Raw genomic sequence first — 57,671 nt, forward strand, 5'->3', positions numbered from 1 at the left:
AGCCATTAGCTCAGTTGGTAGAGCACCTGACTTTTAATCAGGGTGTCGAAGGTTCGAGTCCTTCATGGCTCACCATTGTATTACATGCGCGTGTGGCGGAATTGGCAGACGCACTAGACTTAGGATCTAGCGTCTTTGACGTGGGGGTTCAAGTCCCTCCACGCGCATCTTGTTTTTGCGGACGTGGCTCAGCGGTAGAGCATCGCCTTGCCAAGGCGAGGGTCGCGGGTTCGATTCCCGTCGTCCGCTCCATATTTGCGCCCTTAGCTCAGCTGGATAGAGCGTTTGACTACGAATCAAAAGGCCGGGAGTTCGAATCTCTCAGGGCGCGCCATACTTAAAAAAAGTATAATATCGGGATGTAGCTCAGCTTGGTAGAGCACCTGGTTTGGGACCAGGGGGTCGCATGTTCAAATCGTGTCATCCCGATACTAATTTGCGGGTGTAGTTCAATGGTAGAACTTCAGCCTTCCAAGCTGATAGCGTGGGTTCGATTCCCATCACCCGCTTACCGATTACCTAGAAGCCGAAAGGCTTCTTTTTATTTTGTCCACATTACATTTACTTCTATGTATATAAGCTACTGCAGTTATGTCTCCTGTCATGCACAGTTGGGGATGACTTGTGCATATTGTACATAGGCTCTTGTTACTTATGACATCTAGATCCCGAATTTCCCCTCTAGCGTACCCCTTTTCTCCTGCAGTAAGGCTAATTTCGTGATCAAATCCTTTGAAAATAGGAATCCTATAGCTATTATGGTACGAATTCATGGTGATAACTCTGCATCTGCTCTTGCGTTGTGCACATTGCCTTTTATTTATGTGGGTAAAAGCGAAGTCTTAAAGAGGAAATGCCCTAGAAACACTAAGGAAATGGCTAATTTGTGTATATCTTTGTGGATAGAAGGATAATGGGGTTGACTTTGTCAACAATTAATAAACAAATACACAGTATGTTGCATGAATTTGCACCTTTAAAACCACACTCTTTATAAGAGACTGTGCATAATGTTTCACGCATCACTAGTGTATACATTCATTTCTATTATTTATTTCATCTTTTTGCATAACAATCCAATATTTTCTTAAAAGAAGTATTTCAAAAACATGATTTTTTACTGTAAATTTTGCAGCTTTTCATGCGGTTTTATTGTATGATGTTAAGAAAGTGTCAAATTTCGTATGTATACGTACCTTTGCTACAACTGTATATGGTGTGGAACAGATCAGATGGGGGGAAAAGCATGACTGAGCTTACGTTAACCGCTAACAAAAACCAATCCAACAATCTGCTGCGGCGGGACGTTCGTTTTCTAGGGAATATTCTTGGTGAGGTTTTGGTTCATCAGGGTGGCAACGAACTTTTGGATATCGTGGAGAAAATACGTGAGACAAGTAAATCGTTACGTGCCGGGTATCAACCGGAGTTGTATGAGAATTTCAAACAAATGGTCAGCGGACTGGATACGGATATTCGTCACCAGGTTATTCGCGCGTTTGCGATTTATTTTCAGTTGGTGAATATCGCTGAGCAAAACCATCGTATTCGTCGTAAGCGGGATTATGAGCATTCCGCTGGTGAAGATGTTCAACCTGGTTCCATTGAAAGTTCCGTTCAGGAGCTTAAACAAGGGGGCTTCTCCGCCGAGGACGTTAGCAACTTGCTGAATGAGCTCTCTTTGGAGCTGGTCATGACCGCACATCCTACAGAAGCGACACGACGAGTAATACTTGATATCCACAAGCGCATTTCCGAGGACGTCATGCTGCTGGATAATCCGATGCTTACCTTACGTGAGCGGGAACAGGTACGGGAGAATCTGCTAAACGAAGTAATTACGCTTTGGCAGACAGATGAGCTGCGTGATCGCAAGCCAACTGTATTAGATGAAGTAAGAAATGGAATGTATTATTTTCACGAGACCTTGTTTCATGTACTGCCAGATGTGTACCAAGAATTGGAACGATGTTTGGACAAATATTATCCCGAACAAAAATGGCACATACCTACTTATCTGAGATTTGGTTCCTGGATCGGTGGAGACCGGGACGGCAATCCGTCTGTGACAGCTCATGTGACTTGGGAAACGTTACGTATGCAGCGCAAGTTGGCTTTGAGAGAATATCAGCACACGTTAAAGGAACTCATGGGTTACTTGAGTTTCAGCACCAGCATTGTGCGAGTTTCCGATGATCTGCTGGCTTCTATTGAAGAAGACCGTACTCATATTACACTTAAAAAGATGGAAGTATGGCATAACGAAAAAGAGCCTTACCGCATTAAACTGGCATATATGATTGCTAAAGTGAACAACATCCTGGATGAAAGCAAACAGGGTACCAATGAGCGTTATAATTCTGCGGAAGAGCTCATTGCAGACCTAAATGTTATTGACAACAGCCTGCGTCATCATTTTGCCGATTATGTGGCAAACACATATATTCAAAAGATGATTCGCCAGGTAGAGTTGTTTGGATTCCATACAGCTACACTGGATGTGCGTCAGCATAGTCAGGAACATGAAAATGCGATGACTGAAATTCTATCTAAAATGAATATTGTATCGGATTACAGTAAGCTATCAGAAGAGGAAAAAATAAATCTGCTGGAAAAGCTGCTGAATGAACCTCGTCCGATTACTTCACCGTATTTAAAATATAGCGATAGCACACAGGAATGTCTTGACGTATATCGTACGATTTATTTGGCTCAGGAGGAATTCGGCAAGCAGTCCATTACAAGCTACTTGATCAGTATGACTCAGGGAGCCAGTGACTTACTGGAGGTTATGGTCTTATCCAAAGAGGTAGGCCTGTTCCGCATCGAGAAGGATGGCACTGTTATCTGTACGCTGCAATCCGTCCCTTTGTTCGAAACAATAGATGATCTGCACGCTGCACCCGATATTATGAGAAGATTGATGAACTTGCCTGTATATCGACAATCTGTGGCTGCGATGGACCAGCTTCAGGAGATTATGTTGGGATATTCGGACAGTAATAAAGATGGCGGTGTGGTTACAGCGAACTGGGAACTTCGGGTCGCTATGAACAGCATTACGGAAGTAGTTAATGAGTTTGGCGTAAAAGTGAAGTTTTTCCACGGTCGTGGAGGTGCGCTGGGTCGTGGAGGAATGCCACTTAATCGCAGTATTTTGGCTCAACCTCCTCATACGATTGGAGGCGGAATCAAAATCACGGAGCAAGGCGAAGTACTATCATCCCGATACTCCCTTAGAGGCATCGCGTACCGGAGCTTGGAGCAGGCAACATCGGCGCTGATTACGGCTGTGGCATATCATCGTTCCGGGAAGAAGGAAGTGTTTGAGGAGAGCTGGGAGGAGATTATCGCCCGCATTTCCCAAGTTTCACTGGATAAGTATCAGGATTTGATTTTCCGAGATCCGGATTTCTTCAACTTCTTCAAAGAATCTACACCGTTGCCTGAGGTGGGCGAGCTGAATATTGGATCTCGTCCGTCCAAGCGCAAGAACAGCGAACGTTTTGAGGACTTACGCGCCATTCCATGGGTTTTTGCATGGACACAAAGCCGTTACTTGTTACCTGCATGGTATGCGGCTGGAACAGGTTTGCAAAGCTTCTATCAAAACAATGAGGATAATCTCAAAGTGCTGCAAACGATGTTTAGGGACTCTGCTTTCTTCCGGTCACTTATTGATACACTGCAAATGGCAATCGCTAAAGCGGATTTACTGATTGCAGAAGAGTACGCTGGGATGTCGGATAACGAAGAGGCCCGGCAGCGTATTTTCGGGCAGATTTCAGCGGAGTTCAAGCTGACATCTGAGTTGATTTTGAAAATAACTGGACAATCCGAGATTTTGGATGACGTGCCGGTTATTCAGGAATCTATCCGGTTGCGTAATCCTTATGTCGATCCGTTAAGTTACTTGCAGGTTCAATTGCTAAGTGAGCTACGGGAGCTGAGGGATCAGAACGGTGATGACACTGAAATGCTGCGTGAGGTATTGTTGACAATTAACGGAATTGCAGCAGGCTTAAGAAATACGGGCTGATATAGTACGGTTGTACGAAAACAGGCAATCGGGTACTCATGGGGTGCCCGATTGTGCTGTTTGTATATTGATGGCAGGCGTGCTTGCAGTTAGTAACAATACTACAGTTGATTTCTGGATAAAATTAAACTACGATGAATAATCATAAACATGTAATAAGTAACCCATCAGCAAGTCTGGGGGAGTATAGAGTGGATAATATGGAAAGCCGCTTGGTAAGGCTGGTACAGAAAGGCGATCAGCGAGCTTTTGCGGAGTTAGTCGAGTTATATAAAGATCGGATTTTTCATCTTTCCTACCGGATGCTAGGTAATCGCCATGAGGCGGAGGATCTGGTGCAGGAAACTTTTTTGCGTGTGTATCGTAATTTGGAAAAATATGATCATGGACAGAAGTTCTCAACCTGGATTTATCGAATTGCTACAAATCTGTGCATTGATCGTCTGCGAAGGAGAAAACCTACATACTCACTTGATGCTGAAATGAATGATCAGGAAGGTGTCGATGGGTACGCCATGCTCGCCAGTGAAGAGCTTACCCCTGAGGGGAGTACGCTTCTGTCCGAAACGCAGGCTTTGATTCATGACGCCATTGACAGCCTTCCAGATAAATACAGAACGATTATGGTTTTACGGTACTTGCAGGAGCTTTCCTTACAGGAAATCAGCGATGTGCTCAATCTCCCAGTTACCACTATTAAGACAAGAGTACACAGGGGGCGGGATTTTCTGCGCAAAAAACTGGAGCACAAGCTATAGATCATAGGCATAGATTCTAGGAAAAGAGTCTGCATAGATGTTTTATGAAACATAATGCTCGTTGTAACGTATGTAAGATGAGCAAAGTTTCTAAGCCGGAGCATGTTATGTTGAGAAACACGGAAGAATATTAGAAAGGATTGGCTCATATGGATTGCAAACAAGCCGTCTCTTTTATGCATGACTATCTAGATGGCGACCTGTCTGAGCAGGACAAACATGAGTTGGAACAGCACTTGTTAGACTGCCCGGAATGCCGCATGCGTTTTAAAGAGCTGGAGCGGACGGATGCGATGCTTTATGGTACACGCTATCATCAAGTGCCGTGTGTATCGGATGAGCTGACATTTCGCATTATGAATGCTTTGCCGCCGCATAAAAGACAGACTGCGGTGCCTATGCTGACGTGGGTGAAAAGGCATCCCGCTGTAACAGCCGCTGCCTTCTTCCTTATTGTTATATGCTCAAGCATGGCCAGCTTTTCTAGCACGGACCATCAATTGGTAGTCAAAGGAAGCCAACTGGATCAAGTCGTTATTCAGGGTGATACTGTGATTGTGCCTGAAGGGAAATCCATTGCCGGAGATTTAACAGTGCAAAATGGTGAAGCCCGTGTATACGGTGATGTGGAAGGAAATGTAACTGTGATTGATGGTTCTTATTATCAAGCGTCCACCGCCCATATTGCAGGACAGGTTAAAAGTATTGATCAAACCTTGGATTGGATTTGGTACAAGGTTACTGATTTATTCGGGGGACCCTCTTCTCCATAAAAGAAGCTTGAAATGGCAAGGACAATATCGAGCGCCTCTTTCCGCTGGAAAAGGCGTTTTTTTGTATATGAAGCTGGCGAATTGTACTGTATTTTACTGATTTTAGCGGTTCTTTTGTCACACAGCTTGCAACGTGAGCCTGATCGTTATAACCTAGATAGAGAGAGCATACTGTGTACATATTACACCCACTCACTACAGAAAATTGCGGGGGCATGCGCATGTTGGATTATTTTGCGGACCTGACTTGGAAAGAGTCCATTAAAGATATTATCGACATTTTGATCGTAACCTATATTATGTATCAGCTTATTTTACTTGTTCGCGGAACGCGTGCAGTTCAATTGTTGAAAGGGATTCTGTTTCTGGTTGTCATTTGGGCGGTTAGCACCTGGTTTGATTTGTATACGCTCAAGTGGTTGATGAACCAGATGTTCACCTTTGGTGTGGTGGCTATCTTTATTATTTTTCAGCCTGAGTTGCGTCGTGCACTGGAGCAGTTGGGGCGTGGCAAATTATTTGGGCGTTCGTCTGCGGATGATGAAGAGATTAACAAGTTAATCGGAGAAATGATTAAGGCGCTGAATTATTTATCACGTAGGAAAATAGGGGCTTTGGTCGTATTTGAGCGCGAGACAGGGCTAAACGAATATACAGAGTCTGGTATCAAGACACAGGCCGTAGTCAGTTCTGAACTGCTAATTAACATCTTCATTCCTAATACGCCTTTGCATGATGGTGCGGTGATTATTCAAAATAAACAGATTGCTTCTGCGGCCTGTTATTTGCCATTATCGGAAAATCCGTTCATCAGCAAGGAGTTGGGAACCCGTCACCGGGCTGCGATTGGGGTGAGTGAGGTAACGGATGCCGTAACTGTCGTGGTATCGGAGGAAACAGGGCAAATTTCTTTGGCCATTAATGGACAGGTCGTGCGCGACATTAAGGAAGAATCCCTAATCTCCAAGCTGTATGAGGAGTTGCGGCCAACACCGTCTTTGAAGGAAAAACGCGGCTCATTCTGGAATCGGAGGGGAGGCCGTGGAAATTCATGATGGACAAATGGATTAACAATAATACGATTTCCAAGATATTGGCGCTTGCGGTTGCTGTCCTGCTGTGGGGAATGGTCCATCTAGATACAGGTACACCTTCATCTACGTTGACCGTTTCTTATGATAATAAAGTGATTGATAATGTGGGCATTCAGGCTAGTGGTCTGGATGATTCAAAATATGTATTGTCTACCATGGATACTGACCATGTTAAGATGGAGGTCAGAGGACAGCGCTCTGTGCTGACTTCTTTTTTCGCGGATAATTATCAGGCAAAGCTAAACTTAAACGGCTTAGGAGCAGGTACTAAAACATTGTCACTCGAACCGGACTTGCCGGATGGAGTGGAGTTGGTGTCTATGACTCCTAACCGTGTTACAGTGACGATTGAGGAAAAACAAACGAAATCATTTAATGTATCTATAGTTCCTAAAGGAAACCCAGATGGGGGACTGCAGCTTGGGAAGCCTGTAATTGCTCCTCAAACTGTGAAGGTTACCTTGCCTAAAAGCCAGTTGAGTACCGTTACTGCCGTTCAAGGGGCTGTTAATACGGATGGTATCTCAGAAAAGTTTGAACAGAAGCGTGTAAAACTGAAGGCTTATAACAAAAAGGGACAGGAACTTACAGGAGCGGTCATTGAGCCATCCACTGTGTCCGTTGAAATTCCGGTAACTCAGCAGGCGAAATCTGTGCCTGTTAAGATTGTCTATGCTGGAGAGTTGCCAGACGGATTGGCGCTTTCTAAAGTCAATGCAAACGTGAAGGAAGCGGCGGTGTATGCATCGCAGGATGTATTGAGCAGCCTCAGCTCTTACGTCACGGCTACATTGGATTTAAGTCAATTCACGGAAGCGGGGACTCGTACAGTTCAAGCTAATTTGGCAGCCCCCTCAGGTTCTGATAAAATCGAGCCAGGGTCAATACAAATTCAGGTGACCGTCGTCCCTTCCAATGAAGTCACAGATACGGAACGGACGCTGTCAGGCATCCCAATCGTTTTACAAGGTGCAGGAGATAAAGCGACTACGACTGTTACAGCACCCGTAGGAAAGACGATGGATGTTACTGTGAAGGGCCCGCAGGATATGGTAAACAATTTAACCAATGATGATATTAGTTTGGTGGCAGATGTAAGTGGCCTCGCGGCTGGTCAACACGAGGTTACTCTGAAAGTAGGCTTGCCTAAATATATTACGCAAGCCGGAAATGCTGGCCAACTAAAGGCAACGGTCAACATTGAGAGCCCTTCTACGCCTGCTGTAACGAATCCGAATAGTGAGAATGAATCAAACCCCTCTGGTAGTGGCGAAAAGGGGCAGGAGAGGCCACAGGAGGGGCAAGGCAGTCAAGGTGGGGACTCTGACGCTAAGACCGGGGACAACGCAGCTGCGGAGGATAAAACAAATCCTCATAACGGCGCAGATTCTTCTGCGAATGGAACCTCGGAGAACAGTCAGCCATAACATGTTTTATCTGTAGTAAATAATCAAGATTTATTAGACAAAAAAAGGGAGTCATTTTACATGGGGAAATATTTTGGTACAGATGGTGTACGAGGCGTTGCTAATCAGGAACTTACAGCCGAACTGGCATATAGCATTGGCCGCTGCGGCGGATATGTTTTAGCAGGTAATGTAGAGAAACCGACAGTTGTTATTGGTATGGATACACGGATATCCGGACTGATGCTGGAATCGGCTCTTGTAGCCGGTTTGCTGTCCATTGGGGCTAATGTGGTTCGTCTAGGTATTGTTTCGACACCTGGGGTGGCATATCTCACACGTCAATTGAAAGCTGACGCTGGGGTAATGATCTCAGCATCACACAATCCAGTTGAAGACAACGGCATTAAGTTTTTTGGCGGTGACGGTTTTAAATTGACAGACGAAACGGAATTGAAAATTGAAGAGCTCATGGATGCAAAAGAAGACCAACTGCCTCGTCCGATTGGCGGTGGATTGGGAACGGTTGTTGTAGACGAGCATTCTCGCTACGATTATCTGGAGTTCTTGAAAACAACAATTAGCCATTCTTTTGAAGGGTTAAAAATTGTACTGGATTGTGCTAATGGAGCAGCTTATGAGCTGGCACCGAAGCTTTTTGCAGAACTGGGAGCTGAGGTACACACCATTGGTGCCGAGCCGAACGGTTTGAACATCAATGATCATTGCGGCTCGACTCATCCTGAAAAGCTGAAAGAGGAAGTACGCCGCTTGAAAGCAGATATTGGTTTGGCCTTTGACGGCGATGCCGACCGTCTAATCGCGATTGATGAGAACGGGGAAGAGGTAGACGGCGACTATATTCTCTGCATTTGCGGAGATGCAATGAACCGTGCGGGAAAACTCAAGGACAGCACCATTGTATCGACAGTGATGAGTAATATCGGTTTTTATAAAGCTACTGAAAAGCTGGCACTCAAGACTGCAAAAACTGCGGTCGGGGACCGTTATGTGATGGAAGAAATGCGTCGGGGTGGATTTAACCTAGGCGGTGAGCAGTCTGGTCATGTTATTTTCCTGGATCACAATACGACAGGCGATGGCATGCTGACTGGGATTCAGCTGGTAGATACCTTGAAAGCATCCGGCAAGAAAATGAGTGAGCTAAAATCGCTCATGAAACAGTATCCCCAAGTGCTCGTAAATGTGCGTGTGCAGGACAAACGTAACTACGAAGGGAATCCTGCCATTGCAGAAGCAATTGAGCAGGTGGAACAACAATTGGGCGATAATGGGCGTGTATTGGTCCGTGCTTCAGGCACAGAATCACTTATTCGTGTGATGGCCGAAGGCCCGGATAAGGACGAACTGGAGCAATTTGTCGGTCAGATCGTAGATGTCGTGAAGAAAGAATTAGTTTAAAATTTTGTAAACGTCGGTTGCCTGTGAAAAAGAAGCAGGCAACGGCGTTTGCGGTTATTTACTAACGATTTATGGCCTTCATGGTGTAATTATGAATAAAGTGTCATTGCCAAATGATACTTAGCTGAATATAATATAGGGATGCTGTGACTCAGATAGAGAAAGCGAGGGTTGTAAGGTAACGTAATACAAGCGCCAGAGCTTGATTTTGTGCGGGGGAACTTGGTGGAGAAGCAACGGATTCAGTTGAGATAAAGTTGCTCGCAAATCGGTTCACGACAAAACAAGCTGACGAGGTGAAGGTGTTCGAAACATTCGGCGGGGACCTTCCGGTGAAGCATCGAGCCGTAAACCGGCAGCGGAAAATGAACAGGCAACTGTTTACACAACGCACCGGTAGATGCCTTTATTATTTTATAACCTAAATTATAAGATTCATTTCATGAATGTGCGGCCATCATCATTGGCGTGCGCGGTTTGGGAATTTCGTTACATTCGTGAAGAGATGCCTGTAAATTCTATAGTTATCATTGACAACTTCATAGATGAATGAACTTTATTCCACAATCTACCGCACACGTTAGTCCTGTGATGAGTCGTCTTGTGAAATGATGATCGGGAGGATAACGAATATGTGTGGCATTGTAGGATATATTGGTAATCAGAATACGCAAGAGGTATTGATTGACGGATTGAAAAAGCTGGAGTATCGCGGTTATGACTCTGCGGGTATTGCCGTGTTTACAGATTCAGGATTGCAAGTAGCCAAGGCTAAAGGTCGTCTGGCTAATCTGGAAGCTAAACTGGATGGTACGCCGTTGGTAGGCCATGCAGGTATCGGACATACACGTTGGGCAACGCACGGTAAGCCTTCTGATGAAAACTCCCATCCACATTTGGATGAGAGCCAAAAGTTCTCTGTAGTTCACAACGGAATTATTGAGAACTATCTGGAGCTGAAGGAGCAGCTGATCAGCGAAGGTCATACCTTTATTTCCGAAACGGACACGGAAATTATTTCTCATCTGGTTGCGCGTGAATATAAAGGGGATATCGTTAAAGCAGTACAAAAAGCAATTACCTTTATGCGCGGTGCTTTTGCACTGGGTGTGCTGACAGAGCACGAGCCTAATAAGCTGGTTGCTGTTCGTCAAGCTAGCCCGCTGGTTATTGGTGTGGGAGAAGGCGAGAACTTTATCGGTTCCGACATTCCGGCTATTCTGAAATATACACGCAATGTATTTATTTTGAACGATGGCGAAATGGCTGTTTTGACCAGTGATGCTGTCGAATTAATGACAATCGAAGGCCAATTTATTTCTCGGGAAATGATTCATGTCGAATGGGATGCTGTAACAGCGGAAAAAGGCGGCTATGAGCATTTCATGTTGAAAGAAATTCACGAGCAGCCTAAGGCTTATCGTGACACAATGTTGGGCCGTATCGATAAAGATACTAAAAAAGTTGTTCTTCCTGAGCTGAAGCTGACAGAAGAACAAATTAAAAATATCCGCAACATTCAAATTGTTGCGTGTGGTACAGCTTACAATGCTGGTTTGATTGGTCGTACAGTTATTGAAAGTCTGGCTCGTATACCGGTAGAAAATGATGTGGCTTCCGAATATCGTTATCGTTCACCTATCGTAACACCAGAGACATTGGTGATCGTGGTGAGCCAATCCGGTGAAACTGCTGACACGTTGGCAGCCTTGCGTGAAGCACAAGCAAATGGCGCTCATGTACTGGCGATTACAAACGTAGTCGGCAGCTCCATCGCCCGTGATGCAGATGATGTGTTGGTTACACTGGCAGGACCGGAAATTGCCGTAGCCTCCACTAAAGCATATTCTTCACAGTTGATTGCGTTCTATCTGTTTGGTTTGTATCTCGCTCAAGTGCGTGGCACACAAACGGATGAGCAAGTGGCTCATGTGCTGGCTGCTATGGAATCCCTGCCAGAGCAAGTGGAAGAGATGCTGGGTAAAGCAGATGCGATCAAAGCCTATGCTGAGCAAATTGCAAGCCACAAGCACCTGTTCTTTATTGGTCGCGGTCAGGACTATGCTGTAGTACAGGAAGGCTCCCTGAAGCTCAAGGAAATTTCCTACATTCATTCCGAGGCTTATGCTGCGGGTGAATTGAAGCATGGTACACTGGCATTGATTGAAGACGGCATTCCGGTTATCGCTTTGGTAACACAGGAATCCGTGTTGGAGAAAACAGTGAGCAACATTAAGGAAGTCAAGGCTCGTGGTGCAGATGTTCTTGCGATTACGTACGAAGAGCACGCAGTTGAGTTGCTGAAGTCCGTGGATCAGGTATTTGCCATTCCGAAGACACTTCCAATTCTGTCTGCTGCAATTTCAGTTGTATCTCTCCAACTGTTGGCTTACTACGCTTCTCTTGCACTGGGTCATGATGTTGATAAACCACGTAACCTAGCGAAAAGTGTTACTGTAGAATAAGCGTTAGTAAAACGCTAACTAATTGTCTGGTGTTCGGTTACATTATAGTTGGTAAATGAACATTAAAGTTGGTAAATGAACATTAAAGTTGGTAAATTGACATTATAGTTGGTAAATCAACGACAGTGGTCATTAAAAATAAAACTAATAATGTCTAATAAATTATTAATCCTGATGTGTTCCGACAATAAAGTTGTGTTCTAATTTACAGCAGCTTGTGATTGATTATTATTAATTGTAGATTTAGAAATTGGTTTTTAAATGCCGATAAATATATTTAATTATAATATATCCTTTTATGACTAATTAATTATAAAATTCGTCTATAAAAAGCTTAATATCCAAACTTGAACAGTCCCGATGAAAAACTCTTGATCGGGACTGTTTGTATTTTATTGATTGTGGGTGGATTAATGAAAACTTTGGGAGAAAAGATAAAAATTATACGAAAAATGAATAAGCTTAATCAGATGGAATTTTCATCAATTATTGGCGTTTCTCAAGGTACATTAAGTGAATTGGAGAAAGATAAGTACAGGCCATCTGTTGAAACAATAATTGCTTTAAAACTAAATTTTGATATTGATTTAGAATGGCTGCTACTTGAGGAGCCAGTGAATTCTAACATAGGATTATTCCATATTCAAATAGATGAGTTTGAGCTAAACTTGGTTTCAAATTTACGAAAGCTAAACTTAGAAGATAAACAAGAAATTGGAGAAATAATAAATTTGAAATTAAAACGATATAATAAATAAGAACTGATTGCCCAAAGGGAATAAATTGTTAGAGTGAAAATGAGAATTAGATTGTAAAAACGAAGTTAGACTAGAGTATAAATGTACGGTTAATAAGGAAAGTCGCATGCTTTAAATTGAAGAGTAGTGCCCTTAAGATAAAATGGCCAGCTCCTGCGAAAGATAGCAGGAGCTGGCCATTATGCCCGCAACCGTGGGCTAAAATAAAGACAGCTACTGCTGACATTTTCCGCATTATTTAATACTTAAATCAAGAAGTCCATTTCCTTCGCGCTTTTTACTCTCTCCTAACGAGACTGTATGTTTAATAAGCTGTGCATAAATTTCGCGTTCTGTTAATCTTCGACCTAGTTCCCGTTCAATAGTATTGATGAGAAGAGCAAGTGCCCCTGAAACATGCGGCACTGCCATTGAGGTTTTCCAGCCCATACCATAACCGCCATTTGGGGTCGTTGAATATATAGGAGCATTTTCATCACCACCAGGAGCTACAATATCAACCTGTGAGTTTGTTGCACTGTAGCAGGGAAATGACTTATCCAATTTCACGGCTCCGACAGAAATCACTTCTGGATAAATACCTGGGTAGCTAATTTCATCATTTTCAGGACTACAATCCCCACCTTCATCAACATCACCATTATTTCCCGCACATGTAACAACAGGAATATCATTATCTATTGCTCTTTTTATAGCCTCATGATAAGCTTCATCGCCCTCTTCACCTATTATAGACATAGAGATCACTCTTACCTTCTCTTGATTAGGACCTCTCCAAGAAATTGCATAGTCAATTGCTGCCACTTGCCAGTCAGTATTGCCAATTGCGTTTTGAGGATTATCCTGATCTATTCTAAGTACTTTTAAAATCAAAAGTTTTGCCTCAGGGGCAACCCCAACAACACCTTTTCCATCTAGCTTAGCAGCAATAGTCCCTGCGACATGCGTTCCGTGCCCATGTTCATCTAAATAATCATCCGGGCTTCCAATATCTGTGAAGTTTTTACCCGCTATGACCTGCCCGTTAAGATCAGGGTGACGCCAGTCACATCCTGAATCAAGGACTGCTATGATTATTCCTTTTCCGTACTCACCAATCTCCCAGATTTTGGGGGTATTGATCAATTTTACACCGGGCACGTTATCTATTTCGGATACATTTCTTCTGAGGACTTCATTTACTTCTGTAATGATGGGTTGAACAATAACCATTTTACCCATTTGTATTTCAACTCCAGAAATTTTATTAGGGATAGTATGTTTCGTTCCAGAATCGTTTATACGGAATGGAATGTATCTTTTATATAAAGAATCACTTAATCAGTTAAAACCGTGATTCTTAGCAGCGACAATAATATAGGGCAAAGCAGGTATGCTCTACAGCCGACTCCTCCTGGCCGGACACGAGCAGGGACTGGTGGTGCAGCCGGTGAGACAGGTGCTGGAGGAATATCCTGAGATGCAGGAGGCCTATACCTGGATTCATCAGGAGCATGTTCCTAGCGTTGGAACGATACAGTTCCTGATCCGGATGGTTCAGCCTATGCAGGATACTCCGCTAAGCATAAGAAGGGAAGCAACCGCCCTGATTATTGATTGAGTGGACAACAGTCGTTGAATCTGTCCAATCTAGCAGCTGATCCTGGCGATACGCACTGTGGCCATTTGCTGTGTCGCGGGAACCGCAGCGTTGCAGACCCTGCGACTACCGGAGCAACCGTGGATTCCGGCAGGCAGCATCGGCGCAAAAGCATGACGGATCCAGACGGATCAAGGTGGCGAGGTTGCAGCTATTTGTGTACGGTCATTGCATTCACGTTGACTTGCTGCCATAGATTGTGCAGGCCTTCTGCAATCGGGGTTATGACTTTGCTGCTTGTGAGGTAGCCATTGTGGCATAAGGGATTCCAGCTGTCGATCAGCGTTCCGACGTTGACGTCACGGTCTTCACTAACGGCCTTGTCGTATTCAGGATGAACGCTCTTCAGCGGATAGCCCAGAACATCGTCTTTATCATAAAAGTTGATCCATTCGCCCGGGATATCGGGATATTTGGCGGAGAAGTCCTTGCTAGGCACTTGGATCGGCTTGTCAAACGTGGCGTAACGCAGGCTCCACAAGGGCAAGGTAGATCCGCAGGAATAGAACAGCGACAAGGTGTCCCCCCGTTCCAGAGCGGAATCCGGGTTTACGATTTCAGGTTTCCGCCGGGCATATTGCAGATCATAGAAGAAATTGCTTGCAATAACGCTACCCAGACTATGTGAAATAACGCAGAGCGGAGCATCCGCTCCGGCTTCAGTACTTAGCCGGTTCAATTGCTTGCTTATCGTCCGATGAACCGCTTCATAGTTCTGGTCCCCGCTTTCTAGGGGGTGGTATGCGACAGCATCCGCCAGATAGTGAATCATGAATTCTCTTAGCTCTGTGTATCGCAGATTGTACGGAGCGCCTACCAGCTTCTGTTTCAATTCTTCTTCCCGCTCAGCGAAGACAGAAGCCCACCACACCGGCTTGATCACCATTCGCGCCTCCGGGTTTTTCTCGCCGCTGATTCGGAAGAAGGTCTTGTGCAGATCCTTAATGAAAGCTGATGCAAAGTCCTCATGCTGCTTGCCTAAACCGTGAATAACAATGACCGCCAGTTTTTGTGTCATGTGATCTTCTCGCCTTCTTAATTTGTTATATCAAAGCAGGAGCCAACCCATAAAGTCGGCTCCTTTTAGTTTGCCTTAATGGACAGGCGTTAATTCAGCCACGAGTTGAACCGCCCGATTGGCATCAATACGGCCAAAGCCGTAGCGATCATGCCAGCCGTCCGCCATTGGTCTAGCCGACTTGCGGAGAATCTCATGGATATCTTCAATAGTCAAGGAATTGCCGTGCGCCTTGGCCTCTGCGAGCATCAGGGCAACAATACCGGTTACTGCCGGGGCAGCCATACTGGTGCCCATCATATCAGTAACACCATTTATGGATCCGGATTTAGCGGCCATAACTTTGAATTGCTTAGGTTCATTTCGGGTAGCATTTCCTCCCGGCGCACTAATCTCCGGCTTTTGTCTTCCGTCACGTGTCGGACCGGCGCTGGAAAAGTAGGAGAGCGGTGTACCCGCTTCCTTGGCACTGTAAGACCCGACAACGATGGATTTTTTGCCACAGCAGATGGAACCAAGGGTGTGGGTATTATCCAGCGGCTGCTTGAAATGGGATTGGTTTTTATAAAACACACCGTTAGCGTCTTCCCAATTATCATCCCGTTCAATCCAAGCATGATATTTACCCGATTGAATTCTTATTCCCCGCAGTTTAAGAGTCCATGAACCAGGTAGTAAATTTCTCTCCATGAAGATATTGATGACGTTGTCACCGTTGTTCGGATCTTGTTCGCGGTGGGAGATAAAGATCAGGATCTCGTTCTGTTCCCCGAGCACCTGATGGTTCGTGCCAAGCTTAATCTCCCCGAGGTTTAACCCGTTTGGCGCGATCAGTTGGCAGGAGAATTCATCTGTTTTATCGTACCAAATTTCGATTTCATTCGAAGTTATGTCTGAGCTTTCAACGATCCAGTGGAGATCTTGGGTTTCATTCTGCTGGATTGTTCCGCTCGTGTGGATGCCGTCGGCATAAGAGTTGCTGGCCGCCAGTACAATAGCACGATTGTTAGCAGCACTAACGAGAGTATCGAGTCCAGCCTCAACCAGGGAAGTGCCGTCATGCGGGCCGCCATTGGTGCCCAAACTTACATTGGTGACACAAGGCCGGTTGTCAGCAAGCTTGAAGATGTATTGCAGAGCCTCCAGCAGATGAACCGAACCTCCAAAGTTCCCCTCAACTGCCTCTGGCCCCCGCCACGGAACATCTTTGTCATTTAATTGCACAAAAACGATATCTGCTTGCGGCGCTGCTCCGGGCACTTTGGTTCCGTTACCGTTGCCGGCAGCAGTGTCCATAACATGGGTTCCATGCCAGGGTTCTTCTTCATCTTTAGGGTTAGGAATCTTTAATGCGGCAAACGGGTCTTGTGTTTTCAAAGCGTTGGTCAGTTGTTCTTGTGAGAACACCTTGCCATATCCAAACTCGGTATCGCTGGAGTTTTTAACTGTCTGGTCCCAGTAGCTGAGGATACGGCTTGTCCCATCTAGATTAATGAAGTTTTGGTGTGTAAAGTCACATCCGTAATCCACAATTCCGATGACTACCCCTTTGCCGCCGTTACTTTTAGTGTCTTGAGGCAACAAGTCAGCACGGGCTTTGGTTTCCTCAATGGATTTAAATTGCTGAGGTTTTAATAACTGCGAGGCCTTCAAGCTCATGACCGCCGGGGATTTGCGGATCTGTTCAATCTGGTCGGCGGCAATTCGTGCTGTCACAAGCCGCACGTTCTCCTGTTCCTCAGGTACACTGCCTAGGTCGGAAATTTGCCGGACCCCTGACAGGTTTTTCCACGCCTCGATATCCTTCACTTTGGCGATGACCGCTATCTCATTGGCGCTTTTATCCGCTGATTCTGCGTTGAATGCATGCCGTCCGGCAGCTTCCGTCCCGCTTTGATTGAAAGCAATTACCCGCTGTAGTCTGGGGTCCAGATTAGCCGGAATCTCATTCGTCGTTTCTTTGAATTTCATATCAAGTCTCCCTTGTCTGAATTGTACACGGGAAGGTGCACCGTATATATGCTGTCACCAAATAGAATTTTTATAAAAGCCATTTTTCGGCTTTTAAGATGTTACATGCCATGGGAGTAAAGGGGGGCAACACTCTCTATTGTCGGAAGAAAATAAAGTATTAGACTGGAGTTGTTGATTCGATGCGGTTTTCGGTTCTGTTGATCGTCAGGTTTTGAAAAATAAGTTTTAGACTGAGGCATTAAGTGAATCCTTAAAACGAATCAAACCAGATAATAAGTATTAGACTGTGAAGCTTCGCGCAGCAGTTGGTCGTCGTGACCGGCTTTCGATTCCCGCTCGCCCGGTGTATCCTTTGAGAACCAAGAGTGGCAAGCTGAAGCATTGAGGAGCAACTGGCCGACTTAGCCAGTCGCAGATCGCTTCGCCGAGTCTAATACTTTATTTTCTCCATACATCTATGCCCTGCAAGTTATTCTCCATTTCTCGGGGCTTCAGAGAGGAGTACTAGGAGCAGTTCACGGTTTTCCGGCTGTGACTATCTGAATAAACGGATTCTACCACTTCGTTCTTTCAATATACTCTTGGGACTCAGATGGGGGGATCCCAAGACGTCAGCCGGGTTTGTTGTTTGGCGCATGCTGACTGTTAGGATTTTAAGTATGGAGATTAATGTACTGTACACAGTTGCAACGGATGCTTATGGTAGAAGAACGAAATCAGGAACCAGATTCACGTTAGCGTTTACTGATACGGGAGTCTAGATAAAGAAGAGCAGGGCTACCATGGCAGCTTTGTGGGTGCAAGGGTAACCCTGGTACAAGTGATTGGGTTATTGAGTGGAATTACAGTGAGCAACATGTTTAACTAAGGGTAAATAATAGCTCCAAAACAGCTTAATCTAAGACTTTTCTAGATATATATAATTACTAGGAACTATTTATCTTCTAAATAATTTTTCGGAATTTTAAACTATCTTATAAAGATCGTTATCCAGCTCCCCGACAAACTGGGAAAATGGAGTAACAGCAATAAGAGAAAGCGTCAATCGGGCACGAGTCATGGCCACATACAGCTTGCGACGTTCGGTCGCTACGTGAGCATCGGGATCATCGCCTGGATCTGATAGTTTGATAGGAAGTTTGCCCTCCTGAAGACCGGTTACGATGACATGATCGAATTCCAAGCCTTTGGATGAATGAAACGAAACAAGTTTAACACCCTGAGTTAGAAAATCGGCCTCATCCGACTTTATTTTTATTGCAGCAATGTTTACTTTGGCTAAGGCAAGTGCAATATCATCCAATCGGTCATTTGAATGTGCAATCACTCCAATTGTATCCGTAGGGAATTCTGTAATAAGCTCTTTAATTTTTTTTATAAGCTGCTTTTTTTCTTCGGCAGTTGAGCTAACCATGCTTAATTCTGGAACTGGCCCCTTAATATCCGGATCTGTGGATGGCAGAAATTCTGAATCGTTTAACAGTGTCTTGTCGCGAGCCTGCAAACTTTTCGCAAGTTGAATAATTTGTTTGGTGGAGCGAAAGCTTTTATTAAGTATTTTACTTCGTGTCCCTTTTATATCAATATCCACGCTTTTCCAAGTAAAAGATCTTCTATATATTTGTTGTCCTTTGTCGGCTGCAATTGTAAGACTCTTAACAGCAAGCAACTTGACGACCTTTAATTGCGCAGGAGACAGGTCTTGTGCTTCATCGATGAGTACATGTAACGGTCTCCGATCAACAGTGATTTCGTGTTCATGTATCAGTAACAGAATGGCAATATCATCAAAATCATGTGCGTTTTTGCTTGTGAGTATGGACTGGTATTTCTCATAAACATCAAAAATGGATTCACGATGCAATTTAGTAACCTGAATTTGATTTCCCCGTCCTGTACGAGCACAACTTATATCAGGAAATCCCAGCGAGTTTATTGGAAAGTATAATAAACCAAGAGATTAATGATGACACGATTCCGGATATTTTCAATAAGATTGACGAGTTGTTACTAGAGAATACCGGCCAGACTCAAAAAATTGATGTTTTGATTGGCGGTCCGCCCTGTCAGGCCTATTCGCTTGTTGGACGAGCCAGAGATCCACAGAAGAAGGAGAATGATCCGAGGAACTATCTCTGTATGTGAAATTTCTGGTCAAATATCAGCCTGATATTTTTGTGTTTGAAAATGTACCTGGTATTTTAAATGCTGGTGGAGGATCTTATTATAGGGATATTCAAGATTTAATGAGAGAAATCGGATATGAAATCAAACATAAAACCTTGGATGCTTCTCATTACGGAGTGTTACAAAAGAGAAAGAGAGTTATACTAATTGGATGGAACAGGAAGTTGGGATACGAATATCCGCGTTTTACCCAAATCGAACAACTTGCATTAGTCGAAGATATTTTTTCGGACCTGCATCCACTTGCACCAGGTGAACAATTGAATGAATATGTTAAAGAACCAACATCATACCTTAAGGATACTAATATCAGGAATGAAGAGGATATATTAACACAGCACTTAACCAGAATGCATAATGAGAGGGATCTTGAAATATACAATATTGCAATAGACCTTTGGAATCGAGAAAAAAAGCGTTTGAAGTACACAGATCTCCCAGAAAGATTAAGAACGCATAATAATCTTAAGGCTTTTCTGGATCGATTCAAGGTTGTAGCAAGAGATTTACCTTATTCACATACAGTAGTGGCTCATATAGCCAAGGACGGGCATTATTATATACATCCGGATATTAACCAGTCCAGATCAATATCTGTCAGAGAGGCAGCGAGACTTCAGTCGTTTCCTGATAATTTTTATTTTGAGGGACCACGTACAGCTGTATTTACACAGATAGGTAATGCTGTTCCGCCGTTGATGGCTGAAACTATAGCTATGGAAATCAAAAAGATGTTAATTGGTGAAGTGCAGTTATCATTTATGGTTTAGTTTTTAAAAGGAACCCTTAAAGGGTTCCTCAGAGTGTCGAGAAAGTCCAGAGGACTTTTCGACACTTCTATTTTTATATGGGGAGACGCATCTTTTAAAACAAAAATCGATTTAAAACGATCTGAGGACCCTAGTTTTTAGACCACTAAGACAGTTTTAAACCCCCTGCAAAAAAACAGGGGGTTTCTCGACAGCCTGAGGAACCCTTAAAGGGTTCCTTTTATTTGATTTGCTCGACAAATGCATATGAACTTTAGGGTTTCTAGATTTTATTAAATATTTATAAGAACTACTTTGTTTTATCATCTTAATTCCGATACTCTTAAGTTTTGAATTTACAGGTTATGAAATGCTACATAGGCATCCTATAACAAATAGAAACGAAATTCCACTCAAAATGAAGTGAATACATTATTTGGGGTCATCTACATAATGATTTATATGAAAGATTCAATTTGTTATTTATGCAATATTTCTTTGTTAAATATTGTATAAAATTAATTGTTTATTCCAATAATAGAACAAGAACGAGATTTTCAGAGCTGCAGAAGAAATTACTTACAAATATAAGTTGATATCGGAAGGAAGATAGCCATGAAATTAAACTTTTTTTCACCACCAGCAAATTTGACAGATTTCGATTCCATTCCAAATCAGAGAGAAGCTTGGAGTGAAGCCATCTCATATTTTTTTAATGAAGGAATAAAAAATGTTGAAGAAAAACTCGAACAAGGTAAAAGTCAGTTTTATAATCCCTTATTTACGGAAACAACACAAGACGAAAAATCCCGCGTTATTAGTTGGTTAGGTTTTCCAAGGGTGCTTTTGGAAAAAGTTCACCCTAAAGAAGCAGCATATAAAGTTGCAGAAGAATTAAAGGAGATCTCTTTAAGGGAGGATGATCAATTAATTTGGGGTGTTAATTCTGTTAAAGTCCGTCAACAAGATGAATACTTAGAGTGGCATACTTTTTTTGATCAAAATGGCAATGTAAAAAAAGTTACGTTTACCTGTGAAGGGCCTGAATATTGGGAAGCTTTAGCAGGAGGATATCCACTTTTATATAAAGGGTCGAAAACAGCTGGTGCTAAGGGGGATAAAAATAAGTTGTTAGCCCTATATCGTCAATATATAAGTCCAAATGTGCAGATGGAAGATCTTTTTTTAGAAGGTGTTTATTTTCCATATAATAAGTGGAACACTACACACGGTTGCTTACATTTAATACAGCCAAATAATACTTTGAATGCAGAAATTGACATTGCTGCAAATGCAACAGTTTTACGTAAGAAGCAAGATGGAACACTTATTACTGATGCTAATGAACTAATTTGTTGTGCACAATATGGTGCGCCACTCAGAGCTAGTGATCCTACAATTGGTGGCCAGGTAAATGCGTTAGCACGTAAGGGTGCATCAATTACACTTAAAGATCCAGTAGGTCTTTATATAGATAGTATTGATACAGATGGATTTGTAACTCCGGATGGTTCCAATGCAATGGACTATTGGAAAGTTTTAAGGGGACAAGATGGAATGATTGTACGTGCTGTTTTTGAGGTACCTGATTCAGCTCCATTCACTGTAAGTGACATCAAGATCGGAGGTACAAATATTAAATTTGGAGGGCAAATTGCAGAACATATAATTATTAAATTGACAGGGATTGCTTGTCGTTTCGGTCAAGCACAAAATCAGGCAGTTGATTGTGAGTCAGGCACATTGGATGGATGCAGACGTCTGTAAAAAATAAATGTTTTTTCACGAATTCGAAAGGAGATGTTTCATAGTGTCTATAACTGAACCCTTATTAGAAGCTGATGATATTCAAGGAAATATCCTTGCAGGATTCAATAAAGATCACCAACAATTCATATTTTTTGAGATTGAAAAACCTGATTTGGTTAAAGATTGGCTCCGTTACATTGAACCCAAAATTTCCACGTTGAGAGAAGTTGTTTCATTTAATCGCTTATATCAAACTATGTGGGCTCGCCAAGGAAATGAGCCTAAGGGATTAATAGCCACATGGATGAATTTGGCATTTTCATATTCGGGACTTCAAAAAATTCTACCAAAGGAAAAATTATTGGATTTCGGGCAGGAAAGTGCATACGTAAAGGGATTACAAAAACGTTCGGGAGATTTGGGAGATCCAACTGATCCTACAGCAGAAGGCCATCCGAATAAATGGGTTTTGGGGGGGAGTGCTAATAATCCTGACATATGCTTAATTATAGCAAGTGATAGTCACAATCAACTTGAGGCAATGATTTCAACAATAAAATTAAGCATTGATAAAGTTCCTGGTTTTGGTAAATCCTCTGGTTTAAAAATGGTTTTTGAACAAGCATGTAAGACACGTTTTGATTTACCAGGTCACGAGCATTTTGGTTTTAAAGATGGTGTATCCCAACCAGGAGTGCGTGGAAAAATTTCTGTTGCATTAGATGATTACTTAACAAAACGATTTATTGATTCATCTGATCCTCGATCACAAATTGAAGCTAGTCCAGGACAAAAGCTTATCTGGCCAGGAGAGTTTGTATTTGGTTACCCGAAACAGAAAGATGATGATCCAATAACTCCTGATCAAATAAAAGATAGTGATCTTCCTAGTGTATATTCTGTACCTGTTTGGGCGAAGAATGGTTCGTTTTTGGTAGTTCGACGTTTACGCCAAGATGTAAAAGGTTTCTGGGAGTTTTTAATTAACGAAGGGCCTAAAGTGGGTATTTCCGATCCTTTTATGTTTGGCGCAAAATTAGTAGGACGTTGGCCAAGTGGAGCACCAATAATGAGATCACCTACTCAAGATAACAAAGAATTAGCTAAGGCTGAGTTAGCGAATAACAATTTCAATTTTCAAAACGATTCATCAACAGCTAAAATCCGTTCTGATATTGATTTTAAAGATGAAATTGATCAAGCTAAAGCAGATGAATTTGGGGAAGTTTGTCCGGTCTCCGCACATATTCGAAAAGTTTATCCACGAGATGTCGATACAGATAGGCCAGCAAGTGCAAATTTAACCCGTAGAATCATTCGCCGAGGTATACCATATGGCGAACCGTTAAATATAAATTTAGCTCTTCCACCATATGAGGATTCTCAAAACGGTGATAGGGGACTTATGTTTCTTTCCTATCAAACCTCTATAGAGGAACAGTTTGAATTTATTAGTAATAAATGGGCGAATTCAAAAAAACTGCCTAGAGAAGGGGGAGAAGATCCAATCATTGGTCAAAATAATGATCCTAGTCAAAATAATCCTCGTACACGCACATTTGATTTAAATGGTTGCCCAATTAACCTTATGAATGATTTTGTCATTCCAACGGGGGGCGAATATTATTTTCAACCACCAATATCTGCTATTAAGTCCATATCTCTGTGATTTGAATTTTAAGATCATGTTTAGTCAGACTGGTTCGCTTCAGATTTAAACCAGTCTGGATGAGGATTCAAAAAGTGAGTGCTGTCAAATTATGAAAGAAATATTCATTTGCAGTACATATCCTTGCCAAGTCTCATTTGTAATGGTTCAGGTCATATGATGCCCTAACTTTAAAGGTTTTCCAATAGAAGAACAGTCTCATAAAATGAGCAGAAGCATCTGAAAAACCACAATATAAATGGTTTTATAGATGCTTTTTTATTCATTGGAGATTCCTGATCTACATTTTGATTTAAGAGACTTATTCGATTGGTCACGATTTCAAAAAAATATTGGAGACGGGCATAGTTTTTAGTTTATTGAAAATAAGGAAGACCTTACTTAGTGCATTATTTTTTTGTGAATTAATTTGCAAAATTGGTTCGCAGTACTTTTTCGGAAGACGGGGGCTCGGTAATTCTCACTGTTTTTTGAATACGGGTATCTCTGAATATTAGCTTGAATTGGAATAAATAATGAACGCTAATTATGTAAAACATAACTTACAGGAAGAACAGTAAATTCTTGAAGGGAGATGTATGTAGTGGCGCATATTGAAATGTGGGTTAATGAAATTTGGCAAGCTGATATGAAGCAAAATGGTTTGCAACCCTTGATTAAAGGAGTAAGTGATAATGAAAAAAATGCAAGTGATGGATTTGTTATCGTTGATAGGGATCCTTACCCTAACGAATCATCAACTCCTAGTAAAGAACGGCAAGTTCACGTACTCACTGAAGTTTATATTCCGAATATAAAGATGAAGTCCTATGAATTGTTCAGAAAACTGCATGATAATTATAATTGGCGTAGACATCAGGATGACTTGCCTACAACAGAAGAAGCTAATGAAATAAACAATTTCTTGCAATTTGCAATAACAACTGAACCGATGAAAATCGCAAGGATATATGCAGAAAAAAAGGGTTTTTTATCAAATAATAGTTCTAACGTAGAATGGATAGAAAAATTGAAGTCTATGTGGTTCGAGCAATATAAATACGATGATACGAGTACATCTGCTTTTGAGCATGTCTTTATTGGAGAGGAAGGAGACTCACCTGGTAAACTTGATGGACATCACTTCTGGTATCATTATTATATTAATGATGGTCCTTTTGAAATTACTGCTCTTGAAGACACGATTTATTTCTTGAAATATGTGGAGGTTAATCGATTAGAGAAAAGCAATAAAGCTGAATTTATTACTATTCAATACAACTATACAAAAAAGGATAATCAGGGTGAGGAAAGACTTCTAAAACTAAAAGGTGGTTTTTTTGTCGGACTTAGTGCTGAAGGCTTACTAGCAATCGGTACTGTTGCTTTCTTAAATGGTAAAGAGAAAATATTAGTAGAGGTTAATGGAGAAGAGTTTGACTTAATTGTTTGGAGAACACAGGATGAGGAAAAACATCCCAGAACATTTTTTCCGAAATTCAGGTCTGCTGTACCCGTTTAAAATAAATTACCATAAAAAAATACTAACATTCATTACACAAAATCAGATGAAAAGGGCGTATGTGAAGTAGTAATAACATATGAGGAGGCTTATGTATGAAGACTGCATCTTCAGCCCCCAATTTTAATTATGGATATCCCACCCCGGGTCCCCAAAATCCTACGGGTCCCCAGGTTATGGATCATGTTTTTTTCCTCTCTCAAGAGGAGTGGAAGCGGGCGCGTGAGGAAGAGAGGTTCAATTTCATCATTATTGGAAGTGGTTTTTGTGCTCTTGGTTTTGCAGATCGTGTATTGCAAAATGATCCTCACGCTCGAATCCTGATCATTGAACGTGGACCTTTTTTCTTGCCAGAGCATTTTCAAAACTTGCCACTCCCATTTCAGCAAACATTAGGTGGGTTGTCTGAAACGTTTCCATGGACTCTTTCAGCATCCACAATCAACCAGCAGTATATTAAGTGGCAGCACGGGATGGTTCCCTTTTTTGGTGGTCGATCGACACTTTGGAGTGCTTGGTGCCCACGTCCAACACGTGATGAGATGAGACATTGGCCTGAGGAGGTTATCAACACAGCTCAAGAATATTTTGAGCAGGCAGAATACCTGCTTAACGTGATTCCGGCTAATGAAATCGATAAAGATTGCACGGCGCTTCCGGTAGGATATCGTCCAATATTTGGTGTTTTGCAGGAACAACTCACCAAACGCCTCGAAAAGAATTTGAACAAAATTGGATCGGCCACAAGGGTTATTCCCGCCCCATTGGCTGTTGGGTCGTCAACCGTGCAAGGTATAGATTTCAATAAGTTTTCTACGCCGGCACCCCTTCTATCATTGCTAATGAAGCAGAGACAGTTAGAGCAACAAGAAAAAGGGGGCTCTTTGAAAATTGCAACTGATTGCATAGTAAGCCGTGTTGTGCAGCAGGAAGGCAAAGCTACTGCGTTGGAAACAAGCCGCGGGATTGTTAACGTGGGTGATGCAAAAGTAATCCTTGCAATGGGTACGCTTCCTCCCACAACCTTGATATTGAATTCTTTTCCACAGGTAACCAATGCGGGAAGCCGATTTACGGCACATTTCATTAGTTCTATTGTGGCTCGTATCCCGCGTAACGACTATGAGTTCAACTCTGAACTGGAAGAGTTGGAGTTAGCTGCCATTTATTTAGCGGGAGAGAATGAACATACTCAGGGCCAGTATCACATTCAAATCACAGCTCTGTCGGATCGCGATCCACTAGCCAATGCCGCTACTGCTGCACGTCATATGCCAGATGTAGTAGCTACCGCATCGATGCAGCAGCTGCTATCGTCCAAAGACTATGTTGTGTTTGTCTGCGCTGTGCTAGGTGAGCTTGATTATAATAATCCAAGAAATAGAGTTCGAAAAACGGAAGGGAATGACCTCACTAGTAATGTGCTCCTGCAGGTAGAGGAAAACGAAAAGGATCTTGCCGTATGGGACACCATGGAGGAGGGAACTTTTGAAGCCTTAGAACGCGTTCTCTCACCCCAAGGTCCAGGCAGAGTAGAATATTGGCATGGAGATGCTAATGGATCAGGCACATGGCAAGCCATTAGGCCAGATCCCTCAGAAATAAGAGTGCCAGGCATGGTACACGAAGGATCTACCCTATACATTGGTTCCGATGAGGATGCAGTTGTAGGACTGGATTATCGACCTAAGGGCGTAGAAAATGTGTACGTTACTGGTGCATCTCTTTGGCCTGTTAGTGGTTCTTGGAATCCAACTTTGACCATGGTAGGTTTAGCACAGCATTTGGCCGATACTTTGAGTAGACAGTCCAAGTCTGAAATACCCCCTTTAAAGGAATGGTCACTTGAGTCAACCAAAACTAGTTCGGTAATGAGCTGACTTTGATGTCATTATGGCGTTATGATGAAGAATGTATGTAGTTATCTGTTTAAAATGGTATATAAGTTATCGATTACATGAGAACTCGTTATTTTCAGCGAGTTCGGAACTGTAAGATATTTTGTGTAAACATTTCACAGTGTGGACATGAACCTCTGAATTTTGTTTTGTAATTTGACCTTGAAAGGCTGTAGTCTTTCAAGGTTTTTTCTTTGTTCACCTTGTCGAGAAGAAGCAAATCGTCAAGGAAGTCAATTCTGCCCTATCCTACACCGAATGAATGAGCAATATCACCGCGCAAAAGAGTGACGATTAGGAAGCATTCTGCATTCCAAAGTATTGCTTGCTAGACTGATGAATTGCCGGATGCGAATCCATTAGACATGTACTGGACAATTGTGCAACTGGTAGCAAGGCGGAATGTCATCGTCGAACATGCCAGTGGCTTGAAGAATCAGATGCACCAACAATTAAGCTATCACTATCCGTCTTACAAGAAAGTTCTTCTGTGACATGCAGAGACCTTAGCTAAAGAAAAACGTCCGAATATCCATGTCAAGCAAGAAATGCGTGATGTATTGAAGGGATTTTATCCTTCCAAATAATTAAATCGATACAGCAAGGGACTATTTCCTATGGGAGATAGTCCTTATTTTACCTTAAGATGATGATGATATTTTTATCATCTGAGCTTTACCAAGGGAATCATTTTTTCAAACGTAATACGTGTTGTCTGACTTCTTTCGTTGTGATTTATATTGTTCTGTCATTTCGGCATGTTGTTTTTTTTGTTCGCTGTGATTCCAGTTTTTAATGCTTGTTATTGCTCTATGATTTCTGAATAGTAGCCATCTGGATCAAGTTGTTTTTTCATCTCATTCTTTCCCCAAGACTCTCCATCGAACCAAGCCATTTGGAGTTGAAAAGCAACTTCATCTGCAAGTACTTCGGTTGGAAGCTCCATGATTAATGCTTCAGCGACCCTATCTCCAACACCACACAGTATCATTGTTGAGTATGATTGAATAGTACAATCCGGAGTTCCTCCTTTTTGAATGTTGTTTTATCACACGAAAATCTCGGTTAAAAGACGAAATTCAGTATGAAAGCTGACTTTACCTGAATAAAGTGTTAAGTTCATTTCTAAGGTGAAGCCTATTCAGTATTATTTATATTCGGATATTTTATTATGTAATGAATATAAAAAATCTTATTGTCAATAAATATAGATATAAGCTAAAGGGAGGAACGATGATGCCCCTGAAATCAGATTGTTTTAAAATGTATGATTTTGCTTCAGTAACACCTATGGGTATTCGGTATCAGCAGCTTTATTATACTTGTTCCAAAGCGATACGAGAGCGTTGGTTTGAGATAGCCCAAAGAGACGGGGGATGGAATATCCGCATTCAATATACCCCAACTGACTTGAGTGTTATTTATCTAGAAGCGGATTCCGAAGAACTTGAAGAATGCAGAATTGTTGTAAGAGAGTCATTGCAAGGTCTTAACTTGGATGAGTATGTACAGAGTGTCCAACTAATGAAACTAGCTAAGCAGATCATAAAAAATAACGATTAGAGTCCTATTTTTTGCAGGGCAAGCACTTGGTAACCATAGATATGCATTTACACAAGGAGCGATGTACCAGTGTATTTAGATCAACTTGAACGGTTTATTAAGGAGGGGAACTATAAAAATCTAAAACGAAGGGAAAAGAAGTTGGCATTATTACGTAATAGTGTGATGAATCATCAAGAAAGTCTAGGTCTGAAACGCATGGTATGGTTAGAGCAGAGAGTTGTGGGAACGTTTTGCTTGTTACATACCTATGAGGAAGACAAGAGAAATCTGTTCGATTTTTTAAATAGTTATGGTTTACTTTCTCTGGTTTTAAACATTGAATGGGACAAACTTATGCCCGAGGAACAAAAGAAGCTTGAACAGCTTTCAATTCCAAAACAGTCTTATTTACGTTTTTCGCCCAAAAAATCGTTATGGATCGATGCTGACGAGTTAAGGGGCTTCGAGACACACGTTAAACAGCTAGACATTATACAGCAGATCGAGGAGTGGAAAAGAATCCGTCTCTTTTATGACCAGGAATTACGACGGTGGGATGCTCTGCGGAAAAGCACGGTACGAGAAATGAAAGAGGAAATTCAAAGAGTAGAGCTTCCTTCTGGAAGTTTGAATGTAGTGATCCCAAGTCCGCAGCTTAAAATCATCGATGCACTGGGTCAATTAAGTGAGGATTCTTTAGTTTGTGCTGGGCGTATTAATTATGAGTTAGTGATGGAATATGCTGCAAAAGGTTTCTTTAAAAAATCTGAGATCAATCGGTTTCGTCAGTTAAAAAATATAACGAGTAGATATATACTGACCAACCTGGAGAAAGACGGATGGATGCATGAATTTTTTCTTAAAAAGCAACTTCGATTATCACGATTTAGTCAGGAAAGTTTATGGAAGTCATAGACGATTCATGACTTGCGCATATTTATGAATGATAGGGTATATTCTGTTTTAGATGCTTCAAATTACGTTAAAATACCATATAAACCTAAATTGAAACAATATCATCTCGGTGCATAGAGCGGTTTCAAGACCGTTTCTATACATGTCAGAAAGCACTGAAAGAACATTGGTACGAGAGTGCCTTCATTTTGGGTTGGATGATACCTGTCTTTCAATATAAAGAACAAGAAGACATACTGATTCTACAATTCAACTCTACTATTGAGCATCATATTTTATGTTATCGTATTGGTAACAATTGCAAAAGGTACGACGAAGACAAAGGCAAAGAAAAGATCGTATAAATTCGTAATCTGGCGAATTCCCTGGACAAATTTATACAAAAAGGATTATAAACCTAATTACACTGTGATATGATGAGGAAAATATACACAACTAGAGGGCACATAACATTAATGTTGTGTGCCTTTTTTTGAGAAAGGAGCACGTGAGGAAATGGCTATTCATCCAACTCATTTTAATCGTTTAAAGGATGGAAGAGGGCAAGGCCGTGGGGAGAACTATATTCCCTTTATAAAAGCTAATGATAATAAAGTAGCATCAGAGGGATGGTTGACCCGTACTTTAGGATGGCACTCCAATCGTATCCACCATACCCTCTCTAAATATGAATATCAATATTTGCTTGTTCAGGAATGGTCAGATCAGGTTGTAGACATCAGAGAGCAATATCCCCTAACACCAATCGAAGTTACTCAAGAAATTGCAGCAAAGCTGAATATAAAACACCCTCAATATGAAGGTAAGGATATCGTTATGTCCACTGATTTTATGTTAACCACGATGAGTAGTGATGGAGAACTACAGGAACATCCGCGGACCATCAAACCAACCCATAAATTAAGTAAACGAACCTTAGAGCTATTTGAGATTGAGCGTCAATATTATAAAGAAATGAATTTACAGTGGAGAGTTGTTTTTGATGTTGGAAGACCTGTTTCGTTCATTCAAAATATTGATTGGTTGTACGATGCGAAACGCCTTGATGCTAGGCCAGGCTTAGATGAGGAAATGGTGAGCATGTTAGCAGAACCTATACTGCTAAAACTTCAAACACTTGGTAAAGACTTATCTATCAGCAAAAAATGTCTTAACTGCGATAATCAATTGGGCATAGAGCCAGGAACATCAATGTTCATGGTAAAACATATGCTAGCCAACAAGCATTGGATCACATCAATGATGGAACCAATACGTGAAAGTGCCCCTCTGCATATTGAAAGCTCAGTTTAATTACAAAGGTGGTGCAACCATGATTTATCTCAATTCTGTCGTTGCTTTTCGAAAACATAGTTCGGACGATGAAGAAGTAATGTCCTTTGAAAGAGTCCTCTGGATTGCTCCTGATCAATCGTACGTTGTTTTGATAAATATTGATAATAAACGAAAAATACATTTACCATATTGTAGAGATTATAAAGAACTGCTCAATCTGTTAGAGGTAGAGGCTGCCAGCTTATATTTTTATGAGCCGGATCTAAAAATCTTACACCCTACAGATGACTATCTAAATAAATATGGAGCAGAGAGAGAGAAGAAATTTGCATTAATTAAGTCTATCGCAAGTAAAGAGCCAGAAATTTATTTTAGCGTATCACGCGGGCCATTAATTAGAGAAGAATCTGAACGAACAGGAACACCCCCAAAAACAATATATCATCTCTTAAAAAGATATTGGTTCTATGGAAAATCAATTAATGGTTTACTTCATGATTATCGTGACGTAGGTGTTGCTTCGGATAAGAGAAAGATAAGTAAAAAGACAGGACCCAAACCAAAAGGAAACCATAATTATGTAATTACGGACAAGGATAAAGAAAGATTTAAGGCTGCGATAAAGAAATACCATGTAAGGTTAAAAATGAATATCATTGCTACCCATAAGCATATGTGTGAAGAGCATTACAACGAAGGATTCTACCGAAAACACAATGTTATGGTGCCCATTGTAATTATGGATAATTGTCCGTCACTTAGGCAATTTAGATATTGGTATGAAAAGGAGTATAACAAAAAGAGACGTCTGGCTGCAAAACTAGGGGATCGCAAAGCGGAGATGAAAGCGAGAGCGTTGCTAGGGTCACCCGTTGAAGCCATTCATAGCCCAGGTGCACTTTATGAGATTGATGCTACGCCAGCGGATGTACTTCTACTTTCATCTGATTATAAAACCGTAATTGGCAGACCTCATGTGTATTTTGTCAAAGATGTAATGAGCCGTCTAATTGCAGGAGCTCATATTTCTAAAACGAATGCTTGGTCCGAAGCAATGGTCGCACTCGAGAATGCATCTACTGACAAAGTAGAATTTTGCGATCAATACGGAATCACAATCAATGAAGAAGACTGGCCGTGTAAGCATCTTCCGCAGATGGTAGTCGGTGATCGAGGGGAAATGAAGAGCAAAAACTCCAACAACTTAGTAAGTTTAAATGTGCGTGTGGGGAACCCTCCTTCTTATCGGGCAGATTTAAAGCCATACATTGAGCAACAATTTCGTTCTTTTTGTGGGCGTGTGAAGGAATTAATTCCTGGAGCAGTCCATAAGCAGCACCGTGAAAGAGGAGACCTTGATCCTTCAAAGAACAGCGTGTATACATTCGAGGCTTTTATGAAGATTGTTATTTTATTTGTTCTGGAATACAACCGTAAGGCACTCAGTGATGATTATCTTGTAACTTCTGAAATGGCAAGGGAAAATGTCGAGTTAACACCACTTTCCATGTGGAATTGGGGGGCAAAGCGAAGCCTGCTTCAGGAAAAACCTCGCGAAATGATCCGGTATATACTTCTGCCTAAAGTAAAAGGGACGGTTACACGTCGGGGTATTATGGCCAATAAATTGAATTATGCTTGTGAACTCGGTGTAAAAGAAGGTTGGTTTGAAGATGAGTTGATAGAGGGTAACCATGAAATTGAGGTTAGCTACGATCCCCGTAACTGCAGCAGCATTTTTATCAGACTCAAAAATGGATCTATTATTCCATGCAGTCTCACGACTAAGTTCAAAGAATATGAAGGGTTACATGTGGATGATGTGAGAGCCCTCCTAAATTTCAAAAAGAAACAATTGAAAGCGGCAAAAAATGAGCGATATCAGATTGAATCGGAATTGGATGCTGTTGCAAAATATATGACTAAAGTTGAAAGAAGTGCAATGGAAGAACGTCGACAAGGGGAACCTAAGTCCACTAGATATAAGAATAAACGGATCAAGAGGAAACTTGAGTCTCGTCTCCATGGAAGCTCCATCTCATGGGCAGCGAAGCGGAAAACTGAAGAAAATCCAATCGAATTTACAGAATCTCGATTAATGTCACCGGAGACGTCTTCTCATACTCCTCCTATAAATAAGATGCAGCTTTTTCTTTTGAGTAAAAATAAAGAGAGGCGGTCTATAAATGAACAGTAAATCAGATCGTTTTATGTATCTTAAGGGGAGACAGATCGAGGCAAAGTACCATCCACAAATAATTGAATCCTATCAAAACAACCCCTTTATTGAAGCTATCCCACCTAGACTGACTCAAGATCAACTTTACCAACTCTTATATTCAATGCCTCGATTTACAGGGGATCTTTCTCAACTGAACGATGAAGAACGTGTGGAACTTGTCCAACAAATCAAGCCCACCTACTGGCAACCTTTAGTGTCCCACTTCGAGAGATATAGAAATCTATACACCATGATTAAGATTGGTTACCAGTCGAGAAATCCAATTAGCCCCATGTATCAAAGGCAGCTTTCTATTGGTTTAGATCATATATTGTCCGCAGGCACCAATGAAGATGGAGAGAATTTAGCTGGCAATATTCAGACAGCTCAGCAAATGGCTGATATAGGTCTAAGTGGGATGGGGAAATCCAAATCTTACGAGAGAGTGTTGAGTCTAATTCCCCAGGTTATTCACCATACCAAGTATAAATCCGACTATCTGGCTTGTAAGCAAGTCGTTTGGCTTCATATTGAATGTCCAAGTAATAAATCGGTAGGGGCACTTTGTCGTAATTTCTATTTTGCTGTGGATAAACTGCTAGGAACCTCCTATTATGATGACTTAGCTGAAAAGGATGGACGTGCAGAAGTTCTGGCTAAACGGATGTCGAAAGTAGCGGGACAAATCAATTTAGGTGTACTTGTTATTGATGAGATACAGCGCATACATCGAGGTCACTCAGGTGGAGAAGAAAAGATGATTGATTTCATCACGGAACTGACCAATTCAATTGGGATTCCGATCGTTATGATTGGAACGTTTAAAGCACTATACCTATTTAAGAGTTCACTAGCTAACACCCGACGAGGCATACCTGATGGTTATGCTGAGAACATTACTGACCGAATGAAAGACGGCCTGGAGTGGGAGCTCTTTTTGCAAGGACTATGGGATTTACAGTATACCAAAACATTTACTCCTCTAACACCTGAGCTGAAAGCCGCGATGTATTACCACACACTTGGTATTCCTGATTTCGCTGTAAAACTATTTATGCATGTGCAATGCCATACGATTCTGTACGGGGATACAGAAAAAATCACGATGGATGTGCTTGAAATGGTTGCAAACAAAACGTTTAGACTTGTACAACCCATTTTTGAGCGCATACGACGCGGCGATGAAATAGATCCAGCTGAGTATGAAGATTTAAAGCCCGATTGGATCGCTTTTAAAAAATATATTATGGATGCTCAGCATCGAATAACAATTGATGGCCAACTTTCTGAGGAACATAAGCTCATATTAATTCAGCATAATCGGAAGGTCTTGATCGAACAATTGTGCACATTTGCAATGAAGATGGGTGCTACGACTGAAAAAGCCACATTTTTTGCGGAACAAATTGAATTAGAAAACCGAAATATGCAAGTGGATGTAGAGTTACTATACTCACTGATTGCTCAAAAGGTTCTCGACAGTAAAAAATCAGAACCAGAGGAGGATTCAAAGTCGTCAATTAACCAAAAGAAAGCAATAAGAACGAAGTCTAAAACCAAAGATATATTGAGACCTGATGATATGCGTTCCATTTGTTCCGAGGCCAATAAACAAGGTATTTCTTCAGATGAAGCTATTAAGCGTGCTGGACTTGTTGCCGCGTTTGATGAATTTATATGAGAGGAGGAGGGGGGATGGGAAAAATTATATATTTTCCACCCACGTACCCGGATGAGGATTTCCGGAGTATTGTTCACCGGTATTACTTGAGATCTACAAAAACATATGCACTTAGTAAAATAGAGCTTTTGGGGAACTCCGTACCAGAGCGGATCATCTATCCCCAAAATCTTGCTCGTATGTCATTAGATTTAGGTGTTACAGAAGACTTCGTGGATCATATCATTGAGAATCATAGTTTTTTTCCAATCATAAGACCATTCCTTACAAAAGAAAAGCAAGCAAATACTCAAGAAGGTATGAGAGTTAACTCATCGAGAAATCAATTGAACTCTCGTTCGCTGTATTCTTTTATTAGCACAGAAGGTAGATACTGCCCTGATTGCATGTTTGAAGATTACAATCAATATCGTGTGGTATATCTTCATCGTTTGCATCAGTTCTCATTTTTGAGTCAGTGTTTGATACATGGGTGCGACCTGATTTCTAAATGTAATACATGTGGATCATCACTAATCAAAAAAAATGGAAAGGAAATGTTACATGATCTCTATTGTCCTTCCTGTAATCAGGATGTTATTGAGAATAGAGTCTTAAACAAGAGACAGGCAGACCAAGCATTATTGAATGATATTAATACATTGCTGAATGAAAAGGGATTAGATATAGAGTCACTCCATTTAAAACTAATGATCAGTATCGGTGCACGGGGATTCATTCATTTTCGTGGAGATTTTATATATAAAAAAAAATTAATGCTTGAATTTATTGAGTTCTACGGTGAAAGGTATTTGCTTGAACTAGGAATACTTACGGAGGAGTTGCTGAGTGAAAAAAATATAACACGATTATTTGATAAAAGATATATGGGGAGCTTTATAATTGTATACATTCTTATGATGAGATTTTTATCAGGCTCCGTAAAATCATTTTTAAATAGTCAAGAAAGTTATTCGATAAAAATCCCGTTTGGGGTCGGTCCTTGGCCATGTCTTAACCCAATTTGTACGCACTATAATGAGCTTGTGATTACCAATATTAGACGAAAAGCCCATGAGTGGGTTACAGGCAGATTTACTTGTTCGCATTGCGGTCTTATCTATACTCGCAAAACAAAGCCAAATGAAGAAGAGAACTCTGGTTATTCCGTTGAAACTTGGGGTTTTTTGTTCATACAGAAGGTAATAGAATACTTTGAAATGGGGATGACTCTAGAACAGATTGGTGAAAAATTGTATTCTAACCGAACCACTGTTCGGAAATATTTAAGACCATATATGGGTCGACGTAGAAAACATAAATACCCTAGAGAGATTGAAGAAGAAAAGGTATTGGAAATCGGTTTTTTCGAAGCAGCAGTTGCTGCAGAAGATAAAGTAACAACTTGTAAGGAAACTATCTTGGAGGCGATCAAGATATTAGGGAACGATGCCACCAGGCCTAAAATTCGAAAGTATAACATGCATAGATATGATTGGCTCATGAAGAGAGAAAGAGAATGGATGGAGCAACATCTCCCGCCTAGGAAACCAATATCAACATCCATTAATTGGGAAACAAAAGATGATGAGATGTATCAAGAATTGAAACAAGCTATTACAAAAGTCTATAGTGAAAATCCACGTGAGCGAATATCTGGAATGGTTATCTTCCGAGAGCTCTCAAAAGCTAAGTATAAGCTGTACTATGCTTACCGATCTATTCTCCCACGTAGTAGGGGGCTTCTCGAATCGAAGATCGAGACAGAGGATGCGTATGCACTACGTACAGTTAGTCGAGTCATTGAATGGTTTAAACAATCTCGATATAAAAATCCTAGTCTTAAATTAGTTCAGAATAGGTTTCCTCTGTATAAAAAATGTTCGAAAGAAGTACAAGACTGGGTTATTAAAGAAATAGAACGCTAGACTAGATAGTTTGCAGAAAGGAAACAAAGACATGATCAACTTCCCAACTCCATTACCAGATGAAGTATTGTATAGTGTTTTTGCAAGGTACCATGTTAATTCTGGTAATGAAAGCAGTAGAAAGACATTGAGGGACTTGTTTTCTACATCTAATGATTCTGCTGTAACTGCGTATTCCGGTCATCTATATGCTTTACACACGCGAATACCAGGGAAGGCTATCCCTATTTCATACTTATTGGAGCACCACACGCTCATTCCTTATTATCGTCCTTTTATTCTCGAAAATCGATATAACCGTATACTTCAAAGTTTAGTACACACGAACTGCCAATCTATCTATATGTGGATGGGCCTGCCTGCAAGCGGAGTGGAAAGCCCACTTTTTCTTAGATACTGTAATCAATGTGTGTCGATCGATCGTTTGAAGTTTGGGATAGCTTACTGGCATCGTTCTCATCAACTAACCGGTGCCTTCGTGTGTTCGGAACATCAGTGCTATCTTTTGGAATCCCCCATTCTCTATGCACAAAAAGGGAAGAAACACGAGTTTATACCTCTTGAATCTATACTTCAAGATATTGTTCCGCTTGCCCTCCAAGGTAGTGACAAGGAAATCACTATAGCTCAGAAAGCAGTTGATCTCCTAAAAAACAATTATGGCTCACTTGATATGGAAGCAACCAGAAAATACTACCTCTACAGGCTTCAATATATGGGATTCCTAACTGCTGCAGGCAACATCAAATTTAGAGACCTTGTTCCTCAGTTCAATTCCTTCTATAGCACGACTATGCTTGAAGACTTAGGTTGTAAATTGAATAAAGGTAGTCAGGATACTTGGCTTCACAAAATGTTAAGGAAGCCTCGCCACTCAACTCACCCTCTAAGACATCTTTTAGTGCAGTATTTTCTAAATGTGGATATGAAGGACCTGGAGGGAAAGAACCAATATATTAAGGCAAATGCGTTTGGCCAAGGGCCTTGGCCATGTTTAAACAAAGCAGCAACCCACTTTAGGAATAAAGTAATTACATCTGTCATTGTGAGCAGATGTTCAACAACTGCCAAACCTGTTGGAACATTTCAGTGTAGCTGCGGTTTTATCTATTCACGGAGAGGTCCAGATCAGACTGAAACGGACATGTATCGAATCGGAAGAATTAAGCAGTTAGGTGCCGAATGGATGGACAAGTTGAATGAATTGTCCTCAAATCCAGCCTTGAGCTTGCGTGAAAAAGCAAGAAGGTTGGGAGTTGATCCAGGAACGGTCAAAAAGTACTCAAATTGTTCAGAGTTAGGTCAAGCGACTTCTTATCCAAATACAAAGCATCAATGTGCTCGACGTAAACCTATACGTAAAAGAATAAATCGTGATGATTATAAAGTTCCTTATAAGCGTGTAGATTGGGGAAAAAGAGATGAGCAATTGCTACAGGCCATTGAAAGAACAGTTACTTTATTGAAAACAACGCATACCAAACGTATATCACGTTCTGAAATAACAAGAAAGCTTCATTGTACGACGATGATCTACACTAAACGTCAAAAATTACCTCAAAGTCGTGCTAAGCTGGAACAAGTAGTTGAAACTACAGAACAGTATCATGAACGAATGCGAATTATGAGAGAAATAAAATGAGTATGTAATGATTAATTAAAAGGTTACTTGTTGTTGGAATCCGTTTGTTCCTTTAAACTAACTAATATAAATGGGAAACGAGGTGTCATGTGATATTCGAAATTACGGATCAAATGCAAGAACAAATACGAGAGTGGGATTCGTGCAAACCGATTGATGTATCGGGAGCGAAATTTTCTTATACGTTTATTCCTACAGGGATTGGTCTGGTCATTGAAGTGAAATGTGATGTTTGCAAGAGGAAGTTGTCATTCTCTGACTTTTAATTTAAGCTTGTTTATGCTGAAAATAATAACTTTTATATCATTGATCCAAAAGGGGGAGTGACTGTTGATTAGGTTTGTCATGATCAATAAGAAGAATAAACGATTTGATTTTTATAGCTATACAAATGAGATTATGAATAATTTAAAGAATGAGTTAGAGTCCAATGGATTGGAGTTTTATTTAAATAAGGAAACTATTCGTAAAGCTACCTTTGAATATAAACAAAAAGAATTCTTAATTAACTTTACTGTTGTAGCTACTTCAGAAACAATCCAACTTAAAGTAGATATTACTCTACCTACTAAAGATACTTCAAATCTTGAGCTACATGATGTAAAGATAAAGATTAAAGATCTAATGATTGGAGAATGGGAACAATGTGTATGGTTAGAAGACAGCCAGTCTGAACTTTTTGCAGAAGAGTTGTATAAGAAAGTACATAGTGTAGAAAATTCTCTAAGGAGACTGATCAACAGCATAATGTTTTTTAAGCTTGGAGGGGACTGGTGGGATAGATATATGCCCTATGATTTGATCAATAAGTATAACCAAAGAAGTGATCAATATAGACGTCGCACTCCTAGTTTTGACAATATACATACTAATTTGATGTCTATTGATACAGGCGATTTAATTCGAATCCTGAATTATAAAACATATAAGTTGAAGAGGAATAGCATTTTTCGCGAACCTGATGAAATGAATCTGTTTGAGGGTTTTGCTGAGCCACTAAATGCTTTAACTAGAGACGAAAAAGAGAAGCTTTTCCTTTTCCAAGGCATAATGAATAGTATCTTCTTTAACACTAAATCAATCGAGAAGTTACACCCTAATCTATTAGAAAAATTAGAAGAACAAATGGAAGTGGATAAAGATTTTTGGGAAGATTACTTCCTTCCTTGGTTTTCCTGTGACTCCAGAAAATTTAGTGGCCTTTGGTCTGAGTTTACTACAGATCGAAATCATGTTGCTCATAATAAACTGATAGATTTAAAATTGAGGAATAAGTTCAATAAAGGCATGAGTGAACTCCAAAAATTGATTACAGAAGCCGAAAAGAAATTTGAAAAATATACGGAGACGGAAGTTGCAAGTTACTTGGAAGAAACAAGGTTTGAGGCTGAAGTAATACAAAGACAACAAACTGATGATTGGAAAGATTATATCGAAGAAGCAACTGGTATTCGTATTCTCGAGGAGAGTAACATTATTGAAGAATTCCAAGAAAACTTGACTGCCAGTTTTGATAACTTAAAAGATATGTTTTATTATCGCTCGGATTTAGAATTTTTATATAATGAACCTACTCTTAATGAAGAGTCCATTATATTTACAATTGAGCACAATGTAACAAGAGATGATATACAAGTGATTGTCTTACCCGATATCGATTCTTCTGCAGGAGCTACAAGTACAGTAACATTGCGAGTAATAACAATTGATAAAGAGGAAATGTTTGATCTCTATTATACGAATGGAGAGGCAGAGTATAACGATGAGCAAACAAATTATATGCCTTTAGTTCAAGATCATTGGGAGGTCACCTCTGGACTATCTAAAATGGAGAAGTTCATATCCTCTGTGATTTCTTCTGATTTCCCCGAAATCACAGAGGATGAGATAGCTAATGTACCTTGTCGTCATTGTGAATCCTATACTATTTATTTCAGTGATGAAGAGTCGGACGTAGAGAGTCCGTCAAGATATAAGACCGGAGAATGCCTTAATTGTGGAAGAGTAAATACATTAGGGTTTTGTATGAGATGCGATAAAACTCTAAATCAAGAAGAGGACGGACTTTGTGATGGTTGTGAAGCTTACATTGATGCGCAATGAAGTGGTGAAATAAAAAAACTTACTTGTGCTAAAATAGGCTACCAGCTATTATGTCACGCAACATGAGCTAAAAGTTGTACAACCGGATTTAAATTGAAAATTTCAACATATTCAAAAAGGGAACCTGAGACATTAAGTTGGGCTCCCTTTTTTGAATTTTGAAAAAACATTGTATGCCTTATTGAGTATAAAAGTGAAGATTCATAGAGAGATTTAAGTATCGAAATGAACATCCCAGAAAGCTGTAGAACATTTCTTTCTTAGTGGGATAACAATAATGAAAATTATTTATCAACTACGTAGTGAATGAGAAGAGAAATAAGTACATTAGCAAGATCGATTTTTAATTTTCAATATACTTTATAGTTCGTATTATATGAGAATTTTTGTGAATAAAGTAGGATTTTCTTGCATGGTGTCGAATTTTTACAGTAAACATGTAAACATATAGTTCGTTGTACATAGAGGTATAGTGAGGTGCCTATGGATAAGATTGTTGAGTTAATTGAATCAGGGTATGAGTGCGAATTCCTGGACTTTAAAGAGAGACAATACCATAAAGACAAAAGTATGGATTTACTCATGGATATAATGGCAATGGCCAATTCTCGGCATAATGGAGATAAATTCATTATTATTGGAATCAAGGATCGACCAGAAGGCAAGGAGATAAAAGGAATTGATCCAAAAGAATTTATAGACTCATCTAATTATGGGCAGTTGGTCTTAAATAATATCGAACCCGAAATACAGTTTGATTATTTCAAATACGAATATAAGGGTTTAGTGTTAGGTATTTTTAAAATTCACGAAACAGACAATAAGCCATATATGATGAGAAAGAATTTCAGCGGATTGAAAGAGGGACTTTGCTTAATCCGTAAAGGAAGTATGAATACAATAGCTAAACGAAGTGACTTTGACTATATGTATTTAAACAAAGGACAATTTGAAATAAGATTTCTTGAACAGACACTACACGCCGTACACGATACAGAAGGTTGTGCTTCTATAGAAGTTGTATTAACAAATACAACAGAATTGCCTATTACGATAATTGGTGGCACCTTATATGTCCGCAATGATCAAGGAAAAGAATTTTCAAGGCATCACGTATATGGATTTGATAAATTTATAGGTGCAGATTTCAAATTAGTGTTAACACCAAAAACCGAAAAAGTTGGACACTTAATGGTTGGCTTTGAATCATCAGACCCATTCAGACTAAATATTGATGAACATGGAATATGTGCTGAGGAATACGTATTTGAGCTTCTGTTAGTGGATGCACGAGAGAAAAAATATTCTGCAAATATCAAAAATGCGAGAATTTTTGCAATCGGCGACTTTCTTTGGAAGGTAAAACGGCAGAAGGGGATCCCACATAAGTTTCGGACGCATTGATGAAGAAAAAACCATTTAGTTCGGGGGAATAATTAATGGAGAACGAACTTGTTAGATATTCAAGAGCTGGTGATGTTTTTCACTATCGATGGGCTGCCCGTCGTTGTCTGCAATTAATCTCACCCCAATCCCGAATCAATCGAATCGTGGTTGAGGGTTCTAAGGAGAATAAACTTGCAGGAGAGTATGTTATTGATGTTGCTGAGTACTCTGATTCATTAACCAAACAAGGATTCCAAGATGTAGCATACTATCAGTTAAAACACACTACTGTTCATAAAGATAACCCGTTTGATCTTAGTGGTCTTAGGGGAACATTTGAAGGATTTTCAAAAAGGTTCCAAGACATGACTAGGTCCACAGAAAAAATTGATGGGGTCATTTTTGCTATTGTCACAAATAGACCAATCAATCAAAATTTTAAAGATAACATTTTGAAAATATCTAATGGCGAAAGAGCCAATTTAAAATATCAAAACACATTAGCAAGATACACTCAGTTATCTGGTGAAGATCTAAAAAGGTTTTGTTCTTGTATAAAATTCGTTGATGGTGAAGGTGACTACAATACACAGAAGTATAAACTTCATGTGGAAATTTCTCAATTTGTTGCAGGAATTATTGACACTCCAGAAATAGAGAGTATTACGAGCCTGGTTCGCGACAAGGCATTGCCCGGTACCAAAGGTGATATTATCCGTGAAGAAATACTAGAGAAGTTTAACATAACTTCCGATCGTGATCTTTTTCCTGCTCCAGCTGAGTTTGAAAAACTTGAAGCCTTTGTACATAGAGAGCAACACGATGAGTTGTTGCAAACCATTTTAGAATCAGCAACTCCTTTGATCATACATGCTCCTGGAGGCGTAGGGAAAACGGTCTTTTCTCGTCAAATAGTCAAATCATTACCTATTGGATCTTTGGGTATTATATATGATTGTTTTGGTGGTGGTCGTTATCGGAATCGTAGCGAATTTAGGCATCACCACCGCCAAGCTTTTGTTCAAATTGTTAATGAATTAGCTGTACAAGGTCTCTGTGATCCTATAATAGTGAATTCAGGAGCCTCAGAAACAGATATATCTAAGAAGTTCCTCGAAAGAATTGAAAACGCAGCTTTGGCAATCAGGAAATCGAACAGTAATTCAGTTCTTGTGATCCTGATAGATGCAGCCGATAATGCTGAAATGGCTGCGGAAGAGTTTAACGACAATTGCTTTGTTCATGAACTCCTCCGTGAACGTATGATTGAAGGTGTTAAGATCGTATCGCTTTGTAGAACTGAGCGTATACACTTACTCCGGCCTTCTAATAATATCAACCTGCATGAGTTAAGGCCATTTTCGATGGAAGAATCTATTGCTTATTTAAAGTCCCACTATACCGACGTATCTATAGATGATGGTGAAGAATTTCATAGGCTTACCAGTGGCAATCCACGTGTACAGTCAAATGCTTTAAGTTTGAATTGTAGTACAATTGCCGAAGTATTCACCACACTCGGAAATATAGGAACCACTGTCGATCAACAAATAGAGTTACAATTAAAGTTTGCGATTGATTCAATAAGAGATAGTCATGATAATTACACAAATCAAATTGACTCTATATGTATTGGTCTTGCCACATTACCTCCCTTTATTCCACTGAAAATACTATCTAGAGCTGCTAATGTTGAAGAATCTTCTATTAGAAGTTTTGTTGCAGATATGGGACGTCTCTTATGGCTCTCTGATTCTTCAGTTCAGTTTAGAGATGAGCCCACAGAAACTTGGTTTAGGGAGACTTATGCAGCATCGAAGGAACAAATAGAGTTTTTTATCGATCAAATCAAACCATTAGCTAACGAGTATTCATATGTGGCTTCTGCTATGCCTTCTCTTTTATTACAATCAGGGAAGTATATCGATCTTGTTGAATTAGCTTTATCCGATAAATATCTTCCGGAAAATCCTATTGATAAGCGAAATGTTCGAGTATTTCGTCTTCAATTTGCATTTAAGGCTGCGTTGAAAAAAGAGAGCTACGTTGAGACAATAAAATTAGCTTTACGAGCAGGTGAAGAAGTAGCTGGTGATAAACGACAGTTAGAACTACTTGCAAACAATATTGATCTTATTGCGCCTTTACAAGATGAACAACGTGTACAAGAGTTTGCTTTTCGTCGTTTATTTAGTGGTTCTTGGAGAGGCTCAGAGAATGTTTTTTCCGCAGCGTTGTTATCAACAGTCAAGAATTTCAAAGGGGAAGCCAGAAGCTTCCTTAGGGCAGCTGAGAATTGGTTAAGTCTATACTTCCAGGATAGGAATAAAAAAAAAGCTAATGGTACTACCACTCATCATGAACAATTAAAATATGAAGAAATTATGGAGCTTGTTTACGCACACCTTAATGTACACGGGGTAGAGAAAGCTTTCAAATTTCTTACGAGATGGCATCCTAAGGCTATTTATCATATTTCCAGGTTACTGTTTAAACGACTTATGGATCTTGAGGAACTATCTGCTGCAATTCAGTTTGCAAGACTTGGTTCACGTAATCAGTATTTAATAATTGCTTTTGCACATGAGTCCTTAGAGATCGGATATATTCCTGATTCGGATTTACTCAGCACTTGCCTTGTTTTACTAACCACAAAACGGGCTAGAATTTCAAATATACAAAATACCTATCAAGACACAACACTTCCATCTCTTATTTCTTTTCTTGAAACTTGCGCAGCAAACAATTTACCGAAGGAAAATATCGTCAGGGTTCTAAACCATTTTTTCCCTCAAAGGGCTTCACGGTCTATTACAAGAAATTACGGTAATAAAGACCGTGCAATTTTTATGCGAGCTCTGGCATTAAAAAAAGTATTACTCTCAAAACTCGAGTTTGATGTTAATGAAGTGCTCCCAAAAGATCTTCAACAGAATAGAGATTATAAATATGAACAAGAAGTAAGAGAAATAAAAGAGGTTATGGACGGGTTGTTACCTTGGTATATGCTACGGATACGCTGTTTAGCAAGTAATGTTCTTGATTTTGATAATGAAGTAGCGACAGTGGAAAAAAAGTCAGGGTCAGCAACATCTACTCGATATAGAGAATATGATAGTTTACCTACGGAAATAGCTAGAGTATGTTGCGATGTTTTAATGTTTTATAAATTTCCCGGACAAATGTCAGCCAAAACTTTTTATGAAAATTATATACAGAGTATCAGAATGTTCATTCCTGAACATCTGAAATTAGTTCGTTCTGCTTTTCGATTAAGCCATTTAGCTGAACAGAAGAGAGAGTTTGAGCATAATGCTTATGAAGTAATACGTTCTGCTTCAGGCATCGGATCAGAGGAGAGGGCAAACTGTTACATTGATCTTGCACGATCATTGATTAATGTAAATCGTGATGATGCCGCGGTTTACTTCAATTTTGCCATCGATGCTGTTTCAAAATTTGGTGATGAAATCGTCGAGAGATGGGAAGCAGTTGTGTCCCTAGCTAATCGAAGAGAAATAGAGGAATTTGCACCTTACGATTTAGCATACAGATTTATACGTTGTGCTGAGCTTATCGGAGAAAATGTAGCTAGAGAAAAATATTGGGACAGGGATGAGTCTGTTAGGACCTGCACTCGATTGTCTCCTGTAACTAGTATTGCTGCACTAAGTAGGTGGCGAGATCGGGAAATCGGTCGATTTGATCGTCAACTATATGCGTTTTCTGAGGAAGTTGTAATAAGAGGCTACGTTGCGCCAACGGTAGCATGGTCTCTATCATCGTTTATGAATGAGTATGAAATAGTTGATTTTGCATTACGGTGTATAGAGAAGGAAACGTCAAGTGATCGTCGGAAATTTATTTTTGATTCAGTCATTAATGAACTTAGAATAAACGGAGTGGAAGGGGAAGTTTGGAACAAAATTAATGATGTAGCTTCGAAGTATTCTTTAAAGAGTGCTCTGTTGGATGAAGTACTCGCATATAATCGAGGCAATATCGCAAGAGAAATTGACATTATCAATAAAGAAAACAATCCTTTGTTCGGTAAAGAGTCAGATGAAGAAGCAATTGATTGGCACGAATTGCTACATGATTTGGACTTGGTTTCACCAAATGGATTAAGAGAAGCTATTCTACGCTACAAAAAAATACCACAGACCCTGAGATTTAGAGATTCCTTGTGGCATGAAGTCTACAGTCGAATTTCCGATAGTGAAGCAAAGAAGTTTTTAAATGAGCTTATAAAAATAGATGAAGCCAATGTTTATGATATACACGATGCACTTTTAGTAGTACCGGAAGAATGGCATCGCAAAATAAGTATTCAAACCGAGTGGTCTCATATTTTGCAATTCGTGGGAAAAAGATTTGCTCCTTTTCTACTGGAAAGAGGATTTATTGCTTTTTTCACTAATGGACTTCACTTAGGTACTAAGAATATACCATTTATTCAAAAAGGAATAATTGAAGGATTAGCAACTCACGGAGATTTGGTTCATACAACTACATTTTTTGGTTTTGTAACAGTTGCTTTGAAACATGTCTCAACACAGGAAGCAACTGATTTACTTGATTTCGCGTTATCGAGATTTGAACTTCATATTGATTCTAATTACGGAGATGGACCATGGTCACAAAACCTCTTACCGCCGGTTCAAATGAATAGTGCATTTGCAGGTTTTATTTGGTCGGCTTTAGGTTCTCCAAAATCTTCAACTCGATGGTGTGCTGTTCATTGTGTTCGTAGACTTGCAGAAGCTCAATGTAATGGAGAAATCGATGCATTAATAGAGTGGTTAGAAAGGGATAATGTTGATTTATTTGGGGCAACTAATATTCCTTTCTACAACTTACATGCGAGACAATTTTTATTCATTTCACTTGCTCGAGTATCCATCGATAACCCGCAAATTTTACTGCATCATAGTAATGTTTTCTATAAATATGCCTTAAAATCTTCTCCTCATATCCTTATTCAAAAATATGCAACTGATATTGCACTCAATATCGAGAAGACACATCCAGGAACTTATTCGATAGAGGTAATTGAATTATTGCAAAAAGTGGGGAAGAGTCAATTTGATAAGGTTGAATTAGATGACCGTTGGGAAACGCGAGATAGTTATTGGCATGCTAACGAGACGATTGATACTAGTTTGAATTTTCATCATGGAAATGATTTTGATAGCTACTGGTTTGCACCATTAGGGAGAGTATTCGGTATTTCTAGCGAGCAAGTGGAGGATCTTGTTACCGATGTTGTTATTAATGAATGGAAAATGGAACATGATGGTGGGTATAAAAATGATCCACGCCACTCATTGTGGAGATCGTCGAGCGAACAACAACAAACTTATCATAGTCATGGAAGTTACCCACGAATAGACAATTATAACTTTTATCTATCATATCATGCCATGCTTGTCGTAGCTTCAAAGCTGCTGGAGAAGATGCCCGTTGTTCAAAGCTCAGATTGGTATGAAGATGAGTGGTATGAGTGGTTACACAGACACTTATTAACTCGAAGTGATGGTTATTGGCTATATGACCGTAGAGATCCTATTCCTTTGTCTAGAAGGGAATGGATTAATGATTCGAGAAAGCCTGAATGGCGTGAAGAAATATCGAATGATGATTTTCTTGATGGCTTATTGGCTGAAAGAAACGGAGAACTATGGCTGAACGTGTTCGGATCATGGCAGGATGGAGATAGTGAAAGAGCAGAGAATTTCTATATTACAAGCTCTTTAGTATCATCGGCCACTGCTCAATCTCTTTTGCATGCATTGAGCACATGTTCAAATCCTCATGATTTTAAGTTACCTGCTTACAAAGAAGATGAAATGGAAATAGACTTGGATACATTTAAACTTAAAGGTTGGGTATATCAAGAAGAAGCATATAAGTATTTAGATGAATTTGATCCACATTCTGCTAAAGTAGATTACCCACCATATAAAATAGGGAACTCAATCACTGAGAAAATGAAGATTTCCTCTGATTATGAGAAGAGGGAATGGACTTTGGCTGATGAGAGTAAAGCATCAATAATTTGTGAAATTTGGGTGCCTATTTATGATAGTCATGAAGAAGAGGAAATACGCCGTGGTAATCGACTAACTGCATCGCTCTTATTTCTAAAAAGACTTTGTACTGAATTCCAAAGTGAATTAATTATTGAAGTTCAAATTAGAAGAAGTTTTAGACAGAAATCATACATGAGAGGGAGTGAGTCGAATGAGTATAAGCCACCGTTTAGCAAATTATTTATCTTCTCAGCTGATGGAAGACTCAGAGATACAGAAACGTACTATGAACTTAGGCAAAGCTCTAGTCAAAGAGCTTAATTTGGACCCTGGTGTAGATACCACTGCTCGTTGGATGGCGCACTATATCGCGGAACAAATTGAAATCGCCGAACACAGTTCAGGTATTCAGAAGCAAGAGGCAGAAGAACGTTGCTTTGAAACGATATTAAAATTATGGAATCATAGATCAGCTTTCCCTAGGGGCTCAAGGCCATTTGAAAGTTTTGAGCCTATACTTCGAACACTAGCACGACTTGATCCTGAAAATGATCGTCATTTCTTCTTTGAAAATAGAAAGGATACAACAGACAACGTCCCGGAAGAAGTTCAGAAGTGGCTGGATATTGCCGATGGAATTGATGAAGCAACGCGCGTGTGGCTAAAATATGTTTTTGAACAATCTGCCTTAGCTGCAACTGATGATTCTACAATTGAATGGTTAGAAAACTCAGCAGCACTTCAGGAAGGAGACAGCTTCTCTGTAATCTTTCAAGAATTGTATAGTGATGTTGAGGATATTTGGGGAGAAGGGAAAAAAGAAAATGAAAGGAAGCGAAAGATTATAGAATCCAGGATTAGGAAACTAGAGTCTTTTTCAGAGTTGAACGAATTGCTATTGGGTGAGTATAGGGATGAACTTAAAGAGTATGAGTAAGGATACAGTGAGTAAGTAATATCAGTAAACTTATCTGTTGATTAAAAGATTTGTAAAATATTTCACATCGGTAACGAATAAGGATGTCCTTTAAGTATCAGTTACTGAAAATCGGATTAAATGTTCTTTTCGTTAAATGAGTGATGAGTATGTCGTTTCTCAATGAAGCACCTAATTTATCGTATTTATTTAATTGAAAAAATTGGATTATTATGGGTTTACCAACTATATTGTAACTTTTCATTATGAGACAATTTCATTTACCAACTATAATGGAATTGTAATTTGAGTCAAAATGCTGAAAAAGTGCGATAATACGCGATTTTGTATTTACCAACTATAATGTAACTGAACATCTGGTGATAAAAAAGTGTGGAACCAGTAAAAAAAGTCTGGAACTAGTCATTTTACAAACATCAAGAAAGATCCCGATGATATATCGGGATCTTTTTAGCTTAGGAGGACAATTATGTCTGCAATAGGCCAGAACTTATTTCTTTGTTTCGAGAACTTACTAAAGAAGATAGAGATGAAATTATTGATTTTATAAAACTAAAGATTGTTCGGTACTAATCTTTCACGGGAGTTCCTTAATAATATGTCTTAGAAATACTCATTTTAATTTTGGTACATAAAAGTCACGATTTATCCATATGCCGATTATTCCTGGCATTTATGCATAAAAAAATTAAAAATGTGAGAAATGGTTTGAAAGAGCTTTGAAAGAAGGCGGTTGGAACCTCAGCATTAGATATACCCCAACTGATCTAAAATCAATTTACATAAGAAATGAATTTGAAGATTATGAAGAATGTAGATCGGTGGTAAAAGAATCATTACAAGGTCTTAACATAGAGACCTATTTACAGAGTGTGCAACTAATGAAACTTGCAAAGGAAATATTGAAAGACTATCCCTAAAAGTAAAACTTCAGCTAACATATAGTTAATTAAATTGTAAAAGAAGGTGTGAGGCGCTACTTCTTTAAGCGAACTAATGGGTACTAAAATTTTCTATTTACTATATCTTTTCTTTAAAGGAGAGACAAAATGCTCATTAAAAAGGTAATATTTTTACCGATTAGATTCAAATCTTCTTGTTCTAATACCTGGCCATTTAATTCAATTCGAAAACCAGAGTTTAGAAATGATAAAAGATCAAAGGATTTTTTGATTTTCTCGTTATTAAAGTCCGAATGAATTGTATCAATCAATTGAGTCCACACAGTAGGGGAACGTCATTTGATTAGCAATACAAAGTAAATAATCGGTTGTAGCATCAAAAACCTCTGCTAAAGATATTAAATGATTAATTTCAGGTCGTGCTACATTTCGCTCCCAATTAGAAATAACCTGTTTGGTTACCCCGATTTTATTAGCAAGTTCCCCTTATGTCCATTTATGGAGTAGTCTTAAATTTCTACATCGCTGTCCCAAAGTATTCATGAGTTCACCTCTATTGAGAATATCAAATAGTTTTTAACCCGACCCATCTGCTTACTAATTATACCTACTTATAGCCCATATTATAGCTTATTCATACCCTACTGTACCCTACGAGTAGCCTATGAATAGGATACGAAGTAAAATATAGCTAAAAAATATTACTTTGCTATTGTATAAAGCTGTGAGTTGTTATAATCTACATTTGTATTTTGAAGTAAAACTAAAATATATCTTAGGAGTAGAAAAAGATAACTGAACTTTACTCTGATTTAGTAGTTCTAAAAAGAAGGTGAATAATGAGCAAAATTCGATCAAGTAACTCTATAGCATCTATTCAACAGAAAATCAAAGAAGGAAGAGGTCAAGGCCACTTTTCGGAATATAAACCTTGGTTGACTGTACATGATGTACCTTCAATAGGGATAGTTACTCGAATTCTTGGTTGGAAAAGTGGTCGACTTCACCATTATCTGTCTGAACACTTTGAATTGGCACGTTATTACCAAATGGAGTGGTCAGAGCAAGAGATTGATATTCGCGAACAATTTCCTTTATTACCCCTAGATAAAACCCTCTATATTGACAAAAGTTAGGCATTAAACATCCAACTGACCCCAAGAATAAGCTTCCCATCATTATGACTACAGATATGTTACTTACAGTAAAACAAGAAGAAAGTATAAAATTTATTGCACATTCCGCAACCCGTAAAGCGCCAATATATCCCCAAGAAGGATGCGGATCGGGCATACGAGATCATTCGAACGATAATGGAACGTCTGGAATTAACGTTACACCCGACCAAAACGCGAGTATCCAACGGATTTTCCAGCAGAATATCCAGCTGACATCCAGTCACGTTTCCAGCCAGGCTTCCAGAAATTCGTCAGGTAATCATGTTAAGTTATCGCAAAGCGCAAGGATTCGGAGCACCGGCAGAGAATGTCTACAGGGAAGATCTCCCAAATCGGCCGGCACCCCGCCTGAATGTCGACACGCGTCGAATTCCTCGATTGATGGCAAACCATTCCCAGCGTTTCTTCTCCATTCGCTCTTTTTAGGCAAAATATTAACACCGTGTTGACCAAATTTAACTGAAGTTTTACTATACATTATTGGAAATTTTGATATAATTCTACCTAGGTCAACTTTCCAATTATGATAGAAAATAGAATTGGATGGTTTTTATACCTATCCAAGCTGTGTGCGAGAGACCAGTCCACTGGCTACCCAGCAAGCCGGCATGCGGAGACCGACAATTGTGGAAAATGACAGCCGAGAATATGTTGATCCATGACGTCAGAAGGTGGGGACCTGTTATATTCTGAGGACGGAAGAGCATATATTGATTTTTTTGCAGGTGCCGGGGCACTGAATTACGGTCATAACAACGATTATATCAAGGACCGGGTTCTCGATTACTTGACCTCCGACCGGATTATGCACGGTCTGGATATGTATACAATGGCCAAGCGCGAATTCTTCAAGAGCTTCTCGGAGCGGATCCTGGAGCCGAAGAAGCTGAATTACAAGCTTCAAGTCTGCGGTCCGACGGGGACGAACGCGGTGGAAGCGGCCCTTAAGCTCGCACGCAAGGCGAAGAAGAGAACCGGGATATTCGCATTCATGGGCGGCTTCCACGGCATGTCGATCGGCAGCCTGTCGGCGACAAGCTCCAAGTCCATGAGGGAAGGGGCGGGGCTTCCTCTGGGCGGAGTTACGTTCATGCCGCACCCGAGCGGGGCTTTCGCAGAAATGGATACGCTCAGCTATATCGAGAATATCCTGACTGATTCGCACTCCGGAATCGACAAGCCGGCCGCCAAGGCCGCTCTCGAGTTCCGGGACAGAGCCGCCCTGGAAGCCTAGGTGAAGCAGAAGGAAGAGTTTGTGCGCTCGTTCTTTGACAAAGAAATCAAGCCTCTGCATCCGTCCATCGCCATCCGCGGACTTGGCCTGATCTGGGGCATTGACGTCTCGGGCTTCACGGATGAAGCCGGGGCGAAGCGGATGACGGAGATCAGCTTCGAGAACGGGCTCATCATTGAAAGAGCCGGCAGAGGAGAACGCGTACTAAAGATCATGCCTCCGCTGACCGTCTCGATGGAGCATCTGGCCGCCGGCTGCGACATTATCAAGTCCAGTATGCAGCAGGTGATCTCTCAGGAGACCCAGGATTTGCTGGTAACGACCTAAGCTCGGCCAAGCCGGTGGCCGCCCCGGCAAGAGGCACGGAAGTGCCTTCCGGGGGCCGTGCGGCCCTGATGTTAAGATAACGCTTTCACCCTCATGCAACACCATCGTCACATCTAATCGTCAGGAAAAGCTCACTACTCCGCAGCCGGATCTTTACTTATCCACACCAGGCGGGGGAATATACAAATCGTACATAGAGTGTATCAATATCCCTTAAACATAGGCTTCGACAAAGGCAGCTCCGGTGCCGAATCCGGAGGTACGGCCGACTTCCTGCTGGCCGGCCGGAATCCTACAGCAAGCCTTACATCGATGGGAGGAACATCCCTTGTTCACCCCCAAATCCAATTCCGAAACCCAATGTTAAACCAAAGCCCGTCTTCGGGCGGCTCGTCCGCAGCAAGCATATTAAAGCAGAGGGGCCGGAAGCAGCCGCATCTCTTGCGTAGAACGATGCTCTTTGTTGTCTTTCACGCATGGGAGCCGAGCGGGACAGCTGCTAGGCAGAGGATTGCCGCATGCGATCAACCGGGCAAGCGAAGCGGTGACCTGGCGAAAGCCATTGACATTGTTGTCACATGTTTGAAAAGGCGGGGAGCGAGGCTGGAGCGTTGCTGCGGCATATGCTCCGCCGGATTGCTTTTACCGATGAAGAGAGGGGAACGATCCAGATGGCTTTTGAAAAAGAAACGTTGTTTTGGAACGAAAAATTCGGTAGCGACGATTATACCTTGACGCGGCTGCCTTACAGCAAAGCTCCAAGCTCCCTGGCGCCCATTATGACAACCGTCGGCGGGACGCTTTCGGAGGAAGTGGCGCAGCGCGTCCTTCAAATGAGCAAGGGCGCTCCGCTGGCCACTTTTATGATTTTGCTCGCCGGTGTTCAGTCGCTCTTGCATAAATATACAGGCGCTTCTGACATTCTGGTCGGCATTCCGGTTGTACGGAAACTGACGGAGACGCGCCGATCCGTTAATCATACGGTCATTTTGAAAAACTCGCTTTCGGCGGGTGCGACTTTTAAAACGCTTCTGAGCGAGCTGAGGACTTCCTTGCCGGAAGCGATTCAGCATCAACATATTCCGTTCTTGAAAATGACGGAGAAGCTGGACCTGCAATATGCAGACGGGATACCCGTCGTCCATACGCTAATATCCCTTAAGGAGCTGCATCTGGACGAAATCGGGCAAAACGTGGTCACAGATTGTTCCTTTGAATTCAGCTTAACCGGCGGGACGATACAGCTAGCGCTGTCATATAACGAGCACTTATATGACTCCGAGTTCATGACTCGGGTCGTCGGCCATCTGAATCGCCTGCTGGCCGTGGGGCTTCACGAGTTGGAGCTGGACATCGTGCGGGCGGACATGCTGTCGGAGGACGAGAAATTTCAATTGCTGCAAAGCTTTAACGATACCGAGAAGGACTATCCCCGTGATCGGACGATTCATCAGCTCGTGGAGGAGCAGGCGAAGCGGGTGCCCGAAGCGACGGCGGTTGTCTTTGAGGGGCGGCGGCTTTCGTACGCGGAGCTGAACGAACGGGCGAACCGGCTGGCGCGGACGCTGCGATCGGTCGGCGTGCTGCCCAATCAGCTGGTAGGCTTGATGGCCAGGAGATCGCTGGAGACGGTCGTTGGCATTCTGGCGGTTTTGAAAGCTGGCGGTGCCTACGTGCCGATCGACCCGGAATACCCGGAAGAACGCATCCGCTACATTCTGGAGAACTCGAACGCGCAGCTGCTGCTGACTCAAAGGGAGTTGCTGCAGCAGGTGCCGTTCGAAGGGACCGTGGTGGCGCTGGATGACGAGCAGGCCTACAGCGACGATGGCTCGAACCTGGAGCCGGCCAGCGGTCCGAACGATCTGGCTTATGTCATCTATACATCAGGTACGACGGGCAAACCCAAAGGGGTCATGCTGGAGCATCGCGGGCTGGTCAGCCTGAAACTGACGTTTGCCCATACGCTTCACACGACCGAACAGGATCGAGTGCTGCAATTCGCCAGCCTATCGTTCGATGCGTCGTGCTGGGAGATGTTCAACGCTCTGTATTTTGGGGCGACCTTATATATACCGTCAACCGAGACGATTTTGGATGATCAGCTGTTCGAACGTTTCATGAACGAGCATGCAATTACGATCGCCACTTTGCCGCCAACTTATGCGGCTTATTTGAATTCAGACCGCCTGCCGAGTCTGAGCAGGCTCATCACGGCGGGCTCCGCCGTTTCAGCCGAATTCGTGCAGCAGTGGAAAGACAAGGTACAGTACTATAATGCGTACGGTCCGACGGAAGCCTCGATCGCCACATCCGTGTGGGCGGCGTCTACGCATGACACCGAACGCAGAGCGATACCGATCGGACGTCCGATCTGGAACCATCGCTTGTATATACTGGGCGCACAGAATCAGCTGGCGCCTATCGGAGTGGAGGGAGAATTATGCATCGCGGGCGTCGGCCTCGCCCGGGGATATTGGAACCGGCCGGATCTGACGGCGGAGAAATTCATCGAACACCCGTTTGAGCCCGGAGAGAGACTGTACCGGACGGGCGACTTGGCCCGCTGGCTGCCGGACGGAAATATTGAGTACTTGGGCCGGATTGACCATCAGGTGAAAATCCGTGGATTCCGGATCGAGATCGGCGAGATTGAAGAGCAGCTTCTGAAGATCGACTCCGTGCAGGAGACGATCGTAATCGCGCGGGAAGGCAAAAGCGGGCAAGAACTGTGCGCTTACCTGGTCGCGGGCCGCCCGCTTACGCTCGGCGAGCTGAGAAGCGAGCTGGCGCAAAAATTGCCGAATTACATGATTCCGGCGCATTTTGTTCAGCTTCCGCGGATGCCGCTCACGCCTAACGACAAAATCGATCGCAAGGCTTTGCCCGCACCGGAAGGAAACGCGCTGACCGGCGGCGCGTACGTAGCTCCCCGCAATGAAGCCGAGCGGACGCTTGCCGATGTGTGGCAGGCGGTATTGAACGCCGATCGCGTTGGGGTAACGGATCATTTCTTCGAGCTGGGCGGAGACTCGATCAAGTCCATTCAAGTATCTTCGCGGCTTCATCAAGCCGGGTACAAGCTGGAAATCCGGGATTTGTTCAAATATCCGACTATTTCACAGCTCAGCCTGCATGTGAAACCGATCGGACGTACCATCGATCAAGGCGAAATAACGGGTGAAACGGCGCTGACGCCGATTCAGCATTGGTTTTTCAAGAGCTCCTTTGCGGACCCGTATCATTTCAACCAGTCGGTGATGCTGTATCGGAAGGAACGCTTCGACGAAGAGACGGTGCGTCAGGTGCTGCAAAAGCTGGCTGAGCATCATGACGCCTTGCGGATGGTGTTCCGCAAGACGGAACAAGGGTTTAGCGCGCGGACCCGCGCGATTCAGGAAGGCGGGCTGTTCACGCTGGACGTGTTCGACTTCAAGCATGCGGAGAATACCGCGCAGGCTGTGGAAGCGAAGGCAACGGACATTCAAGCGGGTATCGATCTGGAGAACGGGCCCCTCGTGAAGGCGGGACTGTTCCGGTGCGCGGACGGCGACCATTTGCTGCTCGCGGTTCATCATGCCGTGGTGGACGGCGTGTCTTGGCGCATTTTGATGGAGGATTTCGCTCTGGGTTACGAGCAGGCCGGCAAAAGCGAGGAAATTCGTTTCCCTGCGAAAACGGATGCGTACCGCACTTGGTCCGAGCAGTTGGCCGCTTACGCGCAAAGCCCGGAGATGGCGAAGGAACGGGCCTATTGGCAGGCCGTGGAACAAATTGCGGTTCCGGCCGTGCCGAAGGATCTGGAGGCAGAGGTTACGACGCAGCAGGACAGCGAATCGCTGTTCGTCCGTTTGACTCCCGAAGAAACGGAGCTGCTGCTGAAGCGGGTTCACCGGGCCTACAACACCGAAATGAACGATATTTTGGTAACGGCGCTCGGCATAGCCGTTCGCAAGTGGACGGGACACGAACGGGTGCTGATCAATCTCGAAGGACACGGACGCGAATCGATCGGAACGAATATCGACATCACGCGCACAGTCGGCTGGTTTACGACCAAGTTTCCGGTCGTCCTGGAGCCGGAAACCGACCGGGATTTGGCCTATCAGATTAAACAGGTCAAGGAAAGCTTGCGCCGCATTCCGAACAAGGGGCTTGGGTACGGCGTATGCCGCTATCTCTCCCAATCGGAGGATGGCTTTGTTTGGGGCGCAGAGCCGGAAATTAATTTTAACTACCTCGGCCAGTTCGACGATGATGTCAATCAGGACGAGATCGGCATATCTTCTTATTCCAGCGGCAGCCCGGCCAGCGACCGGCAGGCCCGCAGCTTTGTGCTGGATATCAACGGCATGGTGCTGGACGGCGCTTTATCGCTCGATCTCAGCTACAGCCGGAAGCAGTATCGCAAGGAAACGATGGAAGCCTTCGCTCAGCGGCTTGAGCAAAGTCTCCGAGAGCTCATTACCCACTGCGCAGGCAAAGAAAACACGGAATTGACGCCGAGCGACGTGCAATTTAAAGGCTTGACCATCGCGGAATTGGAGCAAATCGCCCAGCGCTCGGGCCATCTCGGGGAAATTGAAAATATTTACTCGCTTACGCCGATGCAGAAGGGCATGTGGTTCCACAGCGCGCTTGACCGGCAAACGGCCGCTTACTTCGAGCAGACGCGGTTTACGATGCGGGGAGCGCTCGACGTCCAGCTTTTCGAGAGGAGCTGGATGGAGCTTGCGAAACGTCATCTGGTGCTGCGGGCGAATTTTGTGAAAGGACCGGCGGGCGAGCCGCTGCAAATCATATACCGCGACAAGCCGGTCGGCTTTGAATATGAAGAGCTGCTTCATTTGCAGGCGGACGAGAAACAAGCGTATTTGGATAAAAAGGCCGAGGATGACAAGCTTCGCGGCTTCGACATGGAACATGACGCGCTCGTTCGGGTTACGATCCTGCGCACCGAAGAGCAAAGCTATCATGTGCTGTGGAGTTTCCAGCATATTTTGATGGACGGCTGGTGCCTGCCGCAGCTGACGCAGGAGCTGTTTGAGACGTACTCGGCCTTGGCATCCGGCAAGCAGCCAGCGGGAGATAAGGGATCGGATTATGGCGCTTATATCGAATGGTTGGAGAAACAGGACGATCAGGCGGCATCCGGCTATTGGACGGCATTCCTGGCAGGTTATGAAGGGCAAACCGTACTCCCGGGACAAAAGGAACCGGCGCCAAACGGCAGATTTACGGCTGATCACGTCACCGCTGAGCTGGGCAAGGACTTGAGCGAGCGGAT

Annotated in this window: 31 protein-coding genes, 5 tRNA genes and 3 pseudogenes (1 of these 39 running past the window's edge); 33 read left to right on the plus strand and 6 right to left on the minus strand. The window is 41.7% G+C overall.

Annotated elements, in window-relative coordinates:
• Positions 1 to 86: 86 nt before the first annotated feature.
• The 13 genes from NLX74_RS24525 to NLX74_RS24585 all read left to right on the plus strand — a co-directional run bounded on the left by NLX74_RS24525 (position 87) and on the right by NLX74_RS24585 (position 12,715).
• A tRNA-Leu gene (locus NLX74_RS24525) sits at positions 87 to 167 on the plus strand.
• 10 nt (positions 168 to 177) lie between these two features.
• Positions 178 to 252, plus strand: a tRNA-Gly gene (locus NLX74_RS24530).
• A gap of 5 nt (positions 253 to 257) precedes the next feature.
• A tRNA-Arg gene (locus NLX74_RS24535) sits at positions 258 to 334 on the plus strand.
• Positions 335 to 355: 21 nt separating this feature from the next.
• Positions 356 to 429: transfer RNA gene (locus tag NLX74_RS24540), tRNA-Pro, on the plus strand.
• Positions 430 to 438: 9 nt separating this feature from the next.
• Positions 439 to 509 (plus strand) — tRNA-Gly (locus NLX74_RS24545).
• Between the two features lie 737 nt (positions 510 to 1,246).
• Positions 1,247 to 4,039, plus strand: coding sequence for a phosphoenolpyruvate carboxylase (gene ppc / locus NLX74_RS24550; RefSeq protein ID WP_023990483.1), 2,793 nt, complete (start codon positions 1,247 to 1,249; stop codon positions 4,037 to 4,039).
• A 191-nt stretch (positions 4,040 to 4,230) separates the two neighbouring features.
• The gene (gene sigW / locus NLX74_RS24555) at positions 4,231 to 4,797 is read left to right on the plus strand and encodes an RNA polymerase sigma factor SigW (RefSeq protein WP_016818747.1); all 567 of its coding nucleotides are present in this window, start codon (positions 4,231 to 4,233) and stop codon (positions 4,795 to 4,797) included.
• A gap of 149 nt (positions 4,798 to 4,946) precedes the next feature.
• Positions 4,947 to 5,570 carry an anti-sigma factor gene (locus tag NLX74_RS24560; RefSeq protein ID WP_013312128.1) on the plus strand — a complete coding sequence of 208 codons (624 nt, stop codon included), beginning with the start codon at positions 4,947 to 4,949 and terminating at the stop codon, positions 5,568 to 5,570.
• Positions 5,571 to 5,791: 221 nt separating this feature from the next.
• Positions 5,792 to 6,625, plus strand: a complete 834-nt coding sequence (gene cdaA, locus NLX74_RS24565) for a diadenylate cyclase CdaA (protein ID WP_013312127.1) — start codon at positions 5,792 to 5,794, stop codon at positions 6,623 to 6,625.
• Positions 6,622 to 8,091, plus strand: coding sequence for a CdaR family protein (locus NLX74_RS24570; RefSeq protein ID WP_254330794.1), 1,470 nt, complete (start codon positions 6,622 to 6,624; stop codon positions 8,089 to 8,091). The genes cdaA and NLX74_RS24570 overlap by 4 nt, the downstream gene beginning before the upstream one ends.
• 60 nt (positions 8,092 to 8,151) lie before the next feature.
• On the plus strand, positions 8,152 to 9,492 hold the full coding sequence (glmM, locus tag NLX74_RS24575; RefSeq protein WP_013312125.1) for a phosphoglucosamine mutase: 1,341 nt from the start codon (positions 8,152 to 8,154) through the stop codon (positions 9,490 to 9,492).
• A 632-nt stretch (positions 9,493 to 10,124) separates the two neighbouring features.
• Positions 10,125 to 11,957 (plus strand): glutamine--fructose-6-phosphate transaminase (isomerizing), encoded by a 1,833-nt coding sequence (gene glmS / locus NLX74_RS24580; protein WP_061832056.1) that lies wholly within the window; start codon positions 10,125 to 10,127, stop codon positions 11,955 to 11,957.
• Positions 11,958 to 12,370: 413 nt separating this feature from the next.
• Positions 12,371 to 12,715, plus strand: a complete 345-nt coding sequence (locus tag NLX74_RS24585; protein ID WP_069011564.1) for a helix-turn-helix domain-containing protein — start codon at positions 12,371 to 12,373, stop codon at positions 12,713 to 12,715.
• 234 nt (positions 12,716 to 12,949) lie between these two features.
• Here NLX74_RS24585 and NLX74_RS24590 read toward each other — a convergent pair whose 3' ends face one another.
• Positions 12,950 to 13,936: a S8 family peptidase gene (locus tag NLX74_RS24590; RefSeq protein WP_069011565.1), complete on the minus strand. Its 987-nt coding sequence runs from the start codon at positions 13,934 to 13,936 to the stop codon at positions 12,950 to 12,952.
• A gap of 151 nt (positions 13,937 to 14,087) precedes the next feature.
• Here NLX74_RS24590 and NLX74_RS24595 point away from each other — a divergent pair, with 151 nt between their 5' ends.
• Positions 14,088 to 14,315 carry a hypothetical protein gene (locus NLX74_RS24595; protein ID WP_254330800.1) on the plus strand — a complete coding sequence of 76 codons (228 nt, stop codon included), beginning with the start codon at positions 14,088 to 14,090 and terminating at the stop codon, positions 14,313 to 14,315.
• Positions 14,316 to 14,505: 190 nt separating this feature from the next.
• Here the strand turns inward: NLX74_RS24595 and NLX74_RS24600 are convergent, their stop codons facing one another.
• The 3 genes from NLX74_RS24600 to NLX74_RS24610 form a co-directional block, all read right to left on the minus strand.
• Positions 14,506 to 15,240 carry a chemotaxis protein gene (locus NLX74_RS24600; RefSeq protein ID WP_254330806.1) on the minus strand — a complete coding sequence of 245 codons (735 nt, stop codon included), beginning with the start codon at positions 15,238 to 15,240 and terminating at the stop codon, positions 14,506 to 14,508.
• A gap of 207 nt (positions 15,241 to 15,447) precedes the next feature.
• Positions 15,448 to 17,343, minus strand: coding sequence for a S8 family peptidase (locus tag NLX74_RS24605; RefSeq protein ID WP_254330808.1), 1,896 nt, complete (start codon positions 17,341 to 17,343; stop codon positions 15,448 to 15,450).
• Positions 17,344 to 18,310: 967 nt separating this feature from the next.
• A complete protein-coding gene (locus NLX74_RS24610) occupies positions 18,311 to 19,210 on the minus strand; it encodes a 3'-5' exonuclease (protein ID WP_254330810.1) in 900 nt (299 codons plus the stop codon).
• Positions 19,211 to 19,392: 182 nt separating this feature from the next.
• On the opposite strand from NLX74_RS24610, the pseudogene NLX74_RS24615 reads away from it, so the two are divergent.
• The 5 genes and pseudogenes from NLX74_RS24615 to NLX74_RS24635 all read left to right on the plus strand — a co-directional run bounded on the left by NLX74_RS24615 (position 19,393) and on the right by NLX74_RS24635 (position 27,081).
• Positions 19,393 to 20,303: pseudogene (locus NLX74_RS24615) on the plus strand (DNA cytosine methyltransferase).
• Between the two features lie 594 nt (positions 20,304 to 20,897).
• Entirely contained in the window at positions 20,898 to 22,049 is a 1,152-nt protein-coding gene (locus NLX74_RS24620; protein ID WP_254330812.1) for a hypothetical protein, read from the plus strand.
• A 43-nt stretch (positions 22,050 to 22,092) separates the two neighbouring features.
• A complete protein-coding gene (locus tag NLX74_RS24625) occupies positions 22,093 to 23,700 on the plus strand; it encodes a Dyp-type peroxidase (RefSeq protein ID WP_254330824.1) in 1,608 nt (535 codons plus the stop codon).
• A gap of 583 nt (positions 23,701 to 24,283) precedes the next feature.
• Positions 24,284 to 25,201 (plus strand): hypothetical protein, encoded by a 918-nt coding sequence (locus NLX74_RS24630; RefSeq protein WP_254330826.1) that lies wholly within the window; start codon positions 24,284 to 24,286, stop codon positions 25,199 to 25,201.
• A 95-nt stretch (positions 25,202 to 25,296) separates the two neighbouring features.
• Positions 25,297 to 27,081, plus strand: coding sequence for a GMC oxidoreductase (locus tag NLX74_RS24635; protein WP_254330831.1), 1,785 nt, complete (start codon positions 25,297 to 25,299; stop codon positions 27,079 to 27,081).
• 820 nt (positions 27,082 to 27,901) lie between these two features.
• On the opposite strand, the gene NLX74_RS24640 is transcribed toward NLX74_RS24635, so the two are convergent.
• Positions 27,902 to 28,045: a hypothetical protein gene (locus NLX74_RS24640; protein WP_176715723.1), complete on the minus strand. Its 144-nt coding sequence runs from the start codon at positions 28,043 to 28,045 to the stop codon at positions 27,902 to 27,904.
• Between the two features lie 290 nt (positions 28,046 to 28,335).
• On the opposite strand from NLX74_RS24640, the gene NLX74_RS24645 reads away from it, so the two are divergent.
• The 11 genes from NLX74_RS24645 (at position 28,336) to NLX74_RS24695 (ending at position 48,743) form a co-directional block, all read left to right on the plus strand.
• A complete protein-coding gene (locus NLX74_RS24645) occupies positions 28,336 to 28,662 on the plus strand; it encodes a hypothetical protein (RefSeq protein ID WP_254330832.1) in 327 nt (108 codons plus the stop codon).
• Between the two features lie 69 nt (positions 28,663 to 28,731).
• On the plus strand, positions 28,732 to 29,559 hold the full coding sequence (locus NLX74_RS24650; RefSeq protein WP_254330834.1) for a hypothetical protein: 828 nt from the start codon (positions 28,732 to 28,734) through the stop codon (positions 29,557 to 29,559).
• Between the two features lie 495 nt (positions 29,560 to 30,054).
• Positions 30,055 to 30,852, plus strand: a complete 798-nt coding sequence (locus NLX74_RS24655) for a heteromeric transposase endonuclease subunit TnsA (protein ID WP_039276256.1) — start codon at positions 30,055 to 30,057, stop codon at positions 30,850 to 30,852.
• A gap of 19 nt (positions 30,853 to 30,871) precedes the next feature.
• Positions 30,872 to 33,031, plus strand: coding sequence for a transposase (locus NLX74_RS24660; RefSeq protein ID WP_254330836.1), 2,160 nt, complete (start codon positions 30,872 to 30,874; stop codon positions 33,029 to 33,031).
• Positions 33,021 to 34,736: an ATP-binding protein gene (locus NLX74_RS24665; RefSeq protein WP_254330838.1), complete on the plus strand. Its 1,716-nt coding sequence runs from the start codon at positions 33,021 to 33,023 to the stop codon at positions 34,734 to 34,736. Before NLX74_RS24660 ends, NLX74_RS24665 begins: the two co-directional genes overlap by 11 nt.
• A gap of 14 nt (positions 34,737 to 34,750) precedes the next feature.
• The gene (locus tag NLX74_RS24670) at positions 34,751 to 36,643 is read left to right on the plus strand and encodes a TnsD family Tn7-like transposition protein (protein ID WP_254330840.1); all 1,893 of its coding nucleotides are present in this window, start codon (positions 34,751 to 34,753) and stop codon (positions 36,641 to 36,643) included.
• Between the two features lie 31 nt (positions 36,644 to 36,674).
• Positions 36,675 to 38,285, plus strand: a complete 1,611-nt coding sequence (locus NLX74_RS24675; protein WP_254330841.1) for a TnsD family Tn7-like transposition protein — start codon at positions 36,675 to 36,677, stop codon at positions 38,283 to 38,285.
• 330 nt (positions 38,286 to 38,615) lie between these two features.
• On the plus strand, positions 38,616 to 40,388 hold the full coding sequence (locus NLX74_RS24680) for a hypothetical protein (RefSeq protein WP_254330843.1): 1,773 nt from the start codon (positions 38,616 to 38,618) through the stop codon (positions 40,386 to 40,388).
• Between the two features lie 483 nt (positions 40,389 to 40,871).
• The gene (locus NLX74_RS24685) at positions 40,872 to 41,792 is read left to right on the plus strand and encodes an AlbA family DNA-binding domain-containing protein (protein WP_254330845.1); all 921 of its coding nucleotides are present in this window, start codon (positions 40,872 to 40,874) and stop codon (positions 41,790 to 41,792) included.
• A gap of 35 nt (positions 41,793 to 41,827) precedes the next feature.
• Positions 41,828 to 48,127, plus strand: coding sequence for an ATP-binding protein (locus NLX74_RS24690; protein ID WP_254330847.1), 6,300 nt, complete (start codon positions 41,828 to 41,830; stop codon positions 48,125 to 48,127).
• The gene (locus NLX74_RS24695; RefSeq protein WP_254330849.1) at positions 48,018 to 48,743 is read left to right on the plus strand and encodes a hypothetical protein; all 726 of its coding nucleotides are present in this window, start codon (positions 48,018 to 48,020) and stop codon (positions 48,741 to 48,743) included. The genes NLX74_RS24690 and NLX74_RS24695 overlap by 110 nt, the downstream gene beginning before the upstream one ends.
• A 1,205-nt stretch (positions 48,744 to 49,948) precedes the next feature.
• Here NLX74_RS24695 and NLX74_RS24700 read toward each other — a convergent pair.
• Positions 49,949 to 50,116: pseudogene (locus NLX74_RS24700) on the minus strand (helix-turn-helix domain-containing protein); the annotation flags it as partial.
• 368 nt (positions 50,117 to 50,484) lie between these two features.
• Between NLX74_RS24700 and NLX74_RS24705 the strand changes: the two are divergent.
• The 3 genes and pseudogenes from NLX74_RS24705 to NLX74_RS24720 form a co-directional block, all read left to right on the plus strand.
• Complete coding sequence (locus tag NLX74_RS24705; protein ID WP_254330850.1) at positions 50,485 to 50,781, plus strand: PDDEXK family nuclease; 297 nt, start codon at positions 50,485 to 50,487, stop codon at positions 50,779 to 50,781.
• Positions 50,782 to 51,496: 715 nt separating this feature from the next.
• Positions 51,497 to 52,384 (plus strand): annotated as a pseudogene (locus NLX74_RS25960) (aminotransferase class III-fold pyridoxal phosphate-dependent enzyme); the annotation flags it as partial.
• A gap of 578 nt (positions 52,385 to 52,962) precedes the next feature.
• The coding region annotated (locus tag NLX74_RS24720) for an amino acid adenylation domain-containing protein (RefSeq protein WP_483311664.1) crosses the window boundary (this coding region is incomplete at its 3' end): on the plus strand, positions 52,963 to 57,671 show 4,709 of its 8,780 nt. Its footprint extends 4,071 nt past the window's final position.

The sequence above is a fragment of the Paenibacillus sp. MZ03-122A genome (assembly GCF_024213325.1).
GTDB lineage: Bacteria > Bacillota > Bacilli > Paenibacillales > Paenibacillaceae > Paenibacillus > Paenibacillus polymyxa_B.

What these genes read in the sequence shown, in the direction of transcription:
- NLX74_RS24665 (WP_254330838.1), top strand. Translation starts at nt 33,021, where the DNA reads ATGAACAGTAAATCAGATCGTTTTATGTATCTTAAGGGGAGACAGATC.
- NLX74_RS24585 (WP_069011564.1), top strand. Translation starts at nt 12,371, where the DNA reads ATGAAAACTTTGGGAGAAAAGATAAAAATTATACGAAAAATGAATAAG.
- glmM (WP_013312125.1), top strand. Translation starts at nt 8,152, where the DNA reads ATGGGGAAATATTTTGGTACAGATGGTGTACGAGGCGTTGCTAATCAG.
- ppc (WP_023990483.1), top strand. Translation starts at nt 1,247, where the DNA reads ATGACTGAGCTTACGTTAACCGCTAACAAAAACCAATCCAACAATCTG.
- NLX74_RS24570 (WP_254330794.1), top strand. Translation starts at nt 6,622, where the DNA reads ATGATGGACAAATGGATTAACAATAATACGATTTCCAAGATATTGGCG.
- NLX74_RS24695 (WP_254330849.1), top strand. Translation starts at nt 48,018, where the DNA reads ATGAGTATAAGCCACCGTTTAGCAAATTATTTATCTTCTCAGCTGATG.
- NLX74_RS24620 (WP_254330812.1), top strand. Translation starts at nt 20,898, where the DNA reads ATGAAATTAAACTTTTTTTCACCACCAGCAAATTTGACAGATTTCGAT.
- NLX74_RS24690 (WP_254330847.1), top strand. Translation starts at nt 41,828, where the DNA reads ATGGAGAACGAACTTGTTAGATATTCAAGAGCTGGTGATGTTTTTCAC.
- NLX74_RS24670 (WP_254330840.1), top strand. Translation starts at nt 34,751, where the DNA reads ATGGGAAAAATTATATATTTTCCACCCACGTACCCGGATGAGGATTTC.
- cdaA (WP_013312127.1), top strand. Translation starts at nt 5,792, where the DNA reads ATGTTGGATTATTTTGCGGACCTGACTTGGAAAGAGTCCATTAAAGAT.
- NLX74_RS24685 (WP_254330845.1), top strand. Translation starts at nt 40,872, where the DNA reads ATGGATAAGATTGTTGAGTTAATTGAATCAGGGTATGAGTGCGAATTC.
- NLX74_RS24560 (WP_013312128.1), top strand. Translation starts at nt 4,947, where the DNA reads ATGGATTGCAAACAAGCCGTCTCTTTTATGCATGACTATCTAGATGGC.
- NLX74_RS24655 (WP_039276256.1), top strand. Translation starts at nt 30,055, where the DNA reads ATGGCTATTCATCCAACTCATTTTAATCGTTTAAAGGATGGAAGAGGG.
- NLX74_RS24660 (WP_254330836.1), top strand. Translation starts at nt 30,872, where the DNA reads ATGATTTATCTCAATTCTGTCGTTGCTTTTCGAAAACATAGTTCGGAC.
- glmS (WP_061832056.1), top strand. Translation starts at nt 10,125, where the DNA reads ATGTGTGGCATTGTAGGATATATTGGTAATCAGAATACGCAAGAGGTA.
- NLX74_RS24600 (WP_254330806.1), bottom strand. Translation starts at nt 15,240, where the DNA reads ATGGTGATCAAGCCGGTGTGGTGGGCTTCTGTCTTCGCTGAGCGGGAA.
- NLX74_RS24640 (WP_176715723.1), bottom strand. Translation starts at nt 28,045, where the DNA reads ATGGAGCTTCCAACCGAAGTACTTGCAGATGAAGTTGCTTTTCAACTC.
- NLX74_RS24595 (WP_254330800.1), top strand. Translation starts at nt 14,088, where the DNA reads ATGCTCTACAGCCGACTCCTCCTGGCCGGACACGAGCAGGGACTGGTG.
- NLX74_RS24705 (WP_254330850.1), top strand. Translation starts at nt 50,485, where the DNA reads ATGAGCAAAATTCGATCAAGTAACTCTATAGCATCTATTCAACAGAAA.
- NLX74_RS24635 (WP_254330831.1), top strand. Translation starts at nt 25,297, where the DNA reads ATGAAGACTGCATCTTCAGCCCCCAATTTTAATTATGGATATCCCACC.
- NLX74_RS24645 (WP_254330832.1), top strand. Translation starts at nt 28,336, where the DNA reads ATGCCCCTGAAATCAGATTGTTTTAAAATGTATGATTTTGCTTCAGTA.
- NLX74_RS24605 (WP_254330808.1), bottom strand. Translation starts at nt 17,343, where the DNA reads ATGAAATTCAAAGAAACGACGAATGAGATTCCGGCTAATCTGGACCCC.
- NLX74_RS24590 (WP_069011565.1), bottom strand. Translation starts at nt 13,936, where the DNA reads ATGGGTAAAATGGTTATTGTTCAACCCATCATTACAGAAGTAAATGAA.
- NLX74_RS24675 (WP_254330841.1), top strand. Translation starts at nt 36,675, where the DNA reads ATGATCAACTTCCCAACTCCATTACCAGATGAAGTATTGTATAGTGTT.